The sequence below is a fragment of the Pseudomonas sp. FG13 genome, from assembly GCF_057809755.1.
In genome coordinates this window covers 1-56,702 of the sequence record NZ_JBMDKO010000019.1, presented here as the reverse complement: position 1 = coordinate 56,702, position 56,702 = coordinate 1, and the positions used below count along the sequence as shown (strand labels likewise).

Sequence of the window (56,702 nt, the reverse complement as noted above, 5' to 3'; positions counted from 1 at the left end):
GCGAAGCTTGAGGCGTTGCAGGCGCTTAAATAGCACTTTGTGATGAGGAGGTTGTGAGGGCTGTTGTGGCGAGGGGATTTATCCCCTCGCCACTGGTTTACGGTTGAGGGCCTCAACCCTCTTCCAGCCACCACCGCAGCGGCTTGCCCTGGGCCGGCCAGAAGCGTACCTGCTCGATGGGCGAGATGTCCCAGCGTTCGACCTTTTCCAGCGCCTGCAAAAACCGCGACTCCTGCTCCATCACCGCCGGCCCGCAGAGTTTGCGGGTGCTGCCGATCTTGCCGAAGCTCAGGCGGTGGCCTTCCAGGGTATAGGGGGCGAACCAGTGATTGCAGCCGGCATTGCCATAAGCCCGGCCATCTTCCCCCAGGGTGATGGTCAGGTGGCTGTAGTCCATCAACGGCCGTTCACCGATCCATTCAAGAATGTAGCTGCGGTTCTGTTGCAACTGTACAGGTTCGGCGGCACAGCCCATCAGGCTCATGCCGATCAACGCGGACAGGGCCAGACGTTTCATCAGGCGGCTTCCCGGCACGTCGGACACAGGTGTTTTTCACCCACGGTGGTCCAGCCCAACTCGGCGATGCGCGCGCTGGCGGCGGGTTTCTGGGCCTTGACGCCGAGCTTGGCGTCAACAGCAAACTCGAAGCTCAGTTCCTTGGCGCAACCGTCGCAATTGACCTGCCAGGTGTGGATTGCCAACTCGCCGAACACCGGGCCGGTGGTCATGGCGGTCCATTGGCCCATGGGCTTGAGCAGGTGGCGAACGGTGTCCACGGTCAGGCGCATGGACAAATCCTTGCTGCCCTTGAGGGTGACCAGCAGAACATCGTTGGCCTGGATCGAACCGCCGTTGCCGGTGACCTGGTAGCGGCCCGGCGCCAGTGCGCGGACTTCGGTCAGGGTGTGCTGCGGGTTCATCAGGGTGTAGCGGAAATCGTGCTCGGCCATGGGTCCTCCAAAATAGGCGCGACATGCTAGCACGGGCATGAGTGGGCATGGCCCGGATGCGACGAACTCCCCCCTCTCTTTGTGGGAGCGAACCTGCTCGCGATGGCGGTCTGTCGGCTGACATCAATGCCGGCTGATCTGCCGCTATCGCGAGCAGGCTCGCCCCCACAGGGGACTGGTGTTGGGTTGGCTTTAGCCGTTCACCAGATTCTGCGGCGTGCCGTTCGCCCAGGCGGCGATGTTGTCCAGGGTGGTCGCGGCGATTGCATCCAGCGCTTCATGGGTCAGGAACGCCTGGTGCGCGGTGACCACCACGTTTGGAAAGGTCAGCAGCCGCGCCAGCACGTCGTCCTGCAAGGGTTGGTCGGAGCGGTCCTTGAAAAACAGCTGGGCCTCTTCCTCGTAGACATCCAGCCCCAGATAGCCCAACTGGCCGCTTTTCAGCGCTTCGATCAGGGCCGGTGTGTCCACCAGGCCGCCGCGCCCGGTATTGATCAGCATGGCGCCGGGCTGCATCGTCGCCAGCGAATCGGCATTGATCAGGTGCCGACTGTGTTCGTTCAGCGGGCAGTGCAGGCTGATGATCTGCGCTTGCGCCAGCAGATCGGCCAGGGGCAGGTAGCGAGCCCCCAGGGCTTCGACCTGAGGGTTGGGGTAGGGGTCGCAAGCCAGCAAGCGGCAACCGAAACCGGCCATGATCCGCGCGAACGTCGCGCCGATCTGTCCGGTGCCGACCACCCCGACCGTCTTGCCCACCAGGTCGAATCCGGTCAGGCCATGGAGGCTGAAGTTGCCGTCGCGGGTGCGGTTATAGGCCCGGTGCAGGCAGCGATTGAGTGCCATGATCAATGCCACCGCATGTTCGGCCACTGCATGGGGCGAATAGGCTGGAACCCGGACGATGCTCAAACCCAGGCCCCTGGCGGCGGTCAGGTCGACATGGTTGTAGCCGGCCGAGCGCAGGGCGATCAACCGGGTCCCACCATTCGCCAGCCGTTCCAGCACTGGAGCGCTCAGGTCATCGTTGATGAATGCGCACACCACCTCGTGCCGTTCGGCCAGGGCCACGGTGTCCAGGTTCAAGCGGGCGGGCTGGAATTGCAGTTCAAGGCCGGCGGGGAGCGGGGCTTTGGTGAAACTGTCTCGATCGTAGGTCTGGCTGCTGAAAAGAATCGCGCGCATGGCGGCCTCCTGGCACTTTGAATCGTGTCAGCTTAGCCGCCATCGAGCTTGGGTTTATTGCCTTGGATCAGGCGCTGATGCGTGCCTCGCTGGCCAGCCTATCGATGGCGCGATCCAGGTCTTCCAGGGCGATGCTGGCCTTGGGATCCTGTTGCTTGAGCAAGGTTTCGCTGCGCTGGCAGGCGGCGCGCAATTGCGGGACGCCGCAGTAGCGTGTGGCGCCATGCAGGCGATGGACCCGCTCGATCAGGGCATTATGGTCGTTGGCCTCGCTGGCCTGGCGAATCGCTTCGCGGTCGGCTTCCAGGGAGGCCAGTAGCATCGCCAGCATGTCTGCGGCCAGGTCGGCCTTGCCGGCGGCCAGGCGCAGGCCTTCTTCATGATCGAGCACCAGCAGTTCACTGCCGCCCTGAGCATCGAAGCCTCGCTCCGGGGATTGATTGCGTAGGGCCAGGCCGGTCCATTTGAGCACCACCTGGGCCAGTTGCCGCTCGCTGATGGGTTTGGTCAGGTAGTCGTCCATGCCGCTTTGCAGCAGGGCGCGTTTTTCGTTGGCCATGGCGTGGGCGGTTAGGGCGACGATCGGCAGCGGCGTGCAATGGCGCTCGCTTTCCCACTGACGGATGGCCTCGGTGCTCTGGCGACCGTCCATGCCGGGCATCTGCACATCCATCAGGACCAGGTCGAAGGTTTCCTTTTGCACGGCCTGGACCGCGGCATAGCCGCTTTCCACCGCCAGCACCTTGGCACCCATGTCTTCGAGCAGGGTTTGCACCAGCAACAGGTTGGCCGGGTTGTCGTCCACGCACAGGACCTTGGGCGCGCGGCTGGCCACCGGCTCGTTGGGTTCGTTGCGCGGCGGGCGCGGGTTGACCAGATCGGACAGCGAGCGGCGCAACTTGCGGGTGCAGGCCGGCTTGGCCTGCAACTGGCTGTGGGGGTTGGGCACCGAGAGGTGGTACAGGGTCTGCTCGGTGGTCGGGCACAGTACCAGGACCTTGCAGCCGAGGTGCTCAAGGTCCCAGACGTGCTGGTTGAGGCGCTCCGGCGGCATGTCGTTGCTGGTGATCCCCAGCACGGCCAGGTCGATGGCCTGATCGGTCTGGTGGGCGAGGGTCACGCCATTGGTCAGGTTTTCCAGGGTATTGAACGGCGTCACCTGCAAGCCGCAATCTTCGAGCTGATGCTGCAAGGCCTGGCGAGCCAGTTCATGGTTCTCCAGCAGGGCCACATGACGACCCAGCAACGGTGGGCCGGGCTGGTCCTCGGCGTCGTCACGGGTCTTGGGCAGGCGCAGGCTGATCCAGAACTCCGAACCTTCGCCCGGTGTGCTGTCGACCCCGATCTCGCCGCCCATCTGCTCCACCAGGCGCTTGGAAATCACCAGGCCCAACCCGGTGCCGCCCGGTTGCCGCGACAGCGAATTGTCGGCCTGGCTGAATGCCTGGAACAGCGCCCGCACGTCCTGGTTCGACAGGCCGATACCGGTGTCCTGGATGCTGATGCGCAGTTGCACGCTGTCTTCGTGTTCGTCTTCGAGCATGGCCCGGGCGACGATGGTGCCTTCGCGGGTGAACTTGATGGCGTTGCTCACCAGGTTGGTGAGAATCTGCTTGAGTCGCAGCGGGTCGCCCACCAATGACAACGGGGTGTCGCGGTAGACCAGGCTTACCAGTTCCAGCTGTTTGGCGTGAGCTGCTGGGGCGAGGATGGTCAGGGTGTCCTGCAACAGGTCCCGCAGGTTGAACGGAATGCTATCGAGCACCAGCTTGCCGGCCTCGATCTTCGAAAAATCCAGGATCTCATTGATGATGCCCAGCAGGCTGTCGGCGGACTTTTCGATGGTGCCCAGGTAATCGAGCTGGCGCGGGGTCAGTTCGCTTTTCTGCAACAAGTGCGTGAAGCCGAGGATGCCATTGAGAGGCGTACGGATTTCATGGCTCATGTTCGCCAGGAATTCGGACTTGATCCGGCTTGCCTCCAGGGCCTCCTTGCGGGCCAGGTCCAGCTCGATGTTCTGGATCTCGATGGTTTCCAGGTTCTGGCGCACGTCTTCCGTGGCCTGGTCGATGCTGTGCTGCAATTCTTCCTGGGCGTTCTGCAAGGTACCGGCCATGCGGTTGATGCCCGACGCCAGCTCATCCAGTTCCTGGCTGCCCAGTGGAGGCAGGCGCGTTTCCAGGTGACCGTCCTTGAGTTGCGTCACGGCCAGCTTGATCTGGCTCAGCGGTCGGTTGATCGTGCGGCCCATGCGCAAGGCCAGCAACCCGGTCAGTCCCAGGCCGGCGGTAATCAGCAAGAGGCTGGCAAACAGACTGCGGTAACCGCGCAGCAACATGCCGCTGTGGGACAACTCCAGCTCGACCCAGCCCAGCAAGCGGTCGGCTTCTTCGGGGATCAATTCGCCGGCGAGGTTGCGGTGCTTGCCGAACACCGGCAGCAGGTAGCGCGTGGCGTCGTTGCCGGTGCGTTGCAGCAGCTGGGCGCTGTTGCCCTCCGGTGCGCGGTTGAGCATGGTCGGGCCGGCGTGGGCCAGCGGCGTGCGGTCAGGGGCGAGGAACGTCACGGCGCGCACGTCCGTCTGCTCGAGGGACTGGGTGGCGATGCGCTCCAGCAGGTCGCTGTCCTGGCGACTCATGGCCGGGGCGACCAGCGGAGCAAGCTGTTCGGCGATCATCTCGCCACGCTGCAGCAACTGGGCATGCAGGTCCGATTGCTGCATCCAAGTGAAATAGCCGCCCAGGACCAGCGCCATCAGGCTGGTCGGCAATAGGGTCAGCAACAACACGCGGCCTTTGATTCCCAGTTTCTTCAGCACACTTGTCTCCTGCATCCAGCGGTCTGATCGACTTTGCGCGCATCCGGCACGCAATACCTGCGCAGTGTAGCGATTTGCAGGCGGGCAATCTCCGTAAAATTCATGTCGCCGTGCATCCGTAACGCTGGCTGTACCGGTGTCGCGATGCGTGGCGGTTGCCTCCAGAGGGGTGATCTTGAATAATCCGGCAACTGAGAATTATTTGCAGATAATCATGAATCCCACTTCTGCTGTTCATCCCCGTATCCTCTCCATTGAAGACGATCCCGTGCTGGGCGCCTATGTCCACGAGCAACTCGGCCGCAGCGGGTTCGACGTGACCTGGTGCCAGAACGGCCGGGAAGGGTTGGAAATTGCCTGCCGCCAGGCTTTCGACGTGGTGCTCATGGACATCCTGCTGCCTGGTATTGATGGGCTCGCGGTGCTGACCCGTTTGCGCCAGAGCCATTCGACCCCGGTGGTGTTGATGTCTGCCCTGGGCGCCGAAGCCGACCGCATCAGTGGTTTTCGCCTCGGTGCCGACGATTACCTGCCCAAGCCCTTCAGCATGGCTGAGCTGCACGTGCGTATAGAGGCCATTCTGCGCCGGGTGGCCCTGGACCGGCGTCCGGCCCCGACATTCCCCGTCCATCAGGTCCAAGGGCTGGATTTCGACGAAGAACGCAGTGACGTACAGGTCGCCGGACAATATGCCGGGCTGACCCGCAGCGAGTACCGCCTGCTGGACGTTCTGCACCGCAGCGGCGACGAAGTGCTGAGCAAGGCCTTCCTTTATCAGCACGTCTTGCAGCGTGGCTATGCTCCCCACGACCGTAGCCTGGATATGCACGTCAGCCAGATTCGCCGCAAGCTCAAGGCCATCGGCTACACCGCGCGGGAAGTGCGCACCGTATGGGGCAAGGGGTATGTCTTGAGTGCCGCCGATGAAATGGTCTGATCTGCCCTCGCGGCATTCGTTGTTCTGGAAACTGGCGTGTCTGCTGGTAGCGTTCTGTCTGCTGATGATCTGGTTGAGCTGGTCCTGGGGCCGCTACATGGAACAGCGCAACCAGTTCCTCTCGGACGAGGCCCGAGGCACCCTCACGCGCTATGCCGCCGAGGCCGAGCAGGCTTGGCTCGGGGGCAGTCAGGCGGGTGTCGATCAGTGGTTGCAGGGCATGCAGCAGCGCGAAGCCAGTTGGGTCGGCGTCATTGGCGCAGACTTGCAGTCCCTGAGTGAGCACCCGCTGACGGACAAAGAGATCGAGCGCCTGACGTTCCTACGGGGTCTCGATTGGCCCATTCACCGCAAAGGCCGGCCGTGGCTGCGGGTGCCATTTCCCGATGATCCGTCCGCAGGCAGCCTGGTGATCGAGCTGCCCGAGCGTTTCCTGCCGGGGCGATACCGGGTGTTCTGGCGAGTGATTACCAATGGCGTGATTCCCGGGCTGTTCACCTTGTTGCTGTGCGTTGGCCTGTATCGCTTGCTGGTGGTGCCGCTCAATCAACTGCGCGAGCAGGCCAATGCCTGGCGCGTCGATCAGTTGAATGTGCGCCTGCCCAGCCGCACCACCGACCGGAGCGATGAGTTGGGTGAGCTGGGGCGTGCGTTCGATCACATGGCCGAACGGCTGCAATCGACCGTCATCCTGCAACAGCAATTGCTGCGCGACCTGTCCCATGAACTGCGTACACCTCTGAGTCGCCTGCAAGTCGCCAGCGAAAGCGAGCAGGCGTTCGAGCCATTGCGTGAGCGGGTCGCCCGGGAAGTCGAGGGCATGCAGCGGCTGGTGGAAGACACATTGCAACTGGCCTGGCTCGACACCGACCGTACGCCGCTGCCTGGGGAAACCATCCAGGTCCAGGCGCTGTGGGAAATGCTCACGGAAAATGCCTGCTACGAAAGCGGCTGGCCCGCCAGCCAACTGCATTGCGCCGTAGCGGCCGACTGTTGGGTGCAGGGCAACCTCAATACCCTGGCCCAGGCCTTGGAAAATATCCTGCGCAACGCCATCCGCCATTCACCGCCCGATGGCATCGTGCGCCTGGATGGCCGACGCGAAGGCACGTTCTGGCATCTGTGGCTGGAGGACGAAGGCGGCGGGGTGGCTGAGCAGGATCTGCGGCGCATCTTCGATCCTTTCACCCGCCTCGACGGCTCCCGTCCCGGCGATGGCGGTTTCGGCCTGGGCCTGAGCATCGCGCGCAACGCGGTGCAGCGCCAGGGCGGGCGGATGTGGGCGGAAAATACGGGGAGAGGGCTGCGGTTGAGTCTGTGGTTGATAGCCGGCGAGAGCGCCGACAAAGGCCAGTCGAACGAGATTCTTGTGGCGAGGGAGCTTGCTCCCGCTGGGCTGCGCAGCAGCCCTCAAACCTGAATCAGTCTGTTTTCCAGAAGTCAAAGCGGCCCAAATGTGCACCAATTTTTGACAGCGTTACCCGCCAGTTGCTCAAGGCGTTTGTATGCTGGTCCTATACGATAAATTATTGTTTAATACGAGTTCCAAAAACCAAGCAGTCCCAAATTTTCAGAAAAGCGTAGTCGTGTGATATGCCAGGTAGTCAAGGTATTAATATATTGATCTTCGGCACTTGCGTAGGCATTTAAAGCGCTCAACAATTCAACCATGCTACCCACCCCGGATCGATAGCGACCTTGCACCACCTCCAGGGATTGCTGTGATTGAGTGATTAATTTGTTTGTATGGCTAAGTCGCTGAAGTTCACTGCTAAGGGTTTGGTAATTTTCCCAAAGCTCAAGCGACAACTTCAACTCTTCTTCCAGAAGCTCCTCCTTGCTTATCTCAAGATGCGCGAGATCACTACGTATCTGATATTTTTGGCTGAAACCATCAAACAAAGGGATGTTTAATTGCAGGCCAATGGCTCTATTTCGGTCGCGTCTGTCGCCGTTAAGCATATGGGATTGATCAATTCGGGTATGGGAAATATCGGCCGTCAATGAAAGGGTTGGTTTCCCAGCGGCGCGACTCGCATCAATTTTCGCCTCAGCGGCTTTGATCCGGGCTCTAACAGCTACCAAGGCAGGGTGATTTTGTTGGGCCTGTTGAAATAGCTCGGCAATTGTCTTAATGAGTTGCGCATCGGGTAACGACATAAGATTGCCCTCCAATTCGAATGGCGTCTCAGGAGAGAGTCCCATACGCAGTGCAAGCATCCCTACGGTATTACGAAGTGCCCCCGTATCGCGAATCTGATTCAGACTGGCTTGGGAAAAGGCGGTTTTCGCTTGCAACAAATCAGAAAGTGCCGCGGCTCCAGAATGATACCTGGCTTCTGCGGCATCAAGGTTTTCTGCTGCAAACGATGTAACTTTTGTTGAGATGATCAAGCTTCGCTGAGCGGCAAGAGCTCGATAGTAAAGCTCTGCTGCGGAAGCGAAAGATTTTTGCAGTACGACATCTTGATTGGCGTTAGCAGCCACTAAGAGTTGCATGGATCTTCGTAGCTCGGCTTCCCTCTGTCCAAAATCGAACAATACCCAGCTGAAATGCAATCTATTGGATATCTGCCGTCGGCTTCCCTCGCCGGAAAGTTCACTGCGCTGATCATAATCAGTAACGGTCCGACCCGTAGTCATGCCGATGCTGCCGGTGACCTTCGGAAAATACGCGGATCGACCGACTCCGATTTGAGCGGCCTGCGCCTTTGCGTGCACCCAAGCCGAGCGTGTTTTTGGGTCATTACAAAGTATTCGCTCTATGCTCTCCTGTAGGGACAACTTTGTTGGAGTGCTTCCAAAAATGCATGGATGACTCGTATAGGAACTTGTTTTTGAAGAGGCGAATGTAACGTGGTTAAGTGCAACAAATTCAGCACCTATAGCTGATAATGTTATGCCCGCGGTAAGTATGGACAGCGCACAGACGGAATAGCCCGTCATTTAATCGCATCCATATTTGCTTGGATGGGAGAAGGTCCTAGCTTCCCAGATTCCAGTCTGAAAACCCGGTCCGCCGACGCGATAGTCTCAGGCCGATGTGCGATAATTATGCGGGTTATTTTTAGTGAACGTATGGCATCGTTGACTAATTGCTCACATTGCAGGTCAAGATGGCTGGTGGCTTCATCAAGGAATAAAATTCTAGCTCTTTTATAAAGCGCACGAGCCAAGAGGATGCGTTGTTTCTGCCCGCCTGAGAGCACCGTCCCCATATCCCCAACCAATGTGTTGTATCCCATAGGCATTGATTGGATACTATTATGTATCGCTGCCATTTGTGCGCATTGGATTATCCAGGATATATCAGCATTCTGGTCGAAAAAAGAAATGTTTTCCGCCAGTGAGCCGGCAAACAAGATATCATCCTGCATCACCGTGCCGACCATGTCTCGGAGGGTGTTAACGCCCATGTCTTTTACTTCCATTCCAGCAATTTTGATTTGCCCTTCGCTAGGAGGGAGAATCCCTAATATCAAATTCAGTAATGTACTTTTTCCAGCGCCAGACGCGCCCGTGATGGCTATCGATTCGCCCTCTGCTATAGATAAATTCAGTTTGTCAATAATGTAAGACTCTTGATCGGAATAGCGGTACCTCAAATCTTTTATTTCAATATTTGTGCTACATGTGTAGGGGGTAACTAAGTTGATTTTTTCGTGATTATCTTCCGGCGGATGAAGAACAATATCGGCCAAGCGCTCACCATGGAGCTGGAGCACACGCAATTCAAAAAAAAGGTCTACCAAGTTTGATGCCCTACTGACGAATTGTGTCTTATAAGCGGTGAAGGCTATTAATACGCCAACACTAAAATGCCCACTCATTACCATGCTGGCGCCAAACCACACCGCAAGCAGATTTTCGATGCCGAAAAGCAAACCGTTCAGTTGTGTATAAAAAAGTTGCATCTTTTGAGAACGAATATCTGCATTAATTTGCTCGATCAACAGCCCTAACCAAACGGAACTTCGTTCGTGGGATCGTCTGAATAGTTTGATCGCCCGAATACCTCTGACGGTCTCTAAAAAGTGGCCCTCTTGACGCGCCGCGTGGATTATCTGTTCTTCCGTTGCCCTGCGGAAAGGGGAGTGCCAGACGCAGCGGCCTAGTATATAAAGCACCATGGCGATGAGAGAAATTAAGGCTAGAGTGGGACTGTACATAAACATCAGCGCTAATGTAGCGATGCTCATCAGGCCGTCAAGAATACTGGAAAAAAAAGCGGCGGTAAGTGTTCGTTGAATATGGTCCACTGCGCTAAAACGCGATACGACATCCGCTAGATGTCGCCTTTCAAAAAAGTGAATAGGCAATCTCAATAAATGAGTGAACACATTGGCGCGCCATTGCACACTAATCATCGTATTCATGTGAATCAACACCCATGTACGAATGGCTGTTATTCCCTGCTGCATTAGCAATAATAACCCAAAACCTAATATAAGGGTTTTTAGTAATTCGCTATCCTCGCTGAGAAGGACATTGTCGATCGTCCACTGGAGAAGAAACGGGCTGACGAGAGAAAATATTTCCAGCGCGAGCGCCAGTAGAAGTACTTGTAATAGCGATCGATACAGACCTGACGTTTTCCCAAGCATTTTGGAAGGCTTGATGCTTGACTTCTTTTTCTTTTCTTCAAAGTCAAATTCTGGCCATAATTCTAGGGCTATTCCAGTAAAGAAATCACTGCTTTCGGTAAGTGATATGTGGCGAATGCCTCGTGCTGGATCGTGAAGGATAAGGTGACCTTGATGTATGGACTTCAAGACTACAAAATGATTAAAATTCCAGTGAAGAATGCAGGGTAGTCTAAGTTGTAGAAGATCTTTCATGTCGAGCCTGACGGCGCGTGTTCCTAGCTTCAATTGATCGGCTATTTGAATGATATGCTTTAATGTCATGCCTTTTAATGTGATTTGGAATTTATTTCGGAGTTCATGCAGGCTTGAATTATGTCCATGATAACCGAGTATCATGGCTAAACATGCCAGGCCGCATTCAGCGGTTTCGGTTTGCAATAATAGCGGAAGCTGGCGCCTCCAATGGAGTGAAATTGCATTCGTATAATTCAACGGTATTTCTCCTAAAGCTTGCCCGTCAAACTATAAAGAGGCTCAAGTACCCATTCGTAAAGATGGCGAGTTTCTTGCGTTATGTCCGCTTCAATTAACATACCGGTTTGCAACGGCCTTAATTCGCCATAGGCTAGGACATGCTGCTGGTCCAGACCGACGCGTATTCGGTAATAGCGTTCGCCATCCAGGCCAATCCCGGGTATTTCTCCGGACGCGTTTGCAAGCTCTACGGCAGAAACCGAGGTCTTGGAGATGGATTCAACTGTACCGTTATGTTGCCCGAATTTCTGATAGGGATAGGGTTGATAGCGAATGCGCACTTTGTCGCCAACCCGAATGAAACCAATGGATTTGCTCGGAGCATAAAGCTCGGCCTGCAATGAGGAGTTATTTGGAACAATACTTAAAAGAGATCTGGCTGTACCTGTAGTTTGTCCGGGTTCCGCGAAAATTGCAGTCACCACACCTTCCTGAGGAGCCTTGATAACCAGTATGCGTCGCGCCTCACTCTCAATGAGCTCTTGGTCAATTTCCGATAGTGCTCTATGAACAATGGCAAGTTGATTTTCATGTCGAGCGGATAAGCCAGAAAGTTCGTTATGGCGCTCGGTTACCTGCTGTCGCATCGCGGAGCGGTCACGCTCAAGGGTATTTAATTTCTGCTGATGATTGAGTAACTCTGCCTGGCGCTGCTGTAGCTGATCCATGGCGATATATCCCTTTTCCATTAATCCCGAATAGCGGCTGGTGGCATTGGAAGCCAAGGCAATCAGCTGTTGTTGACTGAAAATTTGTCTGTTTAACATCTCCAATTCATTTTTTAAGCTGCTTAAGTGGGTTGTGAGACTTTTTCTTTCATCGATCTGCAATATTTTTATTTTTTTCCGTTCATCAAGTAGGGACAATCTTCTCTGTTTGAGACTGTTGCTGATACTTTCCTGGATCGGATTGGCATTTTCGCTATAGTGTTCACTGGACAACGTGAGAAGATGAGTGCCAGTCTTAACGTACTGCCCCTCATGAATAAAGCTTTCAAGTACCCGCCCTTGTTGTGGAGCATAAATTTTAATTTGTCCTGATGAGGGCAGTAGCTGTCCAACTACGGTGCTTCGCTTGGTGTAACTTCCCCATATGAAAAAAATAATTACAATTGATGCAAGGATCGTAGCGAAGACTGTGAGAAAGGTGAACGAGACTGGACGAATCAGGACGATGCTGCCCAACCAGTGCGTGTGCTGAGCTTCCAAAGCCTCTGCTCTGAATAGCGACGTGTCCTGGATCAATGTGAGCACTCCTTGCTGACAATAAATTGGAATCTCTTGGAAAGGAGGCCGCATCGCGGCGAGGCAGTAAAGATTCCCATGTATGCCCGTTTGGGTCACCCCTACATGTGTAGGGTACAAATCATCGAATTTGATCGCTATCGTGGATTGCGCTTTGTAACCTTTTAATGATTCGAAGGAAGTAAGAAAGTAATCACTATGCCGCTTTAGTTTTTTATTTTTAGAGAAAGGAGAAGTTTCCATGAGAAAGTTGTCACCTATAGAAATATTATTAGTGTCTGGCGCTGGCTCAGGCGACTCGGGCTCTACGTTTTTCGGAAATGCTGGAGCCACTTTGGGCGCGGCAGCGGGCGCAGCAATAGGGGGACGATTCGGGCTTGGCACGCCAGGTGCGGCCGTTGGGAGTGGGCTGGGAGCTTTGGGAGGGGACGCGGCTTACAATGCTGTGAAAGACGCAGCTAACTCTTGGAATCCAAGTGCTTTTCATGGAACCTCTTTTTTCCCCCAAGTGCCCGGAAATAGGGGAAGTTAACTATTAGATTGTCTACTGGTGTCCTGTTTTCAGAAATACGTTCTCTTTTGGCGAGTGGCTTGGGTGTCCGGCGTCGCGACGAGTCATTGCTGGGCTATGGCGAGGTATGGCAACGCCGGCCGGGCGCCCAAGACGCCGCCAAAAGTGAACAGCTTATTTCCGGAACAGGATGCTAGATATACTGTGAATAATTGCAGACATATCTAGTGGGTTGAAAAAGAGAGGGTAAGAGATTGAAGTATGACCAAAATTAAATTAAAAAGGTTGAGGCTTAAAGATCAGTTGTCGAATGATCTTTTAAAAGTTTTTGCTTTGATTGAAAGAGCTATAGTGGCTTCTATTTTAATTTTACTGGTATTTATTTTTATGAGTCGAATGTCTCTAATGAATGGGCCTTTGGGTTGGGAGGTGTTAAGCGGACTGACAGGGTATTTAGCGATTGTTATAAAGAAAATGTACTATGATGAAGCGCTTTCTGAGCTAAGAATGGATGTTGAGGTGGAGCGAGATGTATTGCGATGCGCGATGCTATCCATCGGTTATTCAGAGAAAAAAGTTAATGTGTATTGGTCCAAAAAAATCTTTAGCTTCTTTTTTTATTGCAAGTCGGAAGCTATAACATATACCCCGCAAAGCGGGTTGGTAATCTTTATTGGACCCTATGACAAATTGTTAACATTGGCATTTATATGCAATCAGCATTCGTGAGTTGGAGGTTCGCATCTTACTTAAGATTTATCGAATGCGTTGCGTATTCCCGATGGGGGATAACAAAGTTTCCTACCCTTCTGATTGAGTTATCGCTGTTCCGCCGACCCCAAAACACCCTGTCTATCCCAAGCGATTGAAAATGCTTTTTTAGAGATTTGATTGCTTCCGCTGTATGCCCTGAGGGGAAGCAGAAGTCAATAATCCAAGTTTTACCTCCTTCGTTCCATTCAGATGCATGAAGTAAAAAATTTGGATCTTTCAGTAGCCTAGCTTCGCTGTCTGGGGCTAAATTCGCCCAAGTGACGTACCCAACGGGTGAATCATTTTTATCGAAAAAGAATAAAATTTGTTTGTGGTCTATAGCCGGAGCTATCCAAAGCCGCAGATTCATGATTTCAAAAAGTGAGTAGTTACTGTTCGTGCAAATGATCATGCAGGCAAAGCCTATTAGTTTCGCCCTGTTTGATGAGTAATCACTCCGGCAATAGGTATGTAGTTTGGCTGGGATTTTCACAATATTTCCTCCGCTTTCATTATGAATTATATATGGCTGTTGGTACTTTCTGTCCAAGGTCTCCTCTAGGTCGCAAGAACGGTATGGATTTCCAGCTACCGTCACTGCGGTGTTGAAGGTTTACATGGATGTTCGTCGAGGTCACCCCTACATGTGTAGGGTACAAAATATCAGTTTTGCTCCTTATTGTTGAGGTATATGTACTGTTCGGAACAGTGATTGGTGAGCGACCTATGAAAAAGTTATCAGATCTGCATGAGGTTTTTGTGAGTTTCAAGGCAGAGAAAATTGAAAGTGCTTCCATCGCATTCTTTAATAAAGGCCTGAAAATTGACCTAGACGAAGAGGGCGTTCTTTCTAGGTACAGCTATGTTGTGGGAGGCAGTGGAGGCGAGCAGAAGGAGCAGCGCGGCAAAATTTTTTTCGCCGAAAGATACGGTGGTGATGGAATTTTAAGAAATGGGGGAGGTGGTCGCTGTGGATTTGATGGTGATTTTCAACTGAAAGGAATCGGGCCAAACCAATTAGTGGCGAAAGATGCTGATTTTGCTGATGGAAATGGCTTGATGAGCCTTAACTCTGCCATCTACGAAACTCTCTGGTCGGAAATTATAAATATAGCGCTTCCCTACGGAGCGGTAAGGTCTGTCGCTGTAATAGATACGGGGTTGAAGTTTGAGTTTAATAATAAATCGTATCTTCGTGGGTTGTTGGTTAGGATGCCTGCGGTACGTCCGGCGCATTTTATTAGTGCGGTATATTTTAGAGAGAGACATATCGGTGCACTGAGTAATGACGCTAGGCGTGTTCGTGTTGTAATAAAAAAGCTCGTTGAATTCTTACCCTTGGATCGAGAGGAGTGCTTGTCAGGATCCTTGCATGAACGACTGAATTTAGGTCTTTGTGAGCTTGCAAGACGTTATGCAAAACAGTTTGCTGCTGCGAGAGCGAAACAAATAATCCATTATAATGTAACTCCATCAAACTTAACCTTGAGTGGGGCGTGGATAGACTTTAGTAGTGTGCGAATTTTTTCTGATTTAATTCCAATTGATAGAGTCGACTATGAACAATTTGTTGGGGAGCATATTTTAGCTATCGAAAGCATTAGAAATATATGCTATTACTTAAGCAAGCATAAGATTGTTAGTTTGGATGATGCAAATGAAATTGCGGAAGGTGCGCTAAATGCGTTTATTCAGGAGTATGATTGTCAAAGCAGATTGCATTGTGCGATGCGTATGGGGTTTCCGGTTATTTTGCTGAAACATATAGTTGAAAGTGATGTTTTTTTTGAGTTTACCGATATTGTCAAAGAGTTGCTGGCTTTTGATGATTTTTCAACTAGGTTTGTTGCAAATGACGCTGGGTGGGAAGGGTATGAGTGTTGGGGATTTCGATTATATATCGCTCTATTGAGAAAAAAGGTGCTTGGCATAGAGTCAGATCTTCTAATCTTGAAGATAAATCCGGCGCTACTAAAAAAGCTGATTATAGCTTACGATCGTTTTTTTGATTTTTTACATTGTAAAGCTGATTCGGTTGGAGTGAGTTTTCGAAATTGGGTTGCTGGCATGGCAATAAATGTAGTCAGGGTTAATCATATAGATGCTGCTTTGGCTGGACTTGAAGATAAAATTGATGATGTTGTTGGCGGCGGTAAGGACTTAAATAATGATGTTGGTCGTTTGGTTGAGGACGTTGTAGGTGCGGCGTGTCTTCAATTTTACAATGAGGATGATGTTCGAATTCCATGTTGGATAAGCCGGTCATTAGAGATTTGGTTCGATTTTGAAAGTGGTTTTTATATCCTAAGGCAAGCTGGTCAGGATTTGTATTCAGAGAAGTGTTTGCTGAGGTTGGCCGCGCAAAATCCGGAAGTGCTTAAAGCTATTGATTTTTATTCTGGGGTATTGGATGTAGTCGGCTGGGAGGAGGTTTAATTTATGTGTTTTTCGTGAGCTTCTTTGTTGCATGTTTTTAGATGCTTTTATTGTGGGTATATTTATTTCCTATCTTTTAGTTTTTACGTTTGGCTTGTGAGTTGGCTGGTCTCTGGTTGTGATTTAGTTCTGTCTTGTTGGCATGTCCTAAGAGGTGTGGATCACTTTGGTTGGGTAGAGAAGATGCTTGCTTTAGCCATAAATTAGAGTGATGTCATTTGATCAGGCGTTCGCTGAAGTTGGCTTGTAAAACTGCATATTTAAATTGGTTGAGGTTATTTGATTGCGCTGGGTGCGAGAGCGGTTCTTTGTCATGATTTATACTTAATGGGTGGCTTGGAAGTTTGGTTTGGAGTGAAAGATTTTTTTATTGAAAAAAATAAACATGTTTTAAATATTCATTCATGGGAGTCTAGCTCTTTTGTTGAGGGGTATTTGGTATTGATTTGGAAGCAGGAGTGTTGTCCATGTCGTTGGGGTAACACGCGAGTTTGAAGGATGTGTGACGATTTCAATTTTTTTTAAATTTCTCTGCAAATAGCTTCGCTCTAGATTTTACCCCTTTTTTTCGTAAAATTGAAGAAACGTATTCTCGCACTGTGAAATCGCTAATGCCGAGCATTAAGGCTATTTTTTTGTTTGTTTCACCTAGTAAAAGCAGTTGTAGGACTTCATGCTCTCGTTTTGTTAAGTCTTTAGTGTTCTTGTTCAATTGGTTGTTCCTTGGTTGGATTTTTTTGTTGTTGGATAGTGATGTTATCGGTGTGTTTGAAAATTTGCTAGTTCATGGATGTCTCGATTAGTCGCCGGAAATATCCGATAAAAAATTGTATTCCTACAGATTTTTATATGGAGCGAGGAAATGACGTTCCTTGCAGGGTAAGAAGTACTACAGAAGGTGACGGGGGTAATAGTTAGATGGAGCGAATATGAAGGAGGTTGCAGGCAGGCTACGTCTTATAACTCGTCCCGTTCGGATACGCTCCTGTCGTCTTGCCGCTGCTTTGGGACAGGTAACGCTCCGTAGATCATCGAGCGTGGACCCTATTGCAGGGGAGCTTGCTCTCGCCGGGGCGCGAAATGGTCCCAAAAACCAGGCGTTTCACGACTCCTCCCAGTCAAAGCGTAGAGAGAGCATTTATTTATACACTGAGACATGCAGCTCCAGATTGACGGGATTTCGTAGTTTGACGCTCGTGGCACCGCGCCAGTGCTTGATATGGGCGCGCAGAAGGCTCCAGGCAGTTTCTCGATCATCTATGGGCTGGGCACTCACCGTGAAGCCTTTAGGCATATCGCTGAACATTCAAATTCTTCTTCCGATCAACTGCGGCGACCTACACTCAGTTCGACCGGCCCACCCGCGCCGTCAATGGATTTTCGAACGTCGATCGGTTTGGAGGGAGAGATGGACTTGTTCGACTTTGGTGTTGGGGGCAAATCATGTCAAATGGGCTCCAGGAAGGTGTCGGGAGCGCACAGAATTCATGAAGTGCTTATGAAGCAATCCCGAAGGTTTTAAGTGTTGATCTCACATGCCTTGGCGCAGGAGTACCTAACTAGAAAATTGATTGCAGCTCGGAGGTGCCTGTAGCCAACTCGCGTTCCAATAGGCGACGCAAGTTGAGAGGGTACTTTCGTCGAAGCTACGCTCCACTCTTAATCCCGCTAACCTGTTTGATCCTGTTCTACTTCCCGATGTACGTCACGTGTCCGTTCGCCCCTTCCAGTTGCCAGCCACACTTCACTGACACTCAGCAAACGTGCCAATTGCGCCATCCGCAATCGTGGTACACCCCGCCTGCTCCAATTCGTCAGGGATTGAGGACTGATACGCAGCACCTCAGCAAAAGCCGAGGGGGTGATGTCGTACTCTTCCAATAGGTTGCGCAAGCGTTGCCCGCAGGCCAGCCGGGCGCTGGGCTGCAGATCTCTTTGTTTCGACCAAACGTTGACCATCGTTATTTCCTTGCATCCTGCTCGTACGTTTAGCGCTACAACTGTAAAGAAACACGATCCAAAGCTAGATAGCCTTGGATGCTTGCTCTCCATGTAAAAAAGAACGAACCCACAAGCAGGCGGAAGGAATGCTGACAGACGGTGCTTACATCGGGTATGCATGCATGATCTGAACTCTCGGCTGTGTAGGAAAGGGATTACTTCAAAAGCAGTGCCCTCGGCTTATGCCTCGCTTATTCCTTTAAGCCATAACCTCCGCACTTTGCGTGATATGGCCGGGCAGGGTTTGCCGGTATGATAGGCGCCCCCGCAGCCCGGATTGCGAATACGCCATGACTGTGCAATACCCCACCATCGCCGATTGCGTCGGCAACACCCCGCTGGTTCGTTTGCAGCGCCTGCCCGGCGTGACCAGCAACACGCTTTTGCTCAAGCTCGAAGGGAACAACCCGGCGGGTTCGGTCAAGGACCGGCCGGCGCTGTCGATGATCACCCGTGGCGAGTTGCGCGGGCAGATCCAGCCCGGTGACACGCTGATCGAGGCGACCTCCGGCAACACCGGGATTGCCCTGGCGATGGCGGCGGCGATCAAGGGCTACAAGATGATCCTGATCATGCCTGACAATTCCAGCGCCGAGCGCAAGGCGGCGATGACCGCCTACGGCGCCGAGTTGATCCTCGTCACCAAGGACGAAGGCATGGAGGGCGCCCGTGACCTGGCCGAGCGGATGCAGGCCGAGGGGCGCGGCAAGGTGCTCGACCAATTCGCCAACGGCGACAATCCCGAGGCCCACTACACCAGCACCGGCCCCGAGATCTGGCGCCAGACCGACGGCACCATCACCCATTTCGTCAGCTCGATGGGCACCACCGGGACCATCATGGGCACTTCGCGCTATCTGAAAGAACAGAATCCAAACGTGCAGATCATCGGCCTGCAACCGATGGAAGGCGCGTCCATCCCCGGCATTCGTCGCTGGCCCGAGGAGTATCTGCCGAAGATCTACCAGGCTGACCGTGTGGACCGCATCATCGACATGGCCCAGAGCGAAGCCGAGGACGTGACCCGTCGCCTGGCCCGCGAAGAAGGTATTTTCTGCGGCGTGTCGTCCGGTGGTGCCGTGGCGGGCATGCTGCGTTTGTCGAAGGAAGTTGAAAACGCGGTGATCGTCGCGATCATCTGCGACCGCGGCGACCGCTACCTGTCCACCGGCATTTTCGACGCGCCCAACTGATGGCCAAGCATGAAAGAGGCTTGCGCTTCCAGCCCAGCGGCGGAAGCCGGGCCCCACAAGTGCCGACCGGCAAGAAACAGCGTCTGACCATCGAGCGCCTGGCCAATGATGGCCGGGGCATCGCTTTTGTCGACGGGCGCACCTGGTTCGTCATCGGTGCCCTGGCCGGCGAAGAGGTCGAGGCGCGGGTGCTGGGTGCCCATGGCAAGGTGGTCGAGGCACGCACCGAGCGGGTGTTTCAGGCCAGTGAACTGCGCCGCGCTGCGCCGTGCATTCATGCCGGTCGATGTGGCGGTTGCAGCGTTCAACACCTGCCCCACGACGAACAGCTCGCCCTGAAACAGCGCATGCTCGCCGAGCAATTGTCGCGGGTCGCCGGTGTGGCGCCGGACGAATGGGCTGCACCGCTGAGCGGGCCGGAATTCGCTTACCGGCGCCGCGCCCGCGTGGCAGTACGCTGGGACCAGAAAGCGAAGAAACTTGAGGTCGGATTCCGTGCCGTCGGCAGCCAGGACATTGTCGCCATCGGCGATTGCCCGGTGCTGGTACAGCCTTTGCAACCGATCATGAGCCGCTTGCCGGACATGCTCCGCCGCTTGAGCAAACCCCAGGCACTGGGCCATGTGGAATTGTTCGCCGGCTCGTCCCTGGCGGTATTGCTGCGGCACATGACGCCGCTGTCGGAAGCCGACCTGACGATCCTCAAGGATTTCTGCGCATTCCATGGCGCCCAACTGTGGCTGCACGGCGAAGGTGAGCCGCAACCGGTCGAAGCTGGATTGACCTTGGGTTATCGCCTGGACACCTGGGACCTGGACCTGGCTTATCGGCCGGGGGATTTCATCCAGGTGAACGCCGGGGTCAACGAGGCGATGATCGCCCAGGCCCTGCAATGGCTGGCGCCGCGATCCGAGGAGCGGGTGCTGGACCTGTTCTGCGGCCTGGGCAACTTTGCCTTGCCGTTGGCGCGGTGCGTGCGTGAGGTGGTGGCCGTGGAAGGCGTGCAGACCATGGTGGATCGGGCGGCGGCCAATGCCGTCAGCAATAATTTGAATAACACTGCCTTTTTTCAGGCCGATTTATCCCAGCCACTGGCGGGTGCCGAGTGGATCGGCGAAGGCTTTTCTGCGGTACTCTTGGACCCACCCCGTGACGGTGCTTTCGAGGTGGTGCGCAAGCTGGCGTCCCTGGGCGCCAAACGGTTGGTTTATGTATCGTGCAACCCGGCAACTTTGGCCCGGGATACGGTCGAATTGATCAAGCAGGGCTACCGGTTAAAACGTGCCGGGATTCTCGATATGTTTCCTCAAACGGCGCATGTCGAGGCCATGGCGTTATTTGAAGCGAGCCAGGATGGCTTGTCCGACTGACCCGTTCGTGTCACCCCGCCACAGTCCTGGGCGGAAACACGGGCAACGAAGGTCAGCGATGTTGACGCATTGAATCTGCGTCGTAGGGAAGGTAAGCAAAGATGGTACAGGTGAGAGCACACCAGCCGATCAACACCGACGGCAGTATCAATCTCGAGGCTTGGCTCGATCACGCGGTCAGTATCGACATGGCACTGGATCGCGAAGCCTTGAAGGAAGCCTGCGAGTTCGCTCGTGAGGCGGAACAGCAACACAACGCGGCGAAGAACCTCTGGTCCGAAGGCACGTCGAGTTTCCAGACGGGCCTGGAGATCGCCGAGATCCTCGCCGACCTCAAGCTCGACCAGGATTCGCTGGTGGCTGCCGTGCTGTACCGTGGCGTGCGCGAAGGCCAGATCCAGCTGTCGGTGGTCAGCCAGCGCTTCGGCGCGGTGGTCGCCAAGCTGATCGATGGCGTGCTGCGCATGGCGGCCATCAGCGCCAGCCTCAGCCCGCGTCATTCCATGGTCCTGGGTACCCAGGGCCAGGTGGAAAACCTGCGCAAGATGCTCGTGGCCATGGTCGACGACGTGCGCGTCGCGCTGATCAAGCTGGCCGAGCGCACTTGCGCGATCCGCGCGGTGAAAGCCGCCGACGACGAAAAACGCAATCGTGTCGCCCGGGAAGTGTTCGACATCTATGCCCCCCTGGCTCACCGTTTGGGCATCGGTCATATCAAGTGGGAGCTGGAGGATTTGTCCTTTCGCTACCTGGAGCCGGATCAGTACAAACAAATCGCCAAGCTGCTGCATGAGCGGCGCCTGGACCGCGAGCGCTTCATCACCGACGTGATGACCCAACTGCGGGAAGAACTGCAGGCCACGGGCGTGGAGGCCGACATCAGCGGCCGGGCCAAGCACATCTATTCGATCTGGCGCAAAATGCAGCGCAAGGGGCTGGAGTTCAGCCAGATCTATGACGTGCGCGCCGTTCGCGTGCTGGTCCCGGAAATGCGCGACTGCTACACCGCGCTGGGGATCGTCCATACCTTGTGGCGGCACATTCCGAAGGAGTTCGACGACTACATCGCCAACCCCAAGGAAAATGGCTATCGCTCGCTGCACACCGCGGTGATCGGTCCCGAGGGCAAGGTGCTGGAAGTGCAGATCCGCACCCACGCCATGCACGAGGAAGCCGAGCTGGGTGTCTGCGCCCACTGGAAATACAAGGGCACCGACGTCAAGTCCGGGTCCAACCACTACGAAGAGAAAATCTCCTGGCTGCGCCAGGTGCTCGAATGGCATGAGGAACTGGGCGACATCGGTGGCCTGGCGGAACAGCTGCGGGTGGATATCGAGCCGGACCGGGTCTATATCTTCACTCCTGACGGCCATGCCATCGACCTGCCCAAGGGCGCGACGCCGCTGGACTTCGCCTACCGGGTCCACACCGAGATCGGCCACAACTGCCGTGGTGCCAAGATCAACGGGCGGATCGTGCCGCTCAACTACAGCCTGCAGACCGGTGAGCAGGTCGAGATCATCACCAGCAAGCACGGCACGCCGAGCCGCGACTGGCTGAACCCGAACCTGGGCTACATCACCACCTCCCGGGCGCGGGCGAAAATCGTCCATTGGTTCAAGTTGCAGGCCCGCGACCAGAACGTCGCCGCTGGCAAGACCCTGATCGAGCGCGAACTCAGTCGCCTGGGTCTGCCGCAGGTGGATTTCGACAAGCTGGCCGAAAAGGCCAACATGAAAACCGCCGAGGACATGTTTGCCGCCCTCGGGGCCGGCGACCTGCGCCTGGCGCAACTGGTCAACCTGGCCCAGCAACTGGTGGAGCCGGAGCGGGGCAACGAACAACTGGAGCTGATCCCGCGCAAGGCCACCGGCTACAAACCGGGCAAGCGCGGCGATATCCAGATCCAGGGCGTGGGCAACCTGATGACCCAGATGGCGGGCTGCTGCCAGCCGTTGCCGGGGGATGCGATCGTCGGCTACATCACTCAGGGGCGTGGCGTGAGCATTCACCGCCAGGACTGTGCCTCGGTGTTGCAACTGGCCGGTCGCGAACCCGAGCGGATCATCCAGGTCAGTTGGGGGCCGGTGCCGGTGCTCACCTATCCGGTGGACATCGTCATTCGCGCCTACGACCGCTCCGGGCTGCTGCGTGACGTGTCCCAGGTGCTGCTGAACGAGCGCATCAACGTGTTGGCGGTCAACACCCGCTCGAACAAGGAAGACAACACCGCGCTGATGTCCCTGACCATCGAGATTCCGGGGCTGGATGCGCTGGGACGGTTGTTGGGGCGGATCTCCCAGTTGCCGAACATCATCGAGACCCGGCGTAACCGGACACCGGGTTAAGCGCAGTCAAAAAATGTGGGAGCAAGCGGGTGGGAGCAAAGCTTGTTCGCGATAACGGGGTTTCGGTCAGCATTCTGTTGTTGGCCAGACCGCCATCGCGAGCGAGCTTTGCTTCCACAGGCTCGCTCCCACAGGGTTTTGTGTGACGAGATGGATTTATGTATAGCCTTGAAGACCTGCTCCATCTGATGAACCGCCTGCGGGATCCGCAGTACGGTTGCCCGTGGGACATCAAGCAGACCTGGGAGACGATCGTCCCCCATACCCTGGAAGAAGCCTACGAAGTGGCCGATGCGATCGAACGGGGTGACTTCGATCATGTGCAGGGTGAGCTGGGCGACCTGCTGTTCCAGGTGGTGTATTACAGCCAACTGGCCCGGGAAGAAAACCGCTTCGAGTTTGCCGGTGTGGTCGACAGCATCACCCGCAAGCTGATCCGTCGCCATCCCCACGTATTTCCCACCGGCGACCTCTATGCGCCGCTGGATGTGCCGCGCCTGAGCGAAGAGCAGGTCAAGCAGCGCTGGGAGGAAATCAAGGCCGAGGAACGTGCCGAGAAGTCCGCCGCGCCGCAGCAGCTCTCGCTGCTCGACGATGTACCTGGCGCATTGCCGGCACTGTCCCGTTCGGCCAAATTGCAAAAGCGTGCCGGGCAGGTTGGTTTCGACTGGCCGGACGCCTTGCCGGTGCTCGACAAGGTCCGGGAGGAACTGGACGAAGTGCTCGAAGCCATGTCGGAAAACGATCAGGCGGCAGTGGCCGACGAGATCGGCGATCTGCTGTTTTCGGTCGTCAACCTGGCTCGGCACCTCAAGGTCGATCCGGAAGGCGCGCTGCGCGGAGCCAACGCCAAGTTCGAGCGACGCTTCCGTTTTATCGAACAGGCATTGCGCGACACCCACCGTCCCATGGAAGATTGCACCCTCGAAGAGTTGGACGCCTTGTGGGGCGAAGCCAAACGTCAGGAAAAGAATTTGCCCAGCTGCGGCTGAGGCCGTTGCCTAAGTGAGTAAGCACCATGAGCCTTTCCCTTCGCGACCAGTTGCTCAAAGCAGGACTGGTCAACCAAAAGCAGGTCAAGCAGGTCGGCAAAGACAAGCAGAAGCAGCAGCGCCTGGCCCACAAAGGCCAGATCGAGCTGGATGATTCCCAGCAGCGCGCCGCCCAGGAAGCCATGGCCGAGAAGGCCCGGCGCGACCAGGAACTCAACCGGCAGCAGCAGGAGAAGGCCGAGCAGAAGGCCCGTGCCGCGCAGATCAAGCAATTGATCGAAGTCTCGCGCCTGCCGAAGCTGACCACCGAGGATTACTACAACTTCGTCGACGACAAGAAGGTCAAGCGCATCTCGGTGAACACCCTGATGCGTAACAAGCTGAGCAGCGGCTCGCTGGCGATCGTCCACCATGCCGGCGGCTATGAAGTGATCCCGCGCGAGGCCGCCCTGAAGATCCAGGAGCGCGACCCCAAGCGCATCGTCCAGCTCAACACCCAGACCGAAGAAGTGGATGCCGACGATCCGTACGCGGCATATCAGATCCCTGATGATTTGATGTGGTAAGCCTGGCGCACTGCCGGTGAGCTAAACCCAAAATCCTGTGGGAGCCGAGCTTGCTCGCGATGGCGGCGTATCAGTCAGCAAACGTATCGACTGACATACCGCCATCGCGAGCAAGCTCGGCTCCCACAGAGGGGCTCCTACAGGGTCAGAGTTGTTCTTGGGATTCTGTTGCCTCATGGGCACGCTGACTTTCCTCGCGCTCCAACTCGGCCTTGTAGCGGTAGGCCTCCGTCTCGGAGTGGAACATCCCCACCAGCAGATCCTGTTGGCGCACATCCCAGATCTGAATGCCGGCGGCAATGGCTTCGTGGGACATATGGGCATCATCGCGTTCATTTACTTTCACAGTCATCTTGCAAACTCCAATCTCTGTCATCTGCAGCAAGGCGTGTGCAGGACTTTGTTATAGATTTGGATAGCCTGCTAAGTAAATGCCCTGGCCGATTAAGAAGTTTTCATGAAAAGCGCACTAATCCCGCAGGCCGGGCAGGGCGCGGCGTTTGGTCGCAGGCGGGTGGTTCATGAAAAAGGTTTCATGTGGCAGAAACCACGCTTGAGTGATGCAGACCCCGTGGGAGCAAAGCTTGCTCGCGATAAACGATAACGCGGTCGGCAGAAACCGAGGCGCCTGCATCGCGGGCAAGCCTTGTTCCCACAAAGCTCCCACAGAGTCGAAATCCAGGCAAAAAAAAGCCCCGCATCGGCGGGGCTTCATGGTGTTCGCGTCGATCAGCTGCCTTTCACAGGCTTGCCGTTGACCGTGCCGTCCAGGAGCATGATGTTGTACTCCTTGCCGTCAGTCTCGACCTGTTGCAGGCGGACCAGCAGGTAGTCCCAGTCCTTGGCGAACCAGAGTACGGTGGTGCGTTTGCTCTGTGTCGGATCGCGTACGCGCTCGACCTTGATCGCGTCGATCTGGCCGGCCTTGGTGTCGACCTTTTCCGAGCCCAGCACGCGGAAGTCGTAGGTATCGACTTCGCCGTCATCGACGACCTGGTAGCTCATGCTCTTCTTGCCGGCCGCGACGTCGTGCTGCAGGGCCAACTGATAAGTGGATTTATCGACCATGCCACGGTTCAGCGGCAGCTTCACCGCATCACCGCGATCGGTGCCGGTGACCATCTTCGTGCTCCAGTCGAAGTCCAGGTCGGCCTTCTTGGCCTTGCCCAGGCCACCGCGTTCGAAGTGGTAGGACTGCGGCAGCAGCGTGTCCTTGTCCAGGGTCAGTGTGCTTTCTTCCGTCAGGCTGGCGATCATCATCGACGCCTTGAAGCTCAGCTTCCAGGTACCATTGGCCTCCTTGGTCAGGCTGCGCTCGGCGGTGCCGCTCATCGGCAGCTGCTTCCAGTCGGCGGTGTAGCTGGCGGAGAACGGTTGAAGGTCTGAAGCCTGTGCCAGGGGCAAGGCAAGCAGAGCACAGGCGAAGAGCAGGGCGCGACGCATAAAATCTCCTAGTGTCGAATCAAATGGCCGCTGGCGGCGAGCAACTGGCCGTCCAGTGAGGCACCACGATCGTCGAGGGTCAGCCGTCCTTCGGCAAACCAACGCACGGCCATCGGGTAGATCTGGTGTTCCCGGGCGTGAACCCGTTCTGCCAGGCTTTGCGGCGTGTCGTGCAACTCTACCGGTATTACTGCCTGTACGACCAGTGGTCCGCCATCGAGTTCCTCGGTGACAAAGTGCACCGAGCAGCCGTGCTCGGTCTCTCCGGCCTCCAGCACGCGCTGGTGAGTGTGTAACCCTTTGTATTTGGGCAGCAGCGATGGGTGGATATTGAACAGGCGGCCCTGATAGTGGCGCACGAAGCCAGCGCTGAGGATGCGCATGAAGCCAGCCAGGACCACCAGGTGGGGAGTGAAGGCGTCGATCTGTTCGATCAGTGCGGCGTCGAAGGCCTCGCGGCCGTCGAACGCCTTGTGATCCAGGACACGGGTGTCGATACCCGCGTCCTTGGCACGTTGCAGGCCGTAGGCATCGGCGCGGTTGGAAATCACCGCGCGAATACGGACCGGGCTGTCGCCGGTCCGTGTGCTGTCGATCAGCGCCTGCAAGTTACTGCCGGTGCCGGACAGTAGCACCACGACGTCACAGGTTGCAGGCATGTTTTCCTGCATCAGTGAGCCTTGAGGTTTTTCAGCTCGACCTGGGCAGCGCCTTCGGCCGCGGTTGCGATCTGGCCGATGACCCAAGGCTGTTCGCCCGCTTCACGCAGCACGTTCAAGGCGGTCTCGACGTGCTCCTGAGCCACGCAGATCACCATGCCCACGCCGCAGTTCAGCACGCGGTGCATTTCGGTTTCGTCGACGTTGCCTTTCTCTTGCAGCCAGTCGAACACCGCCGGGCGGGTCCAGCTTGCCACGTCGACCACCGCCTGGGCGCCTTTTGGCAGGACGCGCGGGATGTTGTCCAGCAGGCCGCCGCCGGTGATGTGGGCCATGGCCTTGACGGCGCCGGTGTCCTTGATCAGCTTGAGCAGCGGCTTGACGTAGATGCGGGTCGGGGCCATCAGCAGGTCGGTCAGTGGCTTGCCGTCGAGCTGGATGTTTTCGATGTCGGCGCCGGACACTTCGATGATCTTACGGATCAGCGAGTAGCCGTTGGAGTGCGGGCCGGAAGACGGCAGGGCGAGCAGGGCATCGCCGGTGGCGACTTTCGAGCCGTCGATGATCTCGGCTTTTTCCACGACGCCGACGCAGAAGCCGGCCAGGTCGTAGTCTTCGCCCTCGTACATGCCTGGCATTTCAGCGGTTTCGCCGCCGACCAGGGAGCAGCCGGACAGTTCACAGCCGGCACCGATGCCAGTCACGACCTGGGCGGCGGTGTCGACGTTCAGCTTGCCGGTGGCGTAGTAGTCGAGGAAGAACAACGGCTCGGCACCGCAGACCACCAGGTCGTTCACGCACATGGCCACCAGGTCGATGCCGATGCTGTCGTGTTTGTTCAGGTTCAGCGCCAGGCGCAGCTTGGTGCCCACACCGTCGGTGCCCGAGACCAGCACCGGTTGCTTGTAGCCGGCCGGGATCTCGCAGAGGGCGCCGAAACCGCCCAGGCCGCCCATGACTTCCGGGCGCGCAGTGCGCTTGGCGACGCTCTTGATGCGTTCGACCAATGCTTCACCGGCGTCGATGTCTACACCGGCGTCCTTGTAGCTCAGGGAGGGTTGCTTGCTCATGATCCAGGCCTTTAGGGGGGATTTCTGGGTAACGACCGATCGCCGGGGCCTTTGAATAACCGTTGTACGAATTATTCCGGGTGCCCAGCCATTGCCGGTCTGCGAAGGCGCGCGATTTTATCAGGCTTGTGGGGCAGCGGCCATCCTCGCGCCGACGGGCAGGGACATATCCGAGGAAAAAAACCGATATTTCTTCTGTTGGTGCTGCGCGGTGCGCCTGTATAAGGTGTAGCGGTAACCGGCTATGGTTACGCGGTGCGAAACTTCCATCGGGTGTGTGAATGTTTTGCCAGGTGCTGTGGTCACAGCCATGCTCCGTTTCTTCACACGGCTTGTTCCAGTCGTTTATGTCCGGGAATATTCCATGCGTTTGTTCAAATTCTTGTCCGTGGGCTGCTTGTCGCTGATCAGTCTGGCGAGCCATGCCGAAACCCTCAACGGCCTCTATCAAGTGCTCGAACCGGTGAGCAGCCAGACGCCGGAAGAGCGTGACCAGGCGACGTTGCGCGCCCTGGATACGCTGGTGCTGCGCCTGACCGGTGACGTCAAGGCCGCCCAGAACCCGGGGCTGGCGGCGATCCGCAAGGACCCGCAGCAGATCATTCTTCAATATGGCTACGACGCTGGTCCTCCGGAAAGCCTCAAGGTCGACTTCGATCCGGCGAGCACCGACCGGGCCTTGCGCTCGGCAGGGCTGTCGCTGTGGGGCGTGAACCGACCATCGATCCTGGGCTGGTGGCTCAACGACTCGGCTGAAGGCTCCAGCCTGGTGGGCGATGGTCAGGCCAGCGCCACGCCGTTGCGCCGTGCCGCCCAGCACCGGGGCCTGGCGCTGCACTTGCCGCTGGCGGACTTGAGCGAGCAGATCGTTGCCACCGCACCGAACCTGGAAGGCAGCGATCCGGCGCCGTTGCACGATGCCTCGGAGCGATACGCGGCGGATGCCCTGCTGGCGGTCCATGCCAAGGAAGAGGGCGGTCAGTGGCACGGGACCTGGCGCCTGTGGCTGGGTGATCAACGCGAGCAAGGCACTGTCCAGGGCGCCGATCAGGCTGCGCTGGCCGATGCGGTGATGCTGGCGGTGAGTCAGCGCCTGGCGCCGCGCTTCGTGGCCAAGCCGGGTGTGGCCACCGAGCAGTCGTTGGAAGTGCAGGGCATGAATCTTGAGCGTTATGCCGCCCTTGGGCGTTTGCTCGAACCGTTCGGTGGGCAGGTGCAGCGGGTCGAAGGTGACCGGATCGTCTATCGGGTCAACGGCAGCGCGGAGCAACTGAAGGCGCAACTGGCCCTGGCGAAGCTGCAGGAAATTCCCGCCGGTGAAGCGGTTGCCCCGACGCCTGCGGTTCCGCCGGCTACAGATGGAACGGTTCCGGCAGCAGCACCGGCGCCCGCGCCGACGGCCAGTCTGCGGTTCCGCTGGTAGATTTTCTTTCTTTATATAGCTGGGAGTGGTTCATGGGCGATACGCGGCGTTGGTTCTGGTTGGGCGGGATTGCCCTGCTGTTCGCGTTTATCTATCTGCTGCATCCGATTCTGACGCCGTTCCTGGTTGCGTTGCTGCTGGCTTATCTGTTTGACCCGGTGGTGGATCGCCTGGAAAAGCTCGGCCTGTCGAGAACCTGGGGCGTAGTGGCGGTATTTACGCTGTTCACCTTGATTGTCAGCGCCCTGTTGCTGGTCTTGATACCGATGCTCGCCAAGCAATTGGTGCGTCTGTACGAACTGGCGCCACAGATGCTCGACTGGTTGCAGCACACGGCGGTGCCGTGGGTGCAGTCGAAACTGGGGTTGGCGGATGGTTTCTGGAAGTTCGACAAGGTCAAGGAGGCCATCAGCGCTCACATGGGCCAGACCACCGACATTGTTGGCGTCGTGCTGAGCCAGGCCACCGCCTCGGGCCTGGCGCTGATCGGTTGGCTGGCCAACCTGGTGCTGATTCCGGTCGTGAGCTTCTACCTGTTGCGGGATTGGGACTTGATGATGGCCAAGGTCCGCAGCCTGCTGCCCCGTCATCGCGAAGAGCGCATCATGACCCTGGCCGGTGAATGCCACGAAGTGCTGGGCGCCTTTGTGCGTGGGCAGTTGCTGGTGATGGTGGCGCTGGGCTTCATCTATGCGGCGGGGTTGATGCTGGTGGGGCTGGAGCTGGGGCTCCTGATCGGCATGATCGCCGGGTTGGCCGCCATCGTTCCGTACATGGGGTTCGTGATCGGCATTGGCGCGGCATTGATCGCCGGGTTGTTCCAGTTTGGCGGCGATCTCTACCCCATGGTGGGCATCGTGGCGGTGTTCATGGTGGGCCAGGCTCTGGAAGGCATGTTGCTGACGCCGTTGCTGGTGGGGGATCGCATTGGCTTGCATCCAGTGGCGGTGATCTTCGCGATCCTGGCGGGCGGCGAGTTGTTCGGCTTCACCGGGATCCTGCTGGCGCTGCCGGTGGCAGCCGTCATCATGGTGCTGGTGCGGCACATGCATGATTTGTACAAGGATTCGGACATCTACAGCGGCGCCGAAGACCCCGAGCTGTAGGGTGAATGTCAGGAAAACCGTCGCTCCCTGGCGTTGTCGCTGCAAACCTTTGATTTTGCTCGTGGTCCGGCGCATTGTGCGGTCCGCGCCACGGGTATAGACTTTGCCAACTTTACACAGAGGCCACTCACGGTTCCTTTGGAGCTGTCCAGCCAGCATGAAACCGATTCAGCTGCCCCTAGGTGTGCGTCTGCGTGATGACGCCACCTTTATCAACTACTACCCAGGCGCCAATGCCGCTGCACTCGGCTATGTCGAGCGGCTTTGCGAAGCCGACGCTGGCTGGACCGAGAGTCTGATCTATCTGTGGGGCAAGGACGGGGTAGGGCGCACGCACCTGTTGCAGGCCGCTTGCCTGCGGTTCGAGCAGTTGGGCGAGCCGGCGGTGTACCTGCCGCTGGCCGAGTTGCTGGATCGCGGCGTGGAAATCCTCGACAACCTTGAACAGTACGAACTGGTCTGCCTGGACGATCTCCAGGCCGTTGCCGGCAAGGCTGATTGGGAAGAGGCGCTGTTCCATCTGTTCAACCGGCTGCGGGACAGCGGTCGGCGCTTGCTGATCGCTGCCTCGACGTCGCCACGGGAGCTGCCGGTGAAACTGGCTGATCTCAAGTCCCGTCTCACTCTGGCGCTGATTTTCCAGATGCGTCCGCTGTCCGATGAAGACAAGCTCCGTGCCCTGCAGCTGCGTGCTTCCCGCCGTGGCCTGCATCTGACCGACGAAGTCGGGCATTTCATCCTCACCCGTGGCACCCGCAGCATGAGTGCGCTGTTCGAATTGCTCGAACGCCTCGACCAGGCTTCCCTTCAGGCCCAGCGCAAGCTGACTATTCCTTTTTTGAAAGAAACCTTGGGCTGGTAGAACCGTTGCCAGTAGTGGCTCCTGGCCTTGTACGGACACGGCGAAACCCGCGGTCCTGCTGGGCGGCAGGCCACATGACTTTCAAAATGGGCTTAAGCGCTTAGATGTAAACGTAAAACCGAGAAGTCACATTTGCATCGATTGAATTTGCAAATGAAGTCGATAGAAGGCATAGTCTCGCCATCTTTACTACTTCAGCCACGGTCGTGCCCATGCTAAATCGCTTCGCACCCCTCGTGCCTCTCGCACTCGTTACCCTGTTGTTCGGTTGCGCTGCCCACTCCCCAGTGTCCCAGCAAGTACAACAACCACAGGTTCAGAACACCGTTACCGCCCAGTCTTCCTCCGTCTCCTTCCAGGAAGAAATGGCCAACGACAAAGAGCTGGCAGCCTTCGCCGGCAACAAGCCTTACCAGCTTCCGGTGCTGGCCGACAGCATCCTGGAACGCGGCATGTCGTTGATCGGCACCCGTTACCGTTTTGGTGGCACCTCTGAAGCCGGCTTCGATTGCAGCGGTTTCATCGGCTACCTGTTCCGCGAAGAGGCCGGCATGAGCCTGCCACGCTCCACGCGGGAAATGATCAACGTGAACGCCCCCCTGGTGGCACGTAATCAACTGGAACCCGGTGACCTGCTGTTCTTCAGCACCAGCGGTCGTCGCGGACGCGTCAGCCACGCCGGTATCTACCTGGGCGACAACCAGTTCATCCATTCCAGCAGCCGCCGTAGCGGTGGTGTGCGGATCGACAGCCTGGGTGACACCTACTGGAACAAGACTTTCATCGAAGCCAAGCGCGCCCTCGCCATGGCTCCGACCGTGGTCACCGCTCGCAAGTAAGCGCACAGTTTGTAAGGCAAACTTAAAGTCTTACTTGAAGTTTGCCTCATAGCCGCTAGAATCCTTGATCATTGATTGATGGCAATCCGCCTGCGTACTCCGCAGGCGGATTTGTTTTCATGTCCACGGCAGAAAAGCCGCATCCAGATCAGGATTGTTCTGCATATGTCGACGTCGGCCCGCCTCGCTCTTATCTGCCTTGCCGCACTGCTCAGCGCGTGCGCAAGCCGTACGCCACCACCCGCGCCTGTTCGGGCTCCAGTGGTCTTTGCTCCCTCGCAGCCCCTGCCTCCGGCTGCCGAAGATGTGCTCTTCCGGGCGTTGGGCCTGGTTGGGACGCCCTACCGCTGGGGCGGCAATACGCCGGATTCGGGTTTCGATTGCAGCGGCCTGATCGGTTACGTCTACCGTGATGCCGCCGGTATTTCCCTGCCACGTTCGACCCGCGAGATGATCGGCATGCGCGCCCCGGATGTCGGCAAGGACGCGCTGCAGAGTGGTGACCTGATTTTCTTCGCCACCAACGGTGGCTCCCAGGTCAGCCATGCGGGGATCTACGTCGGTGAGGGGCGCTTCGTTCATGCGCCGGCCACCGGTGGTACGGTCAAGCTCGACAGCTTGTCCAAGGCCTATTGGCAGAAAGCCTATCTGAGCGCCAAGCGGGTGCTGCAACCGGAGCACCTGGCGCGTTATCCCTGATTCGCGGAGGTTGTCATGACCGCTCGCACCCTCAATCTCGATGATGCCCTTTACCAGTATCTGCTGGACGTTTCCCTGCGGGAGACGCCCTTGCAGCGACGTTTGCGGGACGAAACCCAGGCGCTGCCCATGGCGCGCTGGCAGATAGCGCCCGAGCAGGGTCAATTCCTGGCATTGCTGGTGAAGCTCACCGGCGCCCGACGCTTGCTGGAAGTCGGTACGTTCACCGGCTACAGCGCGTTGTGCCTGGCCTCCGCCTTGCCGCAGGATGGTTCGTTGATCTGTTGCGATATTCCCGGCGACTACAACGCCGTGGCGCTGCGATATTGGCGCGAAGCCGGGCTGGCTGAGCGGATCGAGCTGCGCCTGGCGCCGGCCCTGGAAACCCTCGACGACCTTGAGCGCCAAGGGCAGGGCGGCACGTTCGACCTGATCTTTATCGATGCCGACAAGGCCAACTACCCGGCTTACCTGGAGCGTGCGCTACGGTTGCTGCGCAGAGGTGGGCTGGTGATGTTCGATAACACGCTGTGGAGCGGACGGGTGCTGGAAGCCCAGCCCCAGAGCGAGGACACCCGCGCCATCCAGGCCCTGAACCGCGCCTTGAAGGATGACCGACGGGTGGATCTGTCGCTGTTGCCGTTGGGGGATGGCTTGACCTTGTGTCGCAAGCTTTAAGCGCAGTTCCTGATTGGAATGACATTTGTGGCGAGGGGATTTATCCCCGTTGGGCTGCGCAGCAGCCCTAAAACCAGACCATTCGGTGTATCAGGCAGATTGAGTTGACTGCTTTGGGGCTGCTGCGCAGCCCAGCGGGGATAAATCCCCTCGCCACAAAGTTCTCTGCAGGCCATTGGCAGCTTATTTACCCGACACCCGCCACACCTTGTTTCCCACGTCATCGGCCACCAGCAAGCCGCCTTGCTTGTCGATCACCACGCCCACCGGCCGGCCCTGGGCTTTTTCATCTGCATTCAGGAACCCGGTCAGCACATCCACGGGTTTTCCCGCCGGTTTGCCGCCGTTGAACGGTACGAATATCACTTTGTAGCCGCTGTGGGGCTTACGATTCCAGGAACCATGCTGGCCAATGAATGCGCCTTCGGTGAAGGGCGCAGGCAGGGCGCTGCCTTCGGCGAAAGTCAGGCCCAATGAGGCCGTGTGTGGGCCGACCGCGTAATCCGGGGCGATGGCCTTCGCCACCAGCGCCGGGTTCTGTGGCTCGACCCGCACGTCAACATGCTGTCCGTAATAGCTGTAGGGCCACCCATAGAAGGCGCCGTCCTTGACCGAGGTGATGTAGTCCGGCACCAGGTCGCTGCCGATCTCATCCCGCTCGTTCACCGCTGTCCACAAGGCACCATTGCGCGGTTCCCAGGCCAGGCCGTTAGGGTTGCGCAGGCCCGAAGCGAAAATGCGGTGATTGCCGGTGGCGCGGTCCACTTCCCAGATCGCCGCGCGGCCTTCCTCCGCCTCCATGCCATTTTCCGCGACGTTGCTGTTCGAACCGGTGGTGACGTAGAGCTTGCTGCCGTCACGGCTGGCGATCACGTTCTTGGTCCAGTGATGATTGATGGTGCCGGCCGGCAAGTCGACGACCTTGGTCGGCTGAGCCTTGATTTGTGTGTCGCCTTCCTTGTAGGGGAAGCGGATCAGTCGATCGGTGTCGGCCACGTACAGGTCATTGCCCACCAACGCCATGCCGAATGGCGAGTTGAGGTTTTCCAGGAAGACCGTGCGGGTTTCGGCGATGCCATCATGGTTGGCGTCGCGCAACAACGTAATGCGATTGGGGCTGGGGACGCCGGCGCCGGCGCGGCCCATGACTTTTTTCATCACCCAGCCACGGATGCCCTTGGCGTCGTCGGGCTTGGGCGGGGCGTTGGTTTCCGCCACCAGCACGTCGCCATTGGGCAGCACGTAGAGCCAGCGCGGATGGTCCAGTCCCTCAGCGAACGCCCCTACTTGCAGGCCTTCGGCCGCGGTTGGCTTGGCGCCCTGGGGCCAGCCGACGGCTTCGGCGATGTTGACGGTGGGGACCAGGGTCTTGTTCGGTTCGGGCAGTTTTGGCGATGGGCCAGTGCCGTCGGAGACTTGCAGTGTGGAAGACTCGCCACAAGCGACAAGCCCTGCGGCGAGGGCGACGATCAGGAGGTGCGGTGGCTTGAGCATGCTGGCTTCCCTATGAATGCATGTGGTTATTCATAGAGAAGCATATACCGGCGATGGTTCAACCGGTCAGCCGTGGGCCTGCTTGAACAGCACGGCGATGCCCGGATGGTAATGACCGGCCTCGTTGCGCAACTTGCGATAGTTGTAAGGAAAGTACCAGGCCACGGCGCAGGTGTTTTCCTTTTGCAGGTCTTCGATCATGTCCTGGAGTTCTTCGGGCGTAGTGCTTTGCTGGGCTTTTTGCGGGGCGACGAACAGGCAGCCCAGCTTCAGGTCAGTGGCGTAGCTGATGCGCTTGGCATCGCTGGTGACATCCAGCAGGGGTTGGGTCAGGTTGAGGCTCTTGACCTTAGGCCAGCGTTGGGTGGCCTGGATGAACGCGCGGTCCTCGGCCCCGGCAATGAACAGGTCGGCACTGACGTTGCGTTCGCCTTCTTCATTCTGTTTGCGGGTTGCGGTGTGTTGCAGCGTGACCATCTCGGCCATCCAGGCGGCGGCCGAGAGCAGGCCGAGGTTGGCTTTTTCATCGAACCAGTAAGGCGTGTCGTTATCGCCGCGCACGGCGTTGTAGCGATCGATACAGTCAAACCAGCGTTCCAGCACCGGGCGCAGAAATTCCAGCCTTGGATTGCTGATGATCATGCCTTGCATGTTTTTTGCCCTCTTGTTTTTGTGATATCGGGTCGTAATGCCTATTTGATATCACTTGCCGCAGCGTGACACAAGATTGGCGTCACTTTATTGATCCAGGCCCATGATCAGTGCTGGGCTCGTGGCGGCTTTAATTGACGCTCCATCCCCAACCCTCTAACCTTCGCGACTTGTTTCAGGTGCTCTGTGGCCCGGGTCGACAGAGTGAAACAGGGAAACCGGTGAGAACCCGGCGCTGCCCCCGCAACGGTAAATGAGTCAAAGCTGCCAGCAAGCCACTGTGTCTCGACATGGGAAGGCGCGCAGCCCGGCATCACGCCGCTCATGAGCCCGGAGACCGGCCTGATTCATCCAACGGCATCACGGTGGGCGATGCCAGGCTTGTTGCCGTCTTTTCCTGTGCCCGCCTGCCGTTACCCAGTCCCCAACGGAGGCTTCCCCATGACCGGCTCCCCCAATACAGATGCGTCCGACCGCGACGAGCGTCACCTGGCGCGCATGCTGCGCAAAAAAGCCGTGATCGACGAGCGTATCGCCAATGCCCCGAACGAATGCGGCTTGCTGCTGGTGCTGACCGGCAACGGCAAGGGCAAGAGCAGTTCGGCCTTCGGCATGCTGGCCCGGGCCATGGGGCATGGGATGCAATGTGGCGTGGTGCAGTTCATCAAGGGCCGCAACAGCACTGGTGAGGAGTTGTTCTTCCGGCGCTTCCCGGAGCAGGTGCGCTTTCATGTCATGGGCGAAGGGTTTACCTGGGAAACCCAGGATCGACAGCGCGACATCGCAGCCGCCGAAGCGGCCTGGGCGGTGTCGCGTCAGTTGCTGAGCGATCCGTCCATTGGCCTGGTGGTGCTCGACGAACTGAACATTGCCCTCAAGCATGGTTACCTCGATCTCGATCAGGTCCTGAGCGATCTGCAGGCGCGTCCTCCCATGCAGCATGTCGTGGTGACCGGTCGCGGCGCCAAGCCGGAAATGATCGAGCTGGCGGACACCGTCACCGAAATGGGCATGATCAAGCACGCCTTCCAGGCCGGCATCAAGGCACAGAAAGGCGTCGAACTGTGAGTGACGCTTCGTTTCCGGACCGCCAATGCCCGGCGGTGCTGATTGCCGCCCCGGCGTCGGGGCAGGGCAAGACCACCGTCACCGCCGCCCTGGCCCGGTTGCATCGCAACCAGGGGCGCAAGGTGCGCGTATTCAAATGCGGCCCCGATTTCCTCGACCCGATGATCCTGGAGCGTGCCAGTGGCGCGCCGGTCTATCAATTGGACATGTGGATGGTCGGCGAGCAGGAAAGTCGACGGTTGTTGTGGGAAGCTGCCGCCGAAGCGGACCTGATCCTGATCGAAGGGGTGATGGGGTTGTTCGACGGCACGCCGTCCAGCGCCGACCTGGCGCGGCATTTCGGTGTGCCGGTGCTGGCGGTGATCGACGGCACGGCCATGGCCCAGACCTTTGGCGCCCTGGCCCTCGGGCTGGCGCGCTATCAGCCGGACCTGCCCTTCGCCGGCGTGCTGGCCAACCGTGTCGGCACCTTGCGTCATGCACAATTGCTTGAAGGCAGTCTCACCGAAGGCCTGCGCTGGTACGGCGCGTTGTCCCGGGAAACCGGGATCGAACTGCCGAGTCGTCACCTCGGGCTGGTCCAGGCCAGCGAGCTGAACGACCTGGACCTGCGCCTCGACGCCGCAGCCGAGGCCCTGGCCGGCAGTTGCGAAGTGACGCTTCCGCCGGCGGTGACGTTCGCCGCTCCCGAGGTGAGTGCCGCCCAGCCGTGGCTCGACGGGGTCCGCATCGCTGTGGCCAGGGACGAAGCGTTTGCCTTCACTTATGGGGCGAGCCTCGATCTGCTGCGGGCCATGGGCGCGCAGTTGCGCTTTTTTTCACCGATCCATGACCGCGAGCTGCCCGAGGCGGACAGCCTGTACCTGCCTGGCGGTTATCCCGAACTGCATCACCTTGCCCTGGCGCAGAATGCGCCGATGCTGGCGGCGATCCGCGCTCACCACGACGCTGGCAAGCCGTTGTTGGCGGAGTGCGGCGGCATGCTGTATCTGCTGGATTCACTGACCGATGTCGAGGGCAATCGCGCCGAGCTGCTCGGTTTGCTCGCCGGTGACGCGCAGATGCAGAAGCGCCTGGCCGCCCTTGCGCTGCAATCGGTGGAACTGCCGGAAGGCAATCTGCGCGGACACACCTACCATCATTCGCTGACCAGCACCGACCTGGAGCCGATCGCCCGTGGTCATAGCCCTAACGGTGGGCGTGGCGCGGAGGCGGTGTTCCGGCAGGGGCGGATGACGGCTTCCTATGTGCATTTCTATTTTCCATCGAATCCGAGGGCCATCGCCGCGCTGTTGGCGCCGGACCCTGAAGCCGCTTTCGCGAGCAGGCTCGCTCCCACAGGGAATGGTGAATACCCATCCAACTGTGAACACCAACCCAATGTGGGAGCGAGCCTGCTCGCGAAGAGGCCATGACTGACAACGCATTCCCCCAGGCCGAACGCGACGCCATCTACCGCGCCATCGCCGAACGCCGCGACATGCGGCATTTCACCGGTGGCACCGTGGAACCCCAGTTGCTGCGCCGGCTGTTGGAAGCCGCCCACCAGGCACCCAGTGTGGGCCTGATGCAACCTTGGCGGTTCATCCGCATCAGTGACCGCGCCCTGCGGGCAGCTATCCGGGAATTGGTGGAACAGGAGCGCATCCGCACCGCCGAGGCCCTGGGCGAACGCAGCGATGAGTTCATGAAGCTCAAGGTCGAGGGCATCAATGACTGTGCCGAAATACTGGTAGCGGCGTTGATGGATGACCGCGAGCGGCACATCTTCGGCCGTCGGACCTTGCCGGAAATGGACCTCGCCTCGCTGTCCTGCGCGATCCAGAATCTGTGGCTGGCGTCCCGCGCCGAAGGGCTGGGGATGGGCTGGGTTTCGCTGTTCGAGCCCCAGGCCCTGGCCGATCTGCTGGGCCTGCCTGCGGGCGCCAAGCCCCTGGCGATACTCTGCCTCGGTCCGGTGGAGAGTTTTTATCCGGCACCGATGCTCGCCCTGGAGGGCTGGGCACAACCGCGGTCACTCAATGAATTGCTCTATGAAAACCATTGGGGAGTGAACCCATGAGTGTCGCGCTGCTCAGTGCCGCCGCCGTAGCGCTAGATGCACTACTGGGTGAGCCCCGGCGTGGGCATCCGTTGGTGGCGTTCGGCCGCTTTGCCGATCGCATCGAACAACGTTTCAATTCCGGCGGGCGTGGCTGGCGCAGCCATGGGGTCACGGCGTGGGTCATTGCGGTCGTGCCGTTGACCCTGCTCGCCACGGCCCTGTCCTGGACGCCGCTGGTGGGGTGGCTGGTGGATATCCTGGCGTTGTACTGCGCCCTCGGCCTGCGCAGCCTCGGCGAGCATGTCGAGCCGGTGGCCCGGGCGCTGCGCAGCGGCGATCTGGACGAAGCGCGCAAGCGTGTCGGCTATCTGGTCAGCCGCGAAACCCGTGAGCTGGACGAAACCGCCGTCGCCCGCGCGGCCACCGAGTCGGTGCTGGAGAACGGCAGCGACGCGGTATTCGCCGCACTGTTCTGGTTCGCCGTGGCGGGGGTTCCCGGCGTGGTGTTGTATCGCTTGAGCAATACCCTCGACGCCATGTGGGGCTATCGCAACGAACGCTTCGAGCGCTTTGGCTGGGCGGCGGCAAAAATCGACGATGTACTCAACTACATTCCGGCTCGGCTGGTGGCGTTGACCTATGCGCTGCTTGGCAAAACCCGCCTGGCGCTCCGGTGCTGGCGCAGCCAGGGCCCGACCTGGGACAGCCCCAACGCCGGGCCCGTCATGGCCGCCGGTGCCGGTGCGCTGGGCGTCGAGCTGGGGGGCGTGGCTGTCTATCACGGCGAACTGCACCAGCGTCCACCGCTGGGCGAAGGCGTGCCGGCGAGCGCGGATTCCATTGATCGCGGCTGGCAACTGGTGCAGCGCGGCGTATGGTTGTGGTTGCTGATTCTCTGCCTGGGAGCTGAGTTCTATGCTTGAGCACGGCGGACGCCTGCGCAAGGCGGCCCGGCAATATGGCATTGCCGAGGTGGATTGGCTCGACCTGTCCAGCGGTCTGGCGCCGTGGCCGTTCGACGTCCCGACGATTCCATTGCGGGCCTGGGCGCGCCTGCCTGAAACCGATGACGGGCTGGAGCAGGCTGCCCGCACTTATTATGGTGCGGCCCAGGTACTGCCGGTGGCCGGTTCGCAAATGGCGATCCAGTTGTTGCCACGCTTGCGTCGCAGCGGCAAGGTCGGCGTCCTGTCGCCCTGTTACGCCGAGCACGCCGAAGCCTGGCGCCGCAGCGGTTACATCGTGCGTGAGATGCTGGAGCCGGAGGTGGATTTCTTCCTCGACAGTCTCGATGTGCTGGTGGTGGTCAACCCGAACAATCCCACGGGCCTGAACCTGAGCCCTGAACGTTTGCTGGATTGGCACGCCCGGTTGGCCCAACGCGGCGGCTGGCTGGTGGTGGACGAGGCTTTCATGGATGTCACCCCGCAACTGAGCCTGGCCGCCCATGCCCATCAGGTCGGGCTGATCGTGCTGCGTTCGTTCGGCAAGTTCTTTGGCCTGGCCGGGGTTCGCCTGGGGTTTGTCCTGGCCGAGCAGCATTTGCTCAGGTTGCTCGCCGAACAGGTCGGGCCGTGGGCGGTCAGCGGGCCGACTCGGGTCCTGGGCCAGGCTTGTTTGCTCGACACCGCCGCTCACAGCCGTCAGCGAGAGCGTTGCGAAGTCGCCAGTCAACGCCTGGCGCTGCTGCTGGCCCGTTACGGTTTCAAACCCCAGGGTGGTTGCGGGTTGTTCCAGTGGTTGATCACCGAACACGCGCAGGTGCTTCATGACTTCATGGCCCATCGCGGCATTCTCTTGCGGCTGTTCACGAACAACAGCAGCCTGCGCTTCGGGTTGCCGGCCGATGAGGCCGAATTCCTGCGCCTCGAACAGGCTTTCGAGGCCTACGCCAAGGACTTCCAATGACCACAGTGATGGTGCAAGGCACCACGTCCGATGCCGGTAAAAGTACCCTGGTTACGGCGCTGTGCCGCTGGGTCCGGCGCCAGGGTGTGAGTGTGGTGCCATTCAAGCCGCAGAACATGGCCCTCAACAGCGCCGTGACCACTGACGGTGGCGAAATCGGTCGTGCCCAGGCCGTGCAGGCCCAGGCGGCCGGTCTCGAGCCGCATACCGACATGAACCCGGTTTTGCTCAAGCCCAACAGCGACACGGGGGCTCAGGTCATCATCCACGGCCGTGCGGTCACCACCATGAATGCCGTGGCCTATCACGACTACAAGGCCATCGCGATGCAGGCCGTGCTGGCTTCCCACCAGCGGTTGAGCGCGGCGTATCCGGTGGTGATGGTGGAAGGCGCGGGGTCGCCGGCCGAGATCAATCTGCGAGCCGGTGACATCGCCAACATGGGGTTTGCCGAAGCGGTGGACTGCCCCGTGCTGCTGATCGCCGATATCAATCGCGGCGGGGTATTCGCCCATCTGGTGGGCACTCTGGAGTTGCTTTCGCCCAGCGAACAGGCGCGGGTCAAGGGCTTCATCATCAACCGTTTTCGCGGCGACATCGCCTTGTTGCAACCGGGCCTGGACTGGTTGGAAGCGCGCACCGGCAAGCCGGTGGTGGGCGTGCTGCCCTACGTGACGGACCTGCATCTGGAGGCCGAGGACGGCCTGGATCGGCGTCAGATTGACAAGGCAGAGCAGGTGCTCAAGGTGGTGGTGCCGGTGCTGCCACGCATCAGCAATCACACCGATTTCGATCCGTTGCGCCTGCACCCGCAGGTTGACCTGCAATTCATCGGCCCTGGCCAGGCCATCGCGCCAGCCGACCTGATTATCCTGCCGGGGTCGAAGAGCGTGCGCAGCGACCTGGCCCATCTACGGGCCCACGGCTGGGAAGCGGCCATCCAGCGGCATCTGCGCTATGGCGGCAAGCTGCTGGGGATCTGCGGCGGCTTGCAGATGCTCGGCCAACAGGTTCACGATCCGCTGGGACTGGAAGGCGCGCCGGGCTCCAGCGACGGACTGGGGCTCCTGGCGTTCGAAACGACCCTGGAGCACGAGAAGCAGCTGCGCAATGTCCGAGGACGATTGACCCTGGAGAATGCCGAGGTCAGTGGCTACGAGATCCATGCTGGCGTGACCGTCGGCCCGGCGCTGGAACAGCCCTTGGTGCAATTGGATGACGGCCGCTGCGACGGGGCCCGGAGCCTCGACGGACAGATTCTCGGCACCTACCTGCACGGCCTGTTCGAGTCGCCCGAGTCCAGCAGCGCCTTGTTGCGTTGGGCCGGGTTGGCGGACGTGCAAGCGGTGGATTATCACGGCTTGCGCGAGCGGGACATCGAGCGGCTGGCGGATTTGGTGGAAAAGCATCTGGATACCGGGTTGTTGCGCCAACTTTGTGGGATCTAGGGTGGCTGGACTGGCCCTATCGCGAGCAGGGGATTGCGGACACCGGGCCAATGTGGGAGCGAGCCCGCTCGCGATGGGGCTGGCAGCAACACCGCCTATTTGAAAGGTAATACACCATGCTCCAACTGATCCTCGGCGGCGCCCGCTCCGGCAAGAGTCGCCTGGCTGAAAAACTCGCAGTGGGCACTCGCTTGCCGGTGACCTACATCGCCACCAGCCAACCTCTGGACGGCGAGATGAACGAGCGAGTCGCCCTGCATCGCGCGCGTCGTCCGGCCGAATGGGCGCTGGTGGAAGAGCCGCTGGCCCTGGCCCAGGTGTTGCGGGACAACGCCGCGCCAGGACAGTGCCTGCTGGTGGATTGCCTGACCTTGTGGCTGACCAACCTGCTGATGCTCGATGACGCCCCGCGACTGGGCAAGGAGCGCGACGCACTGCTGGACTGTGTGGCCGCACTGCCCGGTGAAATCATTTTTGTCAGCAACGAGACCGGAATGGGTGTCGTGCCGCTGGGCGAGTTGACTCGCCGTTATGTCGATGAAGCCGGTTGGCTGCATCAAGCCCTGGCCGAACGTTGTCAGCGTGTTGTGCTGACCGTTGCCGGCCTGCCCCTGACCCTCAAAGGTACTGCGTTATGAATCACCGCTGGTGGCTGGACCCGTGCAAGTCCCTCGATACCCAGGCCCTGGAACAGGCTGCGGCCCGTCAGCAACAACTGACCAAGCCAGCCGGTTCCCTGGGGCGGCTCGAATCGGTGGCGGTGCAACTGGCGGGTCTGCAAGGGCAGGTCAAGCCAAGCCTGGATCGACTGTGGATCGCGATTTTTGCCGGCGACCATGGGGTGGTGGCCGAGGGCGTGTCGGCCTATCCCCAGGAGGTCACCGGGCAGATGCTGCTCAACTTCGTCAGCGGCGGCGCGGCCATCAGCGTCCTGGCGCGGCAATTGGGCGCTGCGTTGGAGGTCGTGGACCTGGGAACCGTGACGCCGTCGCTGGACCTGCCCGGTGTACGGCATCTGCAGGTCGGTCCCGGCACGGCGAATTTCGTCCAGGGTCCGGCGATGACCGTGACCCAGGGCGAGCAGGCCCTGCAAGCCGGACGCGACAGCGTTGCTCGCGCGACTGCCAGCGGCACGCAGTTGTTCATCGGGGGTGAGATGGGCATCGGCAACACCACGGCGGCCAGTGCCCTGGCCTGCGCCTTGCTCGATTGCCCGGTGGCTCACCTGGTCGGGCCGGGCACGGGGTTGGACGCGGCAGGGGTCAGTCACAAAGCCCAAGTGATTGAGCGTGCCCTGACGCTGCATCGAGCCCAGAGCAGTGATCCGTTGCAGACACTGTTCAGCCTGGGTGGGTTTGAAATCGCCGCGCTGGCCGGTGCCTACCTGGCCTGCGCGCAGCAAGGCATCGCAGTACTGGTGGACGGTTTTATCTGCAGCGTTGCGGCATTGGTGGCGGTGCGCCTCAATTCCGGGTGCCGGCCATGGCTGCTGTTCGGCCATCGTGGCGCCGAACCGGGGCATCGCCACGTCCTGGAAACACTCGGTGCCGAACCGCTGCTCGACCTGGGCCTGCGCCTGGGCGAGGGCAGTGGCGCCGCGCTGGCGGTACCGCTGTTGCGCCTGGCCTGTGACCTGCACGGGCAAATGGCGACGTTTGCCGAAGCGGCCGTGGCGGATCGCCCGGCATGACCTTGCGTCTGGACCTGCTGCGCCATGGCGAAACCGAGCTGGGCGGCGGCTTGCGTGGCAGCCTCGACGATGCGTTGACGGCCAGGGGCTGGGAGCAAATGCACGCCGCTGTGGCAACGGATAGCCCCTGGGATCGGCTGGTGAGTTCGCCGTTGCAGCGGTGTGCGCGTTTTGCCGAGCAGCTTGGTAGCCGACTCAACCTGCCGGTGCACGTGGACGCGGATCTGCAAGAGCTGCATTTCGGCGCTTGGGAGGGTCGCAGCGCAGCGGCGCTGATGGACACGGACGCCGAGGCCTTGGGCCGGTTCTGGGCCGATCCTTATGCTTTCACGCCCCCCGACGGTGAGCCGGTGCTGGCGTTTTCGACGCGGGTCCTGGCGGCGGTGGAGCGCCTGCACGCGGCTTACGCGGGGCAGCGGGTGTTATTGGTCAGCCATGGCGGCGTGATGAAGTTGCTGCTGGCCCAGGCCCGAGGCCTGCCTCGGGAGCAACTGCTCAACGTTGAAGTAGCCCACGGTGCGCGATTCTCCCTTCGGGTGTCGTCCGGTCCGGTCTTTACGGAGATAAGCTGAAGATGCTGCCGTTCTGGATCGCCCTGCAATTTCTCAGCAGTTTGCCGGTTCGCCTGCCGGGCATGCCGGAGCCTGAGGAGCTTGGCCGTTCGCTGTTGTTCTACCCGCTGGTGGGGTTGTTGTTCGGTGCATTGCTCTGGGGCTTCAACACCTTGCTGCTCGGTACGCCGTTGCTGCTGCATGGCGCGCTGTTGCTGACGGCATGGGTGCTGCTCAGTGGCGGTCTGCACCTGGATGGCCTGGCCGACAGTGCCGACGCCTGGCTCGGAGGTTTTGGCGACCGCGAACGCACGCTGCTGATCATGAAGGACCCGCGCAGCGGACCGATTGCCGTGATCACTTTGGTATTGGTGCTGCTGCTCAAGTTCGCGGCGTTGCTGGCGCTGCTCGAACAAGGGCAGGCCCTGGTGTTGCTCATCGTGCCGGTATTGGGGCGTGCGGCGCTGCTGGGTCTGTTCCTGACCACGCCTTATGTGCGTGCCGGCGGGTTGGGCCAGGCACTCGCCGACCACCTGCCGCGACCCGCGGGGTGGCAGGTCTTGTCGGCCTGTGCGCTGGGGTGCGTGCTGGTGGCGGGCTGGACCGGGATCTCGGCGCTGATCATCGCCGCGGTGGTGTTCATCGCCTTGCGGCAGATGATGTTGCGCCGGCTGGGTGGGTGCACGGGCGACACGGCCGGGGCCTTGTTGGAGCTTCTTGAGATGGCAGTGTTGGTGGGGGTGGCATTGGTCTGACGCCATGCGGAGGTCCGTGGGAGCAAGGCTTGCCCGCGATGAAGACACCTCGATATCAAGCCTCACCGCGTTGACTTCATCGCGGGCAAGCCTTACTCCCACAAGTTACTCCCAGAGATGTTCCTGGTTAGGCGATACATTTAAATTTGCATTCATCCAGTTAACGGGTATATACACGCATCATGCTTCCTTCCCAATGTCTGTGCATCAACCTGCGTCGCGCCGCTCGAGGCGTCAGCAGGTATTACGACGGCGCTCTCGATGGCTTCGGGATCAACGTTGCCCAGTATTCTTTGCTGAGCAACCTGGAGCGCCTGGATCAGCCGAGCATTTCGTCCCTGGCCGAGGCCATGGGCCTGGACCGCAGCACCCTGGGGCGCAATCTTCGGGTGCTGGAAGGCGAGGGGCTGGTGGCGCTTGCGGAAGGTGAAGACATGCGTAACCGCATCGTCGTGCTGACCCCCGCCGGACGTGACCGACTGGCGGCGGCGTTGCCCGCCTGGGAAGCGGCGCAACAACGATTGATCGATAAACTGGGCGCCGAGAAGCGCACGGCACTGCTGGCCTTGCTGGATGAACTGGCGTGAAGCCGGTTCGTTCGATAATAAGCGGGTATATACCCGCGAGCGGAGAATAAAAATGGTATCGATGTGGCGTACCTGTGGTTGGGTCCTGGTGGGCAGCGCGCTGATTCTGGCGTTGTCTCTGGGTGTGCGGCATGGCTTCGGGCTGTTCCTGGCACCCATGAGCGCCGAGTTCGGCTGGGGCCGCGAGGTATTCGCCTTCGCCATCGCCCTGCAAAACCTGATCTGGGGCCTGGCGCAGCCATTTACCGGGGCGCTGGCCGACCGCTTCGGTGCGGCGAAAGTGGTGCTGATCGGCGGTGCGCTCTACACCTTGGGCCTGGTGTTCATGGGACTGGCGGATTCCGCCTGGTCACTGTCATTGAGTGCAGGGCTGCTGATTGGCCTTGGTCTGTCCGGCACCTCTTTCTCGGTGATCCTCGGGGTGGTCGGTCGGGCTGTGCCGCCGGAAAAACGCAGCCTGGGCATGGGTATCGCCAGTGCAGCCGGCTCCTTCGGTCAGTTCGCCATGTTGCCGGGTACTTTGGGCCTGATCGGCTGGCTCGGCTGGTCCGCCGCACTGCTGGCCTTGGGCTTGCTGGTGGCGCTGATCGTACCGCTGGTGAGCATGCTCAAGGACACGCCGATGCCCTTGGCTAGCCATGAGCAGACCTTGTCCGAAGCGTTGCGCGAAGCGTGCAGCCATTCCGGGTTCTGGTTGCTGGCGTTCGGCTTTTTCGTCTGCGGTTTCCAGGTGGTGTTCATCGGTGTGCATCTGCCGGCGTACCTGGTGGACCAACACTTGCCAGCCACCGTCGGCACCACGGTGCTGGCCCTGGTCGGGCTGTTCAATATCTTCGGCACCTACACCGCCGGCTGGCTCGGCGGACGTATGTCCAAGCCACGGCTGCTGACAGGGTTGTACCTGGCGCGGGCGGTGGTGATCGGCGTGTTCCTCTGGCTACCTGTCACCACCACCACGGCCTATGCATTCGGCATGGCGATGGGGTTCTTATGGCTTTCCACCGTGCCTTTGACCAACGGCACCGTGGCCACCCTGTTCGGTGTGCGAAATCTCTCGATGCTGGGTGGGATCGTGTTCCTGTTCCACCAGTTGGGATCGTTCCTGGGCGGTTGGTTGGGCGGCGTGGTGTATGACCGCACCGGCAGTTACGACTTGATCTGGCAGGTCTCCATCCTGCTCAGTCTGCTGGCGGCGGCGTTGAACTGGCCGGTGCGCGAGCGCCCGGTGGCGCGCCTGCAGGTTCAGGCCGGTGCGGCATGAGTCGCGTCGGCCCCTGGTTGGTGATTGCCGGCGCCATCCTGCTGCTGGCGTTTGCCTGGTGGGGTTGGCATCGGGGCGGGTTGGCCTTGATGCAACTGGGCATGGGCAACTGCTGAGCGGTGGACGCTTCAGGCCATGACGAGTAACGTCGTGGTCTGACATGTCTTCAAGGAAGTGCCTACATGCTGATGCGCTGGCTAGCTGTTCCCGCTCTGTTACTGGTTGCGACCGGGCAAGCCTGGGCAGCCGACTGCCCACCGTTGCTGGAGGGTTCGTTGCCCAAGCTGCGGGCCAAGGAAACCATCGATCTGTGCCAGCGCTTCGCCGGCAAGCCGCTGGTGGTGGTCAACACCGCCAGCTTCTGCGGGTTCGCGCCGCAGTTCAAAGGCCTCGAAGCCCTGAACCAGCGCTATAAGGATCAAGACCTGCAAGTGCTGGGCGTGCCGTCCAACGACTTCAAGCAAGAGTCCAAGGATGGCGCCGAGACGGCCAAGGTCTGTTACGTCAATTATGGCGTGACCTTCACCATGACCGAGCCGCAACCGGTACGTGGGGCCGACGCCATACCGTTGTTCAAGCACCTGGCAGAACAATCCGGCGCGCCGAAATGGAATTTCTATAAGTACGTCGTGGATCGCCAGGGTAAGGTTGTTGCCAGTTTCTCCAGCCGGATCAAACCGGACGATCCTGAATTCCTCAAGGCGGTGGAAGCGGCGATTGCTTCCAGGCCCTGATCGTCAATAACGAAAAAGCCCCGGCTCTTTGCAGAGCACGGGGCTTTTTTTCGCCTCGGATGGCGAGCGGGTCAGGCTCGCCGTGAGTCATCAGAAGCGGTAGGTTGCACCAACGCCGAAGCCGTTTGCGCTGTTTTCGTACTCAGCGTTGTAGGATTGACCCAGTCGGTTGGTACGGTTGACGTTGACTTTTTCTTCCTTGAGGTAGGAGTAAGCCACGTCGATGGTCAGGTCGTCGGTCGGACTCCAGCCGGCCCCCAGGCTGAAGATGGTCCGGTCGCCAGTCGGGATACGTGGCGAGCGGTCGGTGTTGTTGGCAGGGGACTGGTCGAAGGTCAGGCCGGTACGCAGTACCCACTGTTTGTTCAACTGGTAGGAGGTACCGAGGGCGTAAGCCCAGGTGTCATGCCAGTTCTGTTCTTCGGTGATAGTGCCCACGAGAGCTGGAGCCAACCCGCCGCCGGCTGCCGCTGTCACGCCGTCGTTATTGACCGTGATGTCTTTCAGTCGGCTCCAGCGAGTCCAGGTACTGCCTGCATAGACTGTCCAGGCATCGTTGATTTGCTGGGTGACGGAGAAGTCGGCCGATTCAGGCGTGGTGATATCCAGCGAGGCGTCATAGCGTCCGTTTCTCAGGAAAGCGGCTGGAACGCCTGCGCCCGGGGTGACCTCGGTGTGGCCTTCGAGTTTGTACTTGACCTTGGAGTGGTAGGTCAGGCCGACGCGAGTGGTGTCGGTTGCCTGGACCAGGAGGCCGATGTTGTAGCCGTAGCCAATGTCATCACCTTTGATCTTCACGTTGCCATCGGTGCCGGGCAAAGGCGCCGGTAGGGTCAGCGCCGATTCCAGCTGACCGGAAATACGGTTGATCGTCGGACCAAAACCAATCGACACCTTGTCGTTGAAGGCATAGCTGACAGTAGGCTGGAAGGTGATGACCTTCACTTCGCTCTTGCTGCCGAAGTTGCGTCCCTGGAAGCTGTTTTCATAGTCGGTGATCAGGCCGAATGGGGCGTAGACACCCAGGCCGAACGCCCATTGATCATCGATAGGCTTGACGTAATAGCCCATGGGTACGGCAGTGAACGGCACCATGTCGCCGTCGTTGCTACCGGTGCGGCTGCCGCTGGCATCGTTGATGTCGGTCGAAGCATCGATGGCCGCCAGGCCACCCGTCACTTGCTGGCGCTTGAGGCGCGACATGCCGGCAGGGTTGCCAAACACGGTACTTGCATCATCGGCAGAGGAGGAACGACCCGCGAAACCAGTGCCCATGCCACTGATACTCTGTTCGTTCAGGGCGAAGCCGCTGGCGAACAATTGAGTGGAGGCCAAAGTTACGGCGAGGCCAAGGGTGGTTTTGAGCATCATTTTTTTCATTGTTAGAACTCCGTGTGGTCACCGAGGCGAAAACTACCAACATTTTTGCTCAAGCGCTATAGCCTGTTTTGCGTGAGTTAGAGCGGTTTTGTAGGACAATCCGACCAGATTCGCGGCCGTTGTAGGAAGTTTCCAAACATCCTCTTCAACAGGCGACCTGATTCAGCGATGAAACACATTGTTGCCAGGCGCAGGTGAAGTCCCGCAGGCGCCCTTGGGGGTGAAATGTCTGGCGCCAGATCCGGGCCATGCCCAGCAGATCATCGGCATCGGGAAGCGGGGTGTTTTGTTCCTCCACCAGCAGCCAGGCGATGGCAGTGGCGTAACGCAGGTTGACGGTCAGTTCCAGGTGCGGACCGCTGAGAAAGGCATGTTGGCTGGCCAGGCCGCGCACGAGGCTGGCGCGCTCCGGATCCAGCGCCAGGTAATGATCCCAGAGTGCTTTGTGGCGGGGTTCGGTGATGCGATACAGGCCATGGCCGCGACGGTCGTGCAAGGCTGAGCCCAGGCCGGATTGGCTGGCGGCAATGCCCAGTAACAAGGACTCCGCCGTTGCGCTGTGGCGCCCCAGGTAAAGGAGCGTCGGGCGGATCACATATCGACACAGTTCGCTGGCAGCGATACCCATAACACCCTCGAAGCGTAAGAGGGGCGGAGCCTGGAAGCGTGGGGCTTGGCAGCGGTGGATCGGTCCAGGCTCCGCCGACAGCGGATCATGCCGCTTGACTTGAAGTGTAGTGTCATATTCCCGTTGTAAAGGACTGTTTTTAAATCATCTTCCGCCAGTGGTTATAACTGTTATATCCGTTGGTGCTTAAGCCGTTTCGCTTTATCGAGAAACTTCAGGCAATAAAAAGCCCCGCTTTTCGGGCGGGGCCTTTGGGTTTTCAGCGTTCTGGCGTTTCAGGCAACCAGTGCCTGACGGGTACGCTCGATCACGGCCTGCAGCGGTTCTGCGCTGGAGTATTGATCGGGGTACAGGCGTTCGCTGTGACGAGCGATGCCGTGTTCGTTGACCAGCGTGAAGCTGAAGCAGCCTTTGCGAGCGGCCATGATCAGGCAGTTCATTGGAGCAAAAGCGTTGGTTAGGGTGCGGATGGCATCCTGTGTCTGGATTTGAGTCGACATGTTATGGGTGTTCCTACAAATGACACGGTTAAGAACCGTGCAACGTTAAAACGTTCCAGTAACGTCGACCACCATTGGTCGAACGAAGAACCCGACTGGAACAAAGCAGCCAGTTTGAGCGCTATATGAATGTGCGCGCTTGGGCTGGCAGGTAGGTACTTAGGAGGGCAGGCGACACAGCAGGGGCAAAGGTTCTGGGCCCAGGGTGAAGATCCTGATCAATTTTGCAGGTTGGTTCGGTCAGAGTAACGAGCTTGGCAACACCCTTTGTATTCAGTCAAAGGCTGTGTTGGCGCAAGATTTACCTGGAAACCATCGAGGGGGTCGGTCTCTGTTATCGGTGAGGCATCCCTTGGGGATGGCTGACCGTGGAGATGTGTTCGACCCGGAATTGACTTTCAGCTTGGTACTAACGGCGCGGATGTTAACGGATCGAGTTGCAGAAGGGAAGTCTGTTGTTCAAAAAATATCCAGATCCGCTGCGTTTGGTCGGATGATCTGGGTAGGGCGTCGTGCCATATTGGGTCGGGTTATCCCCAGGCTTACCGCCAAATGCATCAAGAAAGCGCACCGATATAACCGCTCTGGGTGTTACTTGTGCACACTCCCCAGGGACTTTGTCACCGAACTGTCATGTCGCAACAATCCGGGGTGGGTGCCTGTATCCAAAATTTAAGTCAATGAAAAACATCGCTTTTTTTTACTGGTGAAAAAATCGTCAGTTTGAGCGCAGCCCCCGTCCCATAGGGCTTTCGCCCTCTTCAGGGGGGGTTGTCCACTGAGTTATCCACAGCTTCTGTGGATTGTCCCAAGCACTTGCTCTAGCACGGGCGTGCCGGTTTTTTTCGGCTTTACCCACACGAAAAAAGGAGTAGAGTGGCGCGCCTTTCGATCTGCCCCATAGTGCGTTATGAAGTTTCGCTCAGTATCAAATCCTGTTACTTCCACACCCCCAAGTGTTACCCCGCCCAAGCGCATGTCGATGCGGGTCGCCGAGTGGTTGCTCGACAGCCCGCGGCTCGGAGAAAGCCCCAGCGTCAAGCACCTGGCCGGGCGCCTGCTCAAGCAACCGGCACGGGAAGGTGTCGTGGCTGCGCAAAGTCGCCTGGGTCGGTTGATGTGCCGTGAGTGCGGTAACGCCCGGGACCGGCGCATCGGTCAGGATCTGCTGCGCCAGGCCGCCCGGGCAGGGGATCATCGGGCCCGGCAGGCCCTTCTTGAAATAGAAGACTGAAATAGAAGGGCTGAGCTGGGCAACCTCCAGCGGCTTGGTTAACCTTCGGGCTTTCATCTGATCGACAGGATTTGTCATGGCTATGGATTTGACCAGCCTGTTGTTGGGCCTGGCGGGCGCTGCGGTGCCGTTGCTCGCACTGGCCTGGCACCTGCAGCGCCAGGCCAGTGCCGCGCAGACCGACGTGGCGCTGCTGGAAGAGCGCCTGGCCACCGCGCACATGGCCCATGATGGCCTGAATGCCCAACTCGATGCCTGCCGCGACGAAATCAGTGACCTGAGCCAAGCCAACGGAGCCAAGCAAGCCGAACTCGCGGCGGCCTGTCGGGAAGTCGAACTGTTGCAGATCGAGCGCGATAACGCTCGGGACGCGGCCCATGCCTGGAATCTGGAGCGTGCCAGCAAAGAGGCGGAACTGCGGCGGCTCGATGCCCAGGCGGCGTCGCTGCATGCCGAACTGCGCGAGCAGCAGGAAAACCATCAGCAACGCCTGGATGACCTGCAAGGTTCACGGGACGCGCTGCGGGCGCAGTTCGCCGAGCTGGCCGGAAAAATCTTCGATGAGCGTGAGCAACGTTTTGCCGAAACCAGCCAGCAACGCCTGGGGCAGTTGCTCGATCCGTTGAAAGAGCGCATCCAGTCTTTCGAAAAGCGCGTCGAAGAAAGCTATCAGGCCGAAGCCCGTGAGCGTTTTTCCCTGGGCAAGGAGCTGGAGCGACTGCAACAGCTGAACCTGCGCCTGAGCGATGAAGCCACCAACCTCACTCGTGCGCTCAAGGGCCAGAAGACCCAGGGTAACTGGGGCGAGTTGATTCTGGAACGGGTGCTTGAGCACGCTGGCCTGGAGAAAGGCCGTGAGTATCAGACCCAGGTCAGCCTCAAGGGTCCGGATGGCGAGCGGTTCCAGCCTGACGTGTTGATTTACCTGCCCGGCGACAAGCAGGTGGTGGTCGATTCCAAGGTCAGTCTCACTGCCTATCAGCAGTATGTGGCCGCTGAAGATGACGCCATCGGCCAGCTTGCCCTCAGGCAACACATCGTGTCGCTGCGGGCCCATGTCAAAGGACTGGCCGGCAAGGACTACAAACGCCTGGACGGTTTGCACAGCCTGGATTTCGTCTTGTTGTTCGTACCGATCGAAGCGGCGTTTTCCGCTGCCCTGCAAGCCGAGCCGAATCTGTTCCAGGAAGCCTTTGACCGCAACATTGTGATCGTCAGCCCGACCACGTTGCTGGCGACGTTGCGGGTGATCGACAGCTTGTGGAAGCAGGAGCGCCAGAGCCAGAACGCTCGGGAGATCGCCGAGCGGGCCGGGTGGCTGTACGACAAGTTCGTGCTGTTCATCCAGGACCTGGACGAAATCGGCAGCCGCCTGCAACAACTGGACAAGGCCTACAGTGCCGCGCGCAACAAGCTGACAGAAGGGCGCGGCAACCTGGTCAGTCGCACCGAACAACTCAAGCTGCTCGGCGCTCGGGCGAGCAAGCGGCTGCCGGGTGAACTGCTTGAGCGGGCGATGACCGATGAGGATGGGCTGCCCGAGTTGCCGGAAGAAGCCGATGCCAAACCCGACGCTTGATCAGGCACTAATGCAAGCCCCGTGATTGATGCGGATCCTATGGCTGATGCAAACCTTGTGGTTGGTGCAAGCCCTGTGGCGATGGGATTTATCCCCGCTTGAGTGCGCAGCACTCACAACGGAGGCTGCCGCGCAGCCTGACGGGGATAAATCCCCTCGCCACAGGTTCGATGCCTGGCCGGAGTGGCGTTGCTCCTACAACGGCAAATGCCGGCTCAACAACGCCCTCAACGCCGCTGGCTTCACCGGTTTGGCCAGGTAATCCAGCCCGGCGGCGTGCACCTGGGCCACCGTCTCGGGGCGGCCGTCGGCGCTGATCACGACCCCCGGCACCGGTTCACCCATGCGGGTACGCAACCAGGCCATCAGCTCGGTGCCGGTTTCGCCGTCGTCGAGGTGAAAATCCACCAAGGCGAGTTGCGGGCGTCCGCCCTCGGCGAGCCAGCGCTCGCATTCTTCACGGTTGCGCGCTGTCCACACCTGGCAACCCCAGCGAGTCAGCAAGCTGTTCATGCCGATCAGGATGCTGTCTTCGTTATCGACACACAAAACCTGCGCGCCGCTGGGTAAATGCCCGTTGGGTTCGGCCACGATGCTGGGCGCGGCAATCTGCGTATGGGCCAGTGGCACGCTGACGCTGAACACACTGCCGCGTCCCGGCCAGGAGCGCACGCGCAAGGTGTGGCCGAGTACGCGGCACAGCCCGTCGGCAATGGCCAGGCCCAGGCCCAGGCCTTTTTCGGCACGGGTCTGATGGCTGTCCAGGCGTTTGAATTCTTCGAAAATCACCTGTTGCTTATCTTCGGCGATGCCCGGTCCGCGGTCCCAGACCTCCAGGCATAACTCGCCGTTGCGCCGACGCACGCCCAGCAGAACGGGGCCCTTGGCATAGCGGAAGGCATTGGTGAGGAAATTCTGCAGGATGCGCCGCAGCAGTTTGATGTCGCTGTCGACTCGCAGACGCGAGCCTCGAACGCGGAATTTCAGGCCCTGTTCCCGTGCCAGCACCGTGAACTCGGCGCCGAGGGTATCGAGCAGGTCATTGAGGGCGAAGGATTTGCGGTCGGGGTTGATCTTGCCGTTTTCCAGGCGGGAAATGTCCAGCAGGTCGGTGATCAGGTCTTCGGCCGAGCGCAATGAACTGTCCAGGTGCTGTACCAGTTGCCGGGCTTCGCCTGGCAAACCGTCGTGTTGATGGGACAGTGCGGCGGAGAACAGTCGAGCGGCGTTGAGGGGTTGCATCAGGTCATGGCTGACGGCGGCCAGGAAGCGGGTCTTGGATTGGTAGGCCGCTTCGGCGGTGCTTTTGGCTTCGGTCAGGGCTTCGTTCAGTTGCGACAATTCCCGGGTGCGTTCGGCCACCCGTTGCTCCAGTCCTTCATTGGCTTCGGTCAGGGCCTGTGCGGCTTCGCGGAAGGCGGTGATGTCGGTGAAACTCATGACGAAACCGCCGCCGGGCATCGGGTTGCCGATCAGCTCGATCACCCGGCCGTTCGGAAACAGCCGCTCGGACGTGTGGGCGCGTCCCTGGCGCATCCAGTGCAGGCGCCGGGCGACATGGACTTCGGCCTCGCCAGGACCGCAGAGGCCGCGTTCGGCGTTGTAGCGGATGATGTCGGCAATGGGCCGGCCGACACTGATCAGGCCGTCGGGGTAGTTGAACAGTTCCAGGTATCGACGGTTCCACGCCACCAACCGGAGAGACTGGTCGACCACGCTGATGCCCTGGGTGATGTTCTCGATGGCGCCTTGCAGCAGGGCACGGTTGAACTGCAGCACTTCCGAGGCTTCGTCAGCGATCCGGACCACATCTTCCAGTTGCATCTCCCGACCTTCGATCGCGGCTTTGACCACGGCTCGCGTCGACGAGGCCCCGAGCACGCCGGCCAGCAGGCGTTCGGTGTGGGCGATCCATTCGCTGTCGGCGTTCTGGTTCGGGTTGAAGCCTTTGCCCTGGCGGTAGGCAAAGCGGATGAAACTCTGGCGCGCCCGTTCCTCGCCGACGAAACGTGCCGCCAGTTGCAGCAGGTCTTCGATGTGCACCGCCAGCATCGACCGAGCGCTGGGGCGGGCGCTGATTTCCTGGCCGATGAAACGTCCGGCCTGCCAGTGCTCTGACACACGGGTGCGCGACAGCACCGAGATCCAGGCAAACAGCGTGAAGTTACCGGCCAGGGACAGGACGACGCCTTGGGTCAGTGGGCTGATCGGCAAATGCAAGGGGTTGCCGTGCAGCCAGGCCAGGCCCGGGAACGCGCTCAGGGACCAGCCCAGGCTGTGGGCAGCGATCGGCAGCACCAGGGTGTAGAACCAGAGGAAAATCCCCGCGGCGAGGCCGGCGAATACACCGCGGCGGTTCGCCTGTTTCCAGTACAGCGCACCGAGCATGGCGGGCGCCAATTGGGTGACCGCGGCGAAGGCGATCTGGCCGATGGTGGCCAGGCTCGCGGTGGAACCCAGCAGTCGGTAGCTGACGTAGGCCAGCAGCAGGATCACCACGATGCTTACCCGACGCACCGAGAGCATCCACTGGCGGAACACTTCAAACGGCCGCTCGGCGTTGTTGCGACGCAACAGCCAGGGCAGCAGCATGTCGTTGGACACCATGGTGGACAGGGCGACGCTCGCGACAATCACCATGCCGGTGGCCGCCGAGGCGCCGCCAATGAACGCCAGCAATGCCAGCGCCGGATGGGCTTGTGCCAGCGGCAGGCTGATGACGAATGAGTCCGGCAGCACCGAGCTGGGCAACAGCATTTGTCCGGCGAGGGCGATGGGCACCACGAACAGCGCGGCCAGGGCCAGGTAGGCGGGGAACACCCACTTGGCCAGGCGCAGGTCCTGGGGCTCGATGTTCTCCACTACCGTCACATGAAATTGGCGCGGCAGGCAGATGATCGCCATCATCGCCACCCCGGTCTGCACCACCATGGACGGCCAGTTGATGGTTTCTTTCCAGTACTGCTCCAGGCGCGGTGCGAGCATCGCCTGGTCGAACAAGTCGTCGAAGCCGTCGTAGAGGCCGAATGTCACGAAGGCGCCGACCGCGAGGAAGGCGAACAGCTTGACCAGGGACTCGAAGGCAATGGCCAGCACCATGCCGCGGTGGTGTTCGGTGGCGTCGAGGTTGCGGGTGCCGAACACGATGGTGAACAAGGCCAGGATCAGCGAGACGATCAGCGCGGTGTCCTGGGCGCGGGTGCCCATGGCATCGGCACCGGCGCCGATCAAAAGGTTCACCCCGAGCACGATACCCTTGAGTTGCAAGGCAATGTACGGCAGCACGCCCACCAGGCAGATCAGCGCGACCACCACCGCCAGCGACTGGGACTTGCCATAGCGGGCGGCGATGAAGTCGGCGATGGAGGTGATGTTCTCCTGTTTACTGATCATCACCATTTTTTGCAGGACCCATGGCGCCAGCACCAGCAACAGGATCGGTCCGAGGTAGATCGGCAGGAATGACCAGAGCTGTTCGGCCGCCTGGCCCACCGCGCCGAAGAAGGTCCAGCTGGTGCAATACACCGCCAGCGACAGGCTGTAGACCCAGGCCCGTACCCGTGGCGGCAACGGCGTGCTGCGCCGGTCACCGTAGAAGGCGATGGCGAACATGATGGCCATATAGGCCAGGGCAACAACGGCGATCAGCCCGCTGGACAACGACATGGAAACTCCCGAACGAAGAACACCGGGCTTGGGCCCGGCAAGACAGTCTCGCATGCCTGCTCGGGTTCGTCAGTGTCGACCAAGGTCGAGGCGTGGTGGGGTGTCGCACTCGGGTCATGTCGTGGATTTGCGGGCCTCATCGCGAGCAGGCTCGCTCCCACAGGGGGATGTGCGACGGACACAAACTTCTCATACACCTCTGAAAATGTGGGAGCGAGCCTGCTCGCGAAAGCGCCGGGTCAGCTTGCATCAATGGTGAATGTAAAGTCGTCTTCGCGAGCAAGCCCGCTTGTGTCTGAGTAAGGGAATAAACTCTGGGGTGA

General features: G+C 59.2%; 51 protein-coding genes and 1 riboswitch (1 of these 52 running past the window's edge). Of the genes, 31 read left to right on the top strand and 20 right to left on the bottom strand.

All coding sequences use genetic code 11. The features are described from left to right. Positions 1–33, top strand: partial view of a TlpA disulfide reductase family protein gene (locus ACODTO_RS16640; RefSeq protein WP_139647911.1) — the 3' end only. Its footprint begins 435 nt before the window's first position; only the last 33 of its 468 coding nucleotides appear in the window; the start codon falls outside the window, past its left edge; its stop codon occupies positions 31–33. Between the two features lie 79 nt (positions 34–112). Here the strand turns inward: ACODTO_RS16640 and ACODTO_RS16635 are convergent, their stop codons facing one another. The 4 genes from ACODTO_RS16635 to ACODTO_RS16620 all read right to left on the bottom strand — a co-directional run bounded on the left by ACODTO_RS16635 (position 113) and on the right by ACODTO_RS16620 (position 4,951). Then, complete coding sequence (locus tag ACODTO_RS16635) at positions 113–517, bottom strand: META domain-containing protein (protein WP_139647923.1); 405 nt, start codon at positions 515–517, stop codon at positions 113–115. Further along, on the bottom strand, positions 517–951 hold the full coding sequence (locus ACODTO_RS16630; RefSeq protein WP_175363121.1) for a hypothetical protein: 435 nt from the start codon (positions 949–951) through the stop codon (positions 517–519). Before ACODTO_RS16630 ends, ACODTO_RS16635 begins: the two co-directional genes overlap by 1 nt. Positions 952–1,143: 192 nt before the next feature. Next, positions 1,144–2,133 carry a 2-hydroxyacid dehydrogenase gene (locus tag ACODTO_RS16625; protein WP_139647927.1) on the bottom strand — a complete coding sequence of 330 codons (990 nt, stop codon included), beginning with the start codon at positions 2,131–2,133 and terminating at the stop codon, positions 1,144–1,146. A 67-nt stretch (positions 2,134–2,200) separates the two neighbouring features. Further along, positions 2,201–4,951, bottom strand: coding sequence for a response regulator (locus ACODTO_RS16620; RefSeq protein WP_489106741.1), 2,751 nt, complete (start codon positions 4,949–4,951; stop codon positions 2,201–2,203). A 214-nt stretch (positions 4,952–5,165) separates the two neighbouring features. Here ACODTO_RS16620 and ACODTO_RS16615 point away from each other — a divergent pair, with 214 nt between their 5' ends. Continuing rightward, positions 5,166–5,888, top strand: coding sequence for a response regulator transcription factor (locus ACODTO_RS16615; RefSeq protein WP_489106740.1), 723 nt, complete (start codon positions 5,166–5,168; stop codon positions 5,886–5,888). Continuing rightward, a complete protein-coding gene (locus ACODTO_RS16610; RefSeq protein ID WP_175385797.1) occupies positions 5,875–7,308 on the top strand; it encodes a sensor histidine kinase in 1,434 nt (477 codons plus the stop codon). The genes ACODTO_RS16615 and ACODTO_RS16610 overlap by 14 nt, the downstream gene beginning before the upstream one ends. Before the next feature lie 113 nt (positions 7,309–7,421). Here the strand turns inward: ACODTO_RS16610 and ACODTO_RS16605 are convergent, their stop codons facing one another. The 3 genes from ACODTO_RS16605 to ACODTO_RS16595 are packed head-to-tail and all read right to left on the bottom strand — an operon-like array spanning position 7,422 to position 12,495. Further along, on the bottom strand, positions 7,422–8,834 hold the full coding sequence (locus tag ACODTO_RS16605) for a TolC family protein (protein WP_489106739.1): 1,413 nt from the start codon (positions 8,832–8,834) through the stop codon (positions 7,422–7,424). Further along, a complete protein-coding gene (locus tag ACODTO_RS16600; RefSeq protein ID WP_489106738.1) occupies positions 8,831–10,966 on the bottom strand; it encodes a peptidase domain-containing ABC transporter in 2,136 nt (711 codons plus the stop codon). The genes ACODTO_RS16605 and ACODTO_RS16600 overlap by 4 nt, the downstream gene beginning before the upstream one ends. Positions 10,967–10,977: 11 nt before the next feature. After that, positions 10,978–12,495: an HlyD family secretion protein gene (locus ACODTO_RS16595; RefSeq protein WP_241801870.1), complete on the bottom strand. Its 1,518-nt coding sequence runs from the start codon at positions 12,493–12,495 to the stop codon at positions 10,978–10,980. 529 nt (positions 12,496–13,024) lie between these two features. Between ACODTO_RS16595 and ACODTO_RS16590 the strand changes: the two genes are divergently transcribed. Then, a complete protein-coding gene (locus ACODTO_RS16590; RefSeq protein ID WP_464709522.1) occupies positions 13,025–13,492 on the top strand; it encodes a hypothetical protein in 468 nt (155 codons plus the stop codon). A gap of 16 nt (positions 13,493–13,508) precedes the next feature. Here ACODTO_RS16590 and ACODTO_RS16585 read toward each other — a convergent pair whose 3' ends face one another. Further along, positions 13,509–14,009, bottom strand: a complete 501-nt coding sequence (locus tag ACODTO_RS16585) for a toxin-activating lysine-acyltransferase (RefSeq protein WP_489106747.1) — start codon at positions 14,007–14,009, stop codon at positions 13,509–13,511. Positions 14,010–14,242: 233 nt separating this feature from the next. On the opposite strand from ACODTO_RS16585, the gene ACODTO_RS16580 reads away from it, so the two are divergent. Beyond that, on the top strand, positions 14,243–15,952 hold the full coding sequence (locus ACODTO_RS16580) for a hypothetical protein (protein WP_489106737.1): 1,710 nt from the start codon (positions 14,243–14,245) through the stop codon (positions 15,950–15,952). A gap of 511 nt (positions 15,953–16,463) precedes the next feature. On the opposite strand, the gene ACODTO_RS16575 is transcribed toward ACODTO_RS16580, so the two are convergent. Next, complete coding sequence (locus tag ACODTO_RS16575) at positions 16,464–16,664, bottom strand: response regulator transcription factor (protein ID WP_175385803.1); 201 nt, start codon at positions 16,662–16,664, stop codon at positions 16,464–16,466. Positions 16,665–17,620: 956 nt separating this feature from the next. Beyond that, positions 17,621–17,911 (bottom strand): helix-turn-helix domain-containing protein, encoded by a 291-nt coding sequence (locus tag ACODTO_RS16570; protein ID WP_175385804.1) that lies wholly within the window; start codon positions 17,909–17,911, stop codon positions 17,621–17,623. Between the two features lie 332 nt (positions 17,912–18,243). Between ACODTO_RS16570 and cysM the strand changes: the two genes are divergently transcribed. The 5 genes from cysM to ACODTO_RS16545 all read left to right on the top strand — a co-directional run bounded on the left by cysM (position 18,244) and on the right by ACODTO_RS16545 (position 24,422). Further along, positions 18,244–19,146: a cysteine synthase CysM gene (gene cysM, locus ACODTO_RS16565; RefSeq protein ID WP_041020218.1), complete on the top strand. Its 903-nt coding sequence runs from the start codon at positions 18,244–18,246 to the stop codon at positions 19,144–19,146. Continuing rightward, positions 19,146–20,516 (top strand): 23S rRNA (uracil(1939)-C(5))-methyltransferase RlmD, encoded by a 1,371-nt coding sequence (gene rlmD / locus ACODTO_RS16560; protein WP_139647935.1) that lies wholly within the window; start codon positions 19,146–19,148, stop codon positions 20,514–20,516. Before cysM ends, rlmD begins: the two co-directional genes overlap by 1 nt. Positions 20,517–20,617: 101 nt before the next feature. After that, complete coding sequence (gene relA / locus ACODTO_RS16555) at positions 20,618–22,864, top strand: GTP diphosphokinase (protein WP_047701042.1); 2,247 nt, start codon at positions 20,618–20,620, stop codon at positions 22,862–22,864. A 158-nt stretch (positions 22,865–23,022) separates the two neighbouring features. Beyond that, positions 23,023–23,856, top strand: coding sequence for a nucleoside triphosphate pyrophosphohydrolase (gene mazG, locus ACODTO_RS16550; RefSeq protein WP_139647937.1), 834 nt, complete (start codon positions 23,023–23,025; stop codon positions 23,854–23,856). Positions 23,857–23,882: 26 nt separating this feature from the next. Beyond that, positions 23,883–24,422, top strand: a complete 540-nt coding sequence (locus ACODTO_RS16545) for a DUF2058 domain-containing protein (RefSeq protein ID WP_024779739.1) — start codon at positions 23,883–23,885, stop codon at positions 24,420–24,422. 145 nt (positions 24,423–24,567) lie between these two features. Here the strand turns inward: ACODTO_RS16545 and ACODTO_RS16540 are convergent, their stop codons facing one another. The 4 genes from ACODTO_RS16540 to purM all read right to left on the bottom strand — a co-directional run bounded on the left by ACODTO_RS16540 (position 24,568) and on the right by purM (position 27,594). Then, on the bottom strand, positions 24,568–24,774 hold the full coding sequence (locus ACODTO_RS16540) for a hypothetical protein (protein ID WP_139647941.1): 207 nt from the start codon (positions 24,772–24,774) through the stop codon (positions 24,568–24,570). A gap of 377 nt (positions 24,775–25,151) precedes the next feature. After that, a complete protein-coding gene (locus tag ACODTO_RS16535) occupies positions 25,152–25,865 on the bottom strand; it encodes a DUF3108 domain-containing protein (protein ID WP_041020213.1) in 714 nt (237 codons plus the stop codon). Positions 25,866–25,873: 8 nt separating this feature from the next. Beyond that, on the bottom strand, positions 25,874–26,524 hold the full coding sequence (purN, locus tag ACODTO_RS16530; RefSeq protein ID WP_139647945.1) for a phosphoribosylglycinamide formyltransferase: 651 nt from the start codon (positions 26,522–26,524) through the stop codon (positions 25,874–25,876). 11 nt (positions 26,525–26,535) lie between these two features. Then, entirely contained in the window at positions 26,536–27,594 is a 1,059-nt protein-coding gene (gene purM / locus ACODTO_RS16525) for a phosphoribosylformylglycinamidine cyclo-ligase (protein WP_047700498.1), read from the bottom strand. Between the two features lie 364 nt (positions 27,595–27,958). On the opposite strand from purM, the gene ACODTO_RS16520 reads away from it, so the two are divergent. The 6 genes from ACODTO_RS16520 (at position 27,959) to ACODTO_RS16495 (ending at position 33,201) form a co-directional block, all read left to right on the top strand. Further along, positions 27,959–29,017, top strand: a complete 1,059-nt coding sequence (locus ACODTO_RS16520; RefSeq protein ID WP_139647946.1) for a DUF2066 domain-containing protein — start codon at positions 27,959–27,961, stop codon at positions 29,015–29,017. A gap of 32 nt (positions 29,018–29,049) precedes the next feature. Next, complete coding sequence (locus ACODTO_RS16515; protein WP_139647948.1) at positions 29,050–30,123, top strand: AI-2E family transporter; 1,074 nt, start codon at positions 29,050–29,052, stop codon at positions 30,121–30,123. A gap of 157 nt (positions 30,124–30,280) precedes the next feature. Next, positions 30,281–30,985 carry a DnaA regulatory inactivator Hda gene (gene hda / locus ACODTO_RS16510; protein WP_003178999.1) on the top strand — a complete coding sequence of 235 codons (705 nt, stop codon included), beginning with the start codon at positions 30,281–30,283 and terminating at the stop codon, positions 30,983–30,985. A 212-nt stretch (positions 30,986–31,197) separates the two neighbouring features. Beyond that, positions 31,198–31,824 carry a C40 family peptidase gene (locus ACODTO_RS16505; RefSeq protein WP_041020804.1) on the top strand — a complete coding sequence of 209 codons (627 nt, stop codon included), beginning with the start codon at positions 31,198–31,200 and terminating at the stop codon, positions 31,822–31,824. Positions 31,825–31,989: 165 nt separating this feature from the next. Then, entirely contained in the window at positions 31,990–32,523 is a 534-nt protein-coding gene (locus ACODTO_RS16500) for a C40 family peptidase (RefSeq protein ID WP_139647950.1), read from the top strand. 15 nt (positions 32,524–32,538) lie between these two features. Next, positions 32,539–33,201: a class I SAM-dependent methyltransferase gene (locus ACODTO_RS16495; RefSeq protein WP_139647952.1), complete on the top strand. Its 663-nt coding sequence runs from the start codon at positions 32,539–32,541 to the stop codon at positions 33,199–33,201. Positions 33,202–33,384: 183 nt separating this feature from the next. Here ACODTO_RS16495 and ACODTO_RS16490 read toward each other — a convergent pair whose 3' ends face one another. Then, the gene (locus ACODTO_RS16490; protein ID WP_175363129.1) at positions 33,385–34,695 is read right to left on the bottom strand and encodes a PQQ-dependent sugar dehydrogenase; all 1,311 of its coding nucleotides are present in this window, start codon (positions 34,693–34,695) and stop codon (positions 33,385–33,387) included. Between the two features lie 66 nt (positions 34,696–34,761). Next, on the bottom strand, positions 34,762–35,346 hold the full coding sequence (locus ACODTO_RS16485) for a hypothetical protein (RefSeq protein ID WP_139647956.1): 585 nt from the start codon (positions 35,344–35,346) through the stop codon (positions 34,762–34,764). Positions 35,347–35,506: 160 nt separating this feature from the next. Then, positions 35,507–35,706: riboswitch (cobalamin riboswitch) on the top strand. Between the two features lie 81 nt (positions 35,707–35,787). Here ACODTO_RS16485 and cobO point away from each other — a divergent pair. The 13 genes from cobO (at position 35,788) to ACODTO_RS16420 (ending at position 47,392) form a co-directional block, all read left to right on the top strand. Next, positions 35,788–36,414, top strand: a complete 627-nt coding sequence (cobO, locus tag ACODTO_RS16480) for a cob(I)yrinic acid a,c-diamide adenosyltransferase (protein WP_139647958.1) — start codon at positions 35,788–35,790, stop codon at positions 36,412–36,414. Next, positions 36,411–37,829 (top strand): cobyrinic acid a,c-diamide synthase CobB, encoded by a 1,419-nt coding sequence (locus tag ACODTO_RS16475; protein ID WP_139647960.1) that lies wholly within the window; start codon positions 36,411–36,413, stop codon positions 37,827–37,829. Before cobO ends, ACODTO_RS16475 begins: the two co-directional genes overlap by 4 nt. Next, positions 37,826–38,476, top strand: a complete 651-nt coding sequence (gene bluB, locus ACODTO_RS16470; RefSeq protein WP_139647962.1) for a 5,6-dimethylbenzimidazole synthase — start codon at positions 37,826–37,828, stop codon at positions 38,474–38,476. Before ACODTO_RS16475 ends, bluB begins: the two co-directional genes overlap by 4 nt. After that, positions 38,473–39,381, top strand: coding sequence for an adenosylcobinamide-phosphate synthase CbiB (gene cbiB / locus ACODTO_RS16465; RefSeq protein ID WP_489106736.1), 909 nt, complete (start codon positions 38,473–38,475; stop codon positions 39,379–39,381). Before bluB ends, cbiB begins: the two co-directional genes overlap by 4 nt. After that, positions 39,374–40,366, top strand: coding sequence for a threonine-phosphate decarboxylase CobD (gene cobD / locus ACODTO_RS16460; protein ID WP_464709512.1), 993 nt, complete (start codon positions 39,374–39,376; stop codon positions 40,364–40,366). Before cbiB ends, cobD begins: the two co-directional genes overlap by 8 nt. Beyond that, a complete protein-coding gene (locus ACODTO_RS16455; RefSeq protein WP_175385806.1) occupies positions 40,363–41,814 on the top strand; it encodes a cobyric acid synthase in 1,452 nt (483 codons plus the stop codon). Before cobD ends, ACODTO_RS16455 begins: the two co-directional genes overlap by 4 nt. A 116-nt stretch (positions 41,815–41,930) precedes the next feature. Beyond that, complete coding sequence (gene cobU / locus ACODTO_RS16450) at positions 41,931–42,452, top strand: bifunctional adenosylcobinamide kinase/adenosylcobinamide-phosphate guanylyltransferase (protein WP_175363134.1); 522 nt, start codon at positions 41,931–41,933, stop codon at positions 42,450–42,452. After that, positions 42,449–43,504, top strand: coding sequence for a nicotinate-nucleotide--dimethylbenzimidazole phosphoribosyltransferase (gene cobT / locus ACODTO_RS16445; protein ID WP_489106735.1), 1,056 nt, complete (start codon positions 42,449–42,451; stop codon positions 43,502–43,504). The genes cobU and cobT overlap by 4 nt, the downstream gene beginning before the upstream one ends. After that, a complete protein-coding gene (gene cobC, locus ACODTO_RS16440; protein ID WP_139647974.1) occupies positions 43,501–44,076 on the top strand; it encodes an alpha-ribazole phosphatase family protein in 576 nt (191 codons plus the stop codon). The genes cobT and cobC overlap by 4 nt, the downstream gene beginning before the upstream one ends. Positions 44,077–44,078: 2 nt before the next feature. Beyond that, positions 44,079–44,810, top strand: a complete 732-nt coding sequence (locus ACODTO_RS16435) for an adenosylcobinamide-GDP ribazoletransferase (protein WP_139647976.1) — start codon at positions 44,079–44,081, stop codon at positions 44,808–44,810. 182 nt (positions 44,811–44,992) lie between these two features. Next, the gene (locus ACODTO_RS16430; protein WP_139647977.1) at positions 44,993–45,397 is read left to right on the top strand and encodes a MarR family winged helix-turn-helix transcriptional regulator; all 405 of its coding nucleotides are present in this window, start codon (positions 44,993–44,995) and stop codon (positions 45,395–45,397) included. A gap of 52 nt (positions 45,398–45,449) precedes the next feature. After that, on the top strand, positions 45,450–46,658 hold the full coding sequence (locus ACODTO_RS16425; RefSeq protein ID WP_139647979.1) for an MFS transporter: 1,209 nt from the start codon (positions 45,450–45,452) through the stop codon (positions 46,656–46,658). Positions 46,659–46,840: 182 nt separating this feature from the next. Then, on the top strand, positions 46,841–47,392 hold the full coding sequence (locus ACODTO_RS16420; protein WP_489106734.1) for a glutathione peroxidase: 552 nt from the start codon (positions 46,841–46,843) through the stop codon (positions 47,390–47,392). Between the two features lie 90 nt (positions 47,393–47,482). On the opposite strand, the gene ACODTO_RS16415 is transcribed toward ACODTO_RS16420, so the two are convergent. The 3 genes from ACODTO_RS16415 to ACODTO_RS16405 form a co-directional block, all read right to left on the bottom strand. Then, positions 47,483–48,772, bottom strand: coding sequence for an OmpP1/FadL family transporter (locus ACODTO_RS16415; RefSeq protein WP_139647983.1), 1,290 nt, complete (start codon positions 48,770–48,772; stop codon positions 47,483–47,485). Positions 48,773–48,917: 145 nt separating this feature from the next. Continuing rightward, positions 48,918–49,400 (bottom strand): hypothetical protein, encoded by a 483-nt coding sequence (locus ACODTO_RS16410; RefSeq protein WP_139647985.1) that lies wholly within the window; start codon positions 49,398–49,400, stop codon positions 48,918–48,920. A gap of 275 nt (positions 49,401–49,675) precedes the next feature. Further along, positions 49,676–49,900, bottom strand: coding sequence for a hypothetical protein (locus ACODTO_RS16405; protein ID WP_008051046.1), 225 nt, complete (start codon positions 49,898–49,900; stop codon positions 49,676–49,678). A 910-nt stretch (positions 49,901–50,810) separates the two neighbouring features. Here ACODTO_RS16405 and ACODTO_RS16400 point away from each other — a divergent pair. Together ACODTO_RS16400 and ACODTO_RS16395 are read left to right on the top strand one after the other, a co-directional pair. Further along, positions 50,811–51,134, top strand: a complete 324-nt coding sequence (locus tag ACODTO_RS16400) for an SEL1-like repeat protein (RefSeq protein WP_139647987.1) — start codon at positions 50,811–50,813, stop codon at positions 51,132–51,134. A gap of 190 nt (positions 51,135–51,324) precedes the next feature. Continuing rightward, entirely contained in the window at positions 51,325–52,713 is a 1,389-nt protein-coding gene (locus ACODTO_RS16395) for a DNA recombination protein RmuC (protein ID WP_176563024.1), read from the top strand. Positions 52,714–52,908: 195 nt separating this feature from the next. On the opposite strand, the gene ACODTO_RS16390 is transcribed toward ACODTO_RS16395, so the two are convergent. Next, on the bottom strand, positions 52,909–56,379 hold the full coding sequence (locus tag ACODTO_RS16390) for a hybrid sensor histidine kinase/response regulator (RefSeq protein WP_489106733.1): 3,471 nt from the start codon (positions 56,377–56,379) through the stop codon (positions 52,909–52,911). Between the last annotated feature and the right edge of the window lie 323 nt (positions 56,380–56,702).

Excerpts from the sequence above, each read along its gene's own strand:
- ACODTO_RS16435 (WP_139647976.1), top strand. The coding sequence starts at position 44,079 with ATGCTGCCGTTCTGGATCGCCCTGCAATTTCTCAGCAGTTTGCCGGTT.
- cobO (WP_139647958.1), top strand. The coding sequence starts at position 35,788 with ATGACCGGCTCCCCCAATACAGATGCGTCCGACCGCGACGAGCGTCAC.
- ACODTO_RS16595 (WP_241801870.1), bottom strand. The coding sequence starts at position 12,495 with ATGGAAACTTCTCCTTTCTCTAAAAATAAAAAACTAAAGCGGCATAGT.
- ACODTO_RS16630 (WP_175363121.1), bottom strand. The coding sequence starts at position 951 with ATGGCCGAGCACGATTTCCGCTACACCCTGATGAACCCGCAGCACACC.
- ACODTO_RS16625 (WP_139647927.1), bottom strand. The coding sequence starts at position 2,133 with ATGCGCGCGATTCTTTTCAGCAGCCAGACCTACGATCGAGACAGTTTC.
- ACODTO_RS16400 (WP_139647987.1), top strand. The coding sequence starts at position 50,811 with ATGAAGTTTCGCTCAGTATCAAATCCTGTTACTTCCACACCCCCAAGT.
- ACODTO_RS16615 (WP_489106740.1), top strand. The coding sequence starts at position 5,166 with ATGAATCCCACTTCTGCTGTTCATCCCCGTATCCTCTCCATTGAAGAC.
- ACODTO_RS16505 (WP_041020804.1), top strand. The coding sequence starts at position 31,198 with ATGCTAAATCGCTTCGCACCCCTCGTGCCTCTCGCACTCGTTACCCTG.
- ACODTO_RS16500 (WP_139647950.1), top strand. The coding sequence starts at position 31,990 with ATGTCGACGTCGGCCCGCCTCGCTCTTATCTGCCTTGCCGCACTGCTC.
- ACODTO_RS16515 (WP_139647948.1), top strand. The coding sequence starts at position 29,050 with ATGGGCGATACGCGGCGTTGGTTCTGGTTGGGCGGGATTGCCCTGCTG.
- rlmD (WP_139647935.1), top strand. The coding sequence starts at position 19,146 with ATGGCCAAGCATGAAAGAGGCTTGCGCTTCCAGCCCAGCGGCGGAAGC.
- relA (WP_047701042.1), top strand. The coding sequence starts at position 20,618 with ATGGTACAGGTGAGAGCACACCAGCCGATCAACACCGACGGCAGTATC.
- cobD (WP_464709512.1), top strand. The coding sequence starts at position 39,374 with ATGCTTGAGCACGGCGGACGCCTGCGCAAGGCGGCCCGGCAATATGGC.
- ACODTO_RS16590 (WP_464709522.1), top strand. The coding sequence starts at position 13,025 with ATGACCAAAATTAAATTAAAAAGGTTGAGGCTTAAAGATCAGTTGTCG.
- cobU (WP_175363134.1), top strand. The coding sequence starts at position 41,931 with ATGCTCCAACTGATCCTCGGCGGCGCCCGCTCCGGCAAGAGTCGCCTG.
- ACODTO_RS16520 (WP_139647946.1), top strand. The coding sequence starts at position 27,959 with ATGCGTTTGTTCAAATTCTTGTCCGTGGGCTGCTTGTCGCTGATCAGT.
- cbiB (WP_489106736.1), top strand. The coding sequence starts at position 38,473 with ATGAGTGTCGCGCTGCTCAGTGCCGCCGCCGTAGCGCTAGATGCACTA.
- ACODTO_RS16405 (WP_008051046.1), bottom strand. The coding sequence starts at position 49,900 with ATGTCGACTCAAATCCAGACACAGGATGCCATCCGCACCCTAACCAAC.
- purM (WP_047700498.1), bottom strand. The coding sequence starts at position 27,594 with ATGAGCAAGCAACCCTCCCTGAGCTACAAGGACGCCGGTGTAGACATC.
- ACODTO_RS16410 (WP_139647985.1), bottom strand. The coding sequence starts at position 49,400 with ATGGGTATCGCTGCCAGCGAACTGTGTCGATATGTGATCCGCCCGACG.
- ACODTO_RS16570 (WP_175385804.1), bottom strand. The coding sequence starts at position 17,911 with ATGGTCAACGTTTGGTCGAAACAAAGAGATCTGCAGCCCAGCGCCCGG.
- ACODTO_RS16610 (WP_175385797.1), top strand. The coding sequence starts at position 5,875 with ATGAAATGGTCTGATCTGCCCTCGCGGCATTCGTTGTTCTGGAAACTG.
- ACODTO_RS16490 (WP_175363129.1), bottom strand. The coding sequence starts at position 34,695 with ATGCTCAAGCCACCGCACCTCCTGATCGTCGCCCTCGCCGCAGGGCTT.
- ACODTO_RS16580 (WP_489106737.1), top strand. The coding sequence starts at position 14,243 with ATGAAAAAGTTATCAGATCTGCATGAGGTTTTTGTGAGTTTCAAGGCA.
- cobC (WP_139647974.1), top strand. The coding sequence starts at position 43,501 with ATGACCTTGCGTCTGGACCTGCTGCGCCATGGCGAAACCGAGCTGGGC.
- cobT (WP_489106735.1), top strand. The coding sequence starts at position 42,449 with ATGAATCACCGCTGGTGGCTGGACCCGTGCAAGTCCCTCGATACCCAG.
- ACODTO_RS16535 (WP_041020213.1), bottom strand. The coding sequence starts at position 25,865 with ATGCGTCGCGCCCTGCTCTTCGCCTGTGCTCTGCTTGCCTTGCCCCTG.
- ACODTO_RS16455 (WP_175385806.1), top strand. The coding sequence starts at position 40,363 with ATGACCACAGTGATGGTGCAAGGCACCACGTCCGATGCCGGTAAAAGT.
- cysM (WP_041020218.1), top strand. The coding sequence starts at position 18,244 with ATGACTGTGCAATACCCCACCATCGCCGATTGCGTCGGCAACACCCCG.
- ACODTO_RS16545 (WP_024779739.1), top strand. The coding sequence starts at position 23,883 with ATGAGCCTTTCCCTTCGCGACCAGTTGCTCAAAGCAGGACTGGTCAAC.
- ACODTO_RS16390 (WP_489106733.1), bottom strand. The coding sequence starts at position 56,379 with ATGTCGTTGTCCAGCGGGCTGATCGCCGTTGTTGCCCTGGCCTATATG.
- ACODTO_RS16495 (WP_139647952.1), top strand. The coding sequence starts at position 32,539 with ATGACCGCTCGCACCCTCAATCTCGATGATGCCCTTTACCAGTATCTG.
- bluB (WP_139647962.1), top strand. The coding sequence starts at position 37,826 with ATGACTGACAACGCATTCCCCCAGGCCGAACGCGACGCCATCTACCGC.
- hda (WP_003178999.1), top strand. The coding sequence starts at position 30,281 with ATGAAACCGATTCAGCTGCCCCTAGGTGTGCGTCTGCGTGATGACGCC.
- mazG (WP_139647937.1), top strand. The coding sequence starts at position 23,023 with ATGTATAGCCTTGAAGACCTGCTCCATCTGATGAACCGCCTGCGGGAT.
- ACODTO_RS16540 (WP_139647941.1), bottom strand. The coding sequence starts at position 24,774 with ATGACTGTGAAAGTAAATGAACGCGATGATGCCCATATGTCCCACGAA.
- ACODTO_RS16420 (WP_489106734.1), top strand. The coding sequence starts at position 46,841 with ATGCTGATGCGCTGGCTAGCTGTTCCCGCTCTGTTACTGGTTGCGACC.
- ACODTO_RS16425 (WP_139647979.1), top strand. The coding sequence starts at position 45,450 with ATGGTATCGATGTGGCGTACCTGTGGTTGGGTCCTGGTGGGCAGCGCG.
- ACODTO_RS16415 (WP_139647983.1), bottom strand. The coding sequence starts at position 48,772 with ATGAAAAAAATGATGCTCAAAACCACCCTTGGCCTCGCCGTAACTTTG.
- ACODTO_RS16635 (WP_139647923.1), bottom strand. The coding sequence starts at position 517 with ATGAAACGTCTGGCCCTGTCCGCGTTGATCGGCATGAGCCTGATGGGC.
- purN (WP_139647945.1), bottom strand. The coding sequence starts at position 26,524 with ATGCCTGCAACCTGTGACGTCGTGGTGCTACTGTCCGGCACCGGCAGT.
- ACODTO_RS16605 (WP_489106739.1), bottom strand. The coding sequence starts at position 8,834 with ATGACGGGCTATTCCGTCTGTGCGCTGTCCATACTTACCGCGGGCATA.
- ACODTO_RS16485 (WP_139647956.1), bottom strand. The coding sequence starts at position 35,346 with ATGCAAGGCATGATCATCAGCAATCCAAGGCTGGAATTTCTGCGCCCG.
- ACODTO_RS16430 (WP_139647977.1), top strand. The coding sequence starts at position 44,993 with ATGCTTCCTTCCCAATGTCTGTGCATCAACCTGCGTCGCGCCGCTCGA.